Here is a 57,671-nt window from a genome sequence, read left to right on the forward strand (position 1 = left end):
GCACCATCGCATGCACCACCCAAGAAGACGGCTCTCTGGTCCCTACCGTAAGCGGCCAACAACTCGCGGATTCCCTTGACGCCGACATCGAGGTCATCGAGTTCCGCCAGCTCGACTCCAGTTCCATCACGTTGGAGGACCTCGATGAGCTGCTTGCCACGGTCCACGAGTTGCTCCACCGTGCCGAGGTCGAGGGAATCCTCATCACCCATGGCACCGACTCCATGGAAGAGACAGCCATGGCGCTGTCTATCTTCGATCCCGGCACGAAGCCGGTGGTGTTGACCGGCGCGCAGCGCTCATTCGATCACCCAAACGGCGATGGCCCGCGCAATCTCCAGGACGCTGTCGCGCTCATCAAACAGGCCCAGCCCGGCGTCTTCATCCAGTTCGGCGGCATGACCATCCCGGCGCGCGGTGCCCGCAAGAACCACACCTTCCATCTCAACGGTTTCGAGTCGATGCCTGTGGGCGAAGGCAGCATCTTCCCCCTCCCCCTGGCTGCGCTGGCGCAGCACCCAGTAGCCATCCTTGCCGCGTATCCGGGCGCTGAAGCCGTGCTTGTCGACGCCGCCTCCTCCCACTTTGCCGGCCTCGTCATCGAAGGCTTGGGTTCAGGCAACATGGGTGCAGGGATGGGCGAAGGCGTGGCCCGCGCGCTCGATGCGGGCATCTCGGTCGTCGTCAGCACGCGTGTGCCTTATGGCAAGACCTCGCTGGCCTATGGCGGGGCCGGCGGCGGCGCCACCTTGGCGGACAAAGGCGCGGTCAATGCTGGCGAGTTTCGCCCAGGACAGGCACGCATCCTGTTGGCCGCAGCCTTGGCCACGGGCACGCCCGTGGTGAAGGTTTTTGAGACCGCCGTCGCACCTAAGCAGTACGCGCGCTAGTCCTCTAACTCCGCAAACAACTCCGGCCAGGCCAGCGACTCTAGGGGGTCGGCCGGCACCAGATCGGGATCATCGGCCGCGAAGGACTTGGTGCGACCTGGCCCTGTGGCGCGCGTTTCGAATCGCACGCTCACCACACCGTGGCCTGCACCTTGAATCCAGCCGTGGCCATAGTCTGGGTGATAGACGTCCTGGGTAGCCCGCCAAGACGTATCGGGCTCGTCCTCGATACTGATTTCCACACGGGAGGTATCCAGCGAGTTGTCGGACACGCCAGCCTCGTAATCGTCATCGGCTTTGCTCGGCGGGCGCACCACCACTCGGTCCAGCTCGGGAAACAGTACGTCCTGGCGGGCAGTCTCCAGCCCCGAGTAGCTTACTCCGACCAAGCGGATGGGCCCGAGTTCGTCGGGATACCGAGCCAGCTTAAAAGCCGTGGCCTTGAGGGTTTCCAGATCATCGGTGGCATAAGGCAAGGTCGCCGAACGCGATTCGATGTGAAAGTCCGCCATGCGCAACTTGACCGAGACGGTGCGGGCACCACGGCCGTCGCGAAGCAGGCGTCGATGTGCGCCTTCGGCAGCCCTGGTGATGGCCGCATCCACCGCACCCACCGTGAGCAGATCCTTGGAATAAGTGTGCTCCGTGGAGATCTGCTTGGCCACCGCACGCGGGGCCACGACCCTGTCATCAATGCCTTGCGCCAGTTTCCACAAGCCCATGCCAACCGTGGCGCCGAGGGAAATCTCCACTTCCTTCTGCGACATCGCCGCCAACTGCCCGATGGTCTCCACCCCAATTGCCGAAAGCTTTGTCCGCGTCACCGGCCCTACTCCCCACAGCTTGCCCACGGGAAGTGGATGGAGGATCTCCAATTGCTTCTCCACCGGGATAACAAAGGTGCCGTCAGGCTTCGCCTCGCCAGAGCCAATTTTGGCAAACTGCTTGCCCGCGCCCGCCCCGATGGAGCTAGGCAGGCCGGTCTCCTCACGAATCAACTCGCGCAGATTATCCGCCCACTCCTTGACCTCTTCGGCCGTGGCACCAACGAGTGCCTCGGGCTCCAAGAAAGCCTCGTCGATGGAGAGCTGCTCGATGAGACCCACGTGCTCGGCGAGAATCTTGAATACTTTTTTCGACGCCGCTGAATACACCACGTGCCGCGGCTGCACCACCACGCCGCGCAGGCCAACCAACTGCTGCGCGCGGAATGTCGGCATGGCCGAGTGCGCCCCGAAAGCGCGGGCCTCATAGGACGCGCCGGCGACGACGCCGCGTCCGCCAACGCCGGCCACGAGGACGGGGCGCCCACGCAGGGTCGGCCGGGTCAGCTGTTCGACGGATGCGAAAAAGGCATCCATGTCGATGTGTAAGACCCAGCGTTGCATGCACACCAGTTTAGAACATGCGTCCTAATCTTAGGGCCTTCGCAATGCCACGACACCACCAGGAGCGAGGAGGCGTTCTTTCGCAAGCGGTCATTCTATACCGGGAGTCGCGTGGGTCTCACTTGAGGTTTTGGCGATCGATATCTCACGAATTTAGCTATTTTCTAGACAGCAAGGCGCTCTTGTATGCAAGATGAATGCATGCAGAATGTAAGCACGCCAGCCGCGGAGCGCGCCTATGAATACGTCAAGCGCGCCATCATTGACGGCGACATTGATGATTCAGAAATGCTCTCCGAGGCAGCCATCGCCGCCGAACTGGGCATGAGCCGTACCCCCATGCGTGAGGCATTTCTTCGCCTCGAGGTAGAAGGATTCCTCAAGCTCTACCCCAAGCGCGGCGCCCTGGTGGTGCCGATTAGCCCACGCGAGATTCGCGAGGTCTACGAGGCACGCATGCTTGTCGACGAGCACTCTGCCCGCCACATCTGCGGCCTCGACGACACCGAGCGAACTGTGATTGCGGACTGCTTGGACGCCACCATCGAGGAACAGTCCGCGGCTCTCGACGCCGAGGACCTGCGCACCTACACCCGCCTCGACGCACGTTTCCACCAAACCATCATGGACAACGGTGGAAATAGCCTGCTGGCTAGCCTTGGCCACTCCCTGCGCGAGCGTCAACAGCGTTTCACTGCGACCGCCATCGGGCGCAATGTGGAGCGTGCCCGCGCGTTCGTCGCGCAGCATCGCCTGCTTGCCGACGCCCTCCGTGCCGGCGACATCGACACGTATCTCACCGAACTCGACGACCATCTGACAACTTCAAGGAAACAACTGTGACAGTTTTTGCACACTCCACCCCGCAAGTCGAGGCGCCCGCTCATAAGGAAATATCTCAGCCCCTTGTGAACAAGCATTCCTGGTTTCCCGTGGCCGGGACGATGGTGGCTGTGGCCTGGGGCGGCAACGAGTTCACGCCGCTGCTGGTGATGTACCGCGAGACGTCGAACTTCTCGCAGGTCACCGTCAACGGTCTACTTGCCGCATACGTGCTGGGAATCATCCCAGCGCTGCTCGTGGGCGGCCCGCTGTCTGACCTCATCGGACGCAAACCCACCCTTTTGCCGGCCGCTCCCCTGTCTTTGATGGGGTCTTTCTTGCTTTCCATCGCGCCGCATGAGCCGCTCATCATCGCTTTGGGTCGCGTGCTCTGCGGCATGGCGCTGGGCTTGGTCATGGCGGTAGGTTCCACTTGGGTGACAGAGCTGGTATCCCGCGCGGGTGGCGATCCTGCTGCCGGTGCGCGCAAGGCGTCGCTGTGCTTGACTGCTGGCTTCCTGGTGGGTGCGGGCATAGCCTCGGTACTGGCGCAGTGGGGCCCGTGGCCGACGCACCTGGCCTACGTCCTGCATATCCTGATTACTCTCGTGACCGCGGTTTGGCTCAGCCATACGCCGGAGACCCGCCAGCCGCACCACGGGACCGTCAAGACCACCATCCTTGACCTCACCGTCCGCGAGATGCTGGAGATGCTCCACATCCCGACGGCCGCGCACAAGCGCTTCCTGCGCGTCGTGGTCCCGGTGGCACCGTGGGTCTTTGGCTGCGCGGGTGCTGCTTATGCGTTGCTTCCGCAGCTGCTTGCAAAGTCCGCGGGCCAGACTCCCATTGCTTTCTCAGGTCTCATGACGGTTATCACCCTGGGCTGCGGCGTGGGCGTGCAGATGCTCGGCCGCCTTATCGACACGCACAAGTCGGCGCGCGCTTCTGCAATTGCGATGGCTGTTATTACGGTCGGCGCTTTCCTCGCGGCGATTGCGGCGCACACGCTCTCGCTTCCGCTAGGCATTGCCGCTGCGGCAACGATGGGCGCGGGCTACGGCCTGGCTTTGGTGGCTGGCCTTTCGGAGGTCCAGCGCATCGCCGGCGAGCGCGAGCTTGCGGGCCTGACTGCGGTGTACTACTCGATTTCCTATACCGGCTTCTTTATCCCCATGGCGTTTAGCGCGCTTGCACCTTACGTGGCCTTTAGCAATTTGTTCATCATCGGCAGCTGCCTTGCGCTCGTCTGCCTCGTAAACGTCATCTTTGCCTGGCGCTCGCACCTGCCAGGCACTAGACGATAGCTGCATTTGCCCTCGGCAAGCAGAAAAATGCCCGGAAGGAAGTCTTCCTTTCCGGGCACTTTCTAAACGTTAACGTTTCTAAGCATTAACGCGTTTTACGGTTGCGGTAGCGCCCTTGACCACCTGGTGGCCCTCGAGAGGCTCGGTGACCACGGTGAATTCGGTTGCCAGGACCTCAGCCGCGATGTGGTCTGCGTGGCGGTTAGCCCACTCTTCCTTGTCAGCTGGAACTGACAAGACCACCGAAATGCGGTCATAGACCTCGAAGTCCTCGGCCTTACGGGCATCCTGGAGACCGCGGATGACGTCGGCGGCCCAGCCTTCTGCCTCGAGCTCCTCGGTGACCTCGGTGTCCAAGACAACCAGGCCGTCGACGCCGTCGATACGCGCCGTCGATGCCGGGTTCGCCGCCTGCAGACGCTCGGTGTACTCATCAGCGCCCAGAACGATATCGCCGTCAACAACAACCTCGTCGCCGCGGCGCTCGTAGTTGCCCGCCTTCAGGTTCTTGATGGCGCGCTGGACGTCCTTGCCCAAGCGCGGGCCAGCGACCTTAGCGTTGCAGACAACCTCGAAGGTGCCCACGGAATCGACATCATCAGTGAGAACAACATCCTTCACATTGACCTCATCGCGGATGATGTCCGCAAAGTCAGCGAGCTGCGCGGAATCAGCCATGGCCACGGTCAGCTTCGGCAGCGGGAGGCGGTTGCGCAGCTTGTTGGACTTGCGCACAGACGACGCCGCCGAAGCCACAGCGCGCGTGGCATCCATCGATGCCACGAGGCTCGGTTCTGCCGGGTAGTCCTCTGCCTTCGGGTAGGAAGCCAGGTGCACAGAGCGCTCCCCGGTCAGGCCGCGGTAGATGACCTCAGCCACGTGCGGCAGCAGCGGAGCCACCACGCGGGTGACGGTCTCCAGCACGGTGTACAGCGTGTTGAAGGCCTCCTCGTGCTGCTCCTCGCCCGCCCAAAAACGGTCGCGGGAACGGCGCACGTACCAGTTGGTGAGCACGTCCGCGAAGTGACGTACCTCCTCGGTGGCCGCAGCGATGTCGGTGTTCGCGAGGGCGTCGTTCGTGCGCTCCACGAGGTCGTGAGTCTTGGCCAAGATGTAACGGTCAAGCACGTTCTTCGAGGAGACGTCGAAGCGGGCCTCGCGGCTCGCGTAGAGCTGCAGGAAGGTGTACGCGTTCCAGATGGGCAGGATAGCCTGGCGCACGCCCTCGCGGATACCCTGCTCGGTGACGATGAGGTTGCCACCACGCAGGATCGGGCTGGACATCAGGAACCAACGCATAGCGTCAGAACCATCGCGGTCGAAGACCTCGTTGACGTTCGGGTAGTTGCCCTTGGACTTCGACATCTTCAGGCCATCGTTGCCCAGCACGATGCCGTGCGCCACGACCTTCTTGTAGGCCGGACGGTCAAACAGCGCGGTAGACAGAACGTGCATGACGTAGAACCAACCGCGAGTCTGGCCGGAGTACTCCACGATGAAGTCGGACGGCGAGTGAGTCTCGAACCATTCCTTGTTCTCAAACGGGTAGTGCTTCTGTGCAAACGGCATGGAACCGGACTCGAACCAGCAGTCCAGAACGTCAGGAACGCGAACCATCATCGACTTGCCAGTTGGATCGTCCGGGTTCGGGCGAGTCAGCTCATCGATGTACGGACGGTGCAGCGACGTCGGGCGCACGCCGAAGTCAGCCTCGAGCTCGTCGAGCGAGCCGTAGACGTCCACGCGCGGGTACTCCGGGTTATCCGAAACCCACGCCGGGATCGGCGCGCCCCAGTAACGGGTGCGGGAGATGTTCCAGTCGCGCGCGCCCTCGAGCCACTTCCCGAACTGGCCGTCGCGGATGTGCTCTGGCAGCCACTCGATCTCGTTGTGGTTGAGCTCGACCATGCGGTCGCGGAACTCGGTGACCTTCACAAACCATGCCGGCAGTGCCTTGTAGATAAGCGGCTCACCAGAGCGCCAGGAGTGCGGGTAGGAGTGCTCGATGGTCACGTGGCGTACCACGCGGCCCGCAGCCTTCAGGTCCTTGATGATGTCCTTGTTCGCATCAAAGACAAGCTGGCCCTCATAAGGCGGGACCTGAGAGGTGAACTCGCCGTCCTCATCAACCGGGATGACCAGCTCAATGCCGTACTTCTGGCAGGTGTTCATATCGTCTTCACCAAACGCCGGAGCCTGGTGGACAACACCAGTACCGTCTTCCGTTGTAACGTAATCCGCCAGGATTACCTGGAAAGCACTCTCCAGGTCTGGGAAGAAGTCAAAAACTGGCTGGTAGGTAAAGCCCTCCAGGTCCTTACCAAGGAAGCTCTTCAGGACTTCCACCTCGCCGAGTTCCTTAGCCAATGTGCCGGTCAGCGCCTCAGCCATGACGAAGGTCTTGCCCTCAAAATCGCCGTCGGTGGCCTTGAACAGCACGTAGTTGACCTCTGGGTGGACGGCCAGCGCCGAGTTGGATGGCAGGGTCCAAGGAGTCGTGGTCCAAGCGAGGAAGGCGGCATCGCCAAGCTCAGCGTTTTCGGACAAGGTCTTTTCGGCCGCGGAGCCAGGCTTCGCGCCGGTGACCGGGAAGGTAACGGTCAGGGTCGGGTCCTGCCGCATCTTGTAGGAGTCATCCAGGCGCGTCTCCTGGTTGGACAGCGAGGTGTGCTCGGCCCAGGAGTAAGGCAGGACGCGGAAGCCCTGGTAGATAAGCCCCTTGTCATAGAGCTCCTTGAATGCCCACATGACCGATTCCATGTAGCCGATGTCCAAGGTCTTGTAGCCGTTTTCAAAGTCCACCCAGCGCGCTTGGCGGTTGACGTAGTCTTCCCACTCGCCGGCGTACTGCATGACGGATTTCTCGCAGTATTCGTTGAACTTCTCGAGGCCCATCTCCTCGATCTGGCCCTTGTCTGTGATGCCGAGCTGCTTTTCAGCCTCCAGCTCTGCAGGTAGGCCGTGCGTGTCCCAGCCGAAGACGCGCGGGACGTAATTGCCAGCCATGGTGCGGTAACGCGGAACGATGTCCTTGACGTAGCCCGTCAACAGGTGGCCGTAGTGCGGCAAACCATTAGCAAAGGGAGGACCGTCGTAGAAGATGTACTCAGGGCAATCCTTGGTCTGGTCCAAGCTGGCCTGGAAAGTTCCGTCTTCCTTCCAGAATTTCTGGACGACTTCTTCCATGTCTGGGAAACGGCTCGAGCCGCCGGTCATATCAACCTTGGGGTAAACGCCGCCAACGTTTTCGCTCATTAATCTTCCTTCACTCGTGGGCTGGTGCAGGGACGCGCCTTGCGGCTCGCGGTACCACCCTGCTTGGCGCCTGACGACGCCCACTTCGTTTCAGTGAAGGAGATTTCGGTCCCACCCGCTCGGTTCTACTGGCACTTTGTGCGTTCTTGGCACTTTGTGCGTTCTTCCGAGATGCTCCCCGGTGATTGCCGGCTCAGTGCATACGTCTTCGAAGTATACCCATGCCGTCAAATTTTCACAGGCTGCGGCTCCCCCATAGGGGCAAACGGCAAGATTCGCTGGCAGGCCAGTTAGGCAGGGTACTCCCCTGCCGCCTCGTCCTGCGCAAGATCCGGTTTGCGCTTCCGGAAGCCGTCGATGATGAAGAGCACCATCCCAAGCCCCGCGGCAACGAAGAGCAGATACAAAGACCAATCGGCAGAAGTTAGTACGAAGTTCACCAGCGCCAAGAACGCTACGAATGCCAAAACGAGTGCTGCAACAAGCATGTTTTACCTCCAAAAAAGGCGCCCTCCCAATGCCATGGAAGGACGCCTTAAAGCCTAAGCCGTTAAAAGCTTACTTGCCAGCTTCACCGTTCGGTGCAGCGGTGCCGCGGGTCTCAAGCTCCTCCAGCTGGGACTCCAGCAGGGTCTTGAGGCGGGTGCGGTACTCGCGCTCGAAGGTACGCAGCTCGGCGATACGAGCCTCGAGGGCCGTCTGCTGCTGCTTGACGGTGTTCATAACCTCGGTGTGCTTCTTCTCAGCGTCAGCCTGCAGGGCTGCAGCCTTCTCCTCAGCCTGGCGGATCTGAGCCTCAGCGCGGGAGTTAGCCTCGGACTCAGTCTGCTTTGCCTTAGCCTCAGCGTCAGAAACCAGCTTCTTGGAGCGGGTGTCTGCGTCGAGCAGCTGAGCGTCAAACTTCTTCTGGGCGTCGGCCAGCTGTGCCCTGGAGCGGGAGTCGGCGTCGTTAAGCTGCTTCTCGGCCGCGGTGCGCGCCTCGGACAGCATGGACTCGGACTCTGCCTTTGCCTCGGAGGTGAGGCGGTCTGCCATCTCCTGAGCCAGACCCAAGACGCGAGCAGCCTGCATGTGGGTATCCGGGGTAGCCAGACCATCCGCAGCCGTGGTGGCGGCAGCGCCCGCACCAGCACCCGCAATGCCGGAAACGGCAGCGGTCTTGGCGGATCCAGCGTTCTTCCGGAGGTCCTCGTTCTCCTTCTTGGAAGCCTCGAGATCCTTCTTAGCCTGGGTTGCTTCTGCACGAGCTGCCTCGAGTTCACGCTGAGCCTTCGCAGCATCCTCACGAGCAGCCTTGAGTTCTGCATCGTTGTTAGAACCAGTTGGCGCCTTGGACGCCTCAGCCTGAGCGGCCTTTGCCTGCTCCTGAGCGCGCTTAGCCTCTTCCTTGGCCTTTGCGACCTCATTCTTGGAGTCCACAAGCTTGGTCTCGTACTCTGCGCGGAGCTTGGACTCAATCTCCTTGCGGAGGGTGGCCTCGTCGGCACCCTTGTTAGCGGAAGCTGCGGCTACGCCTGTAGTAGCGCCGCCCTTGGTTTGCAGCTCTTCAACCTGAGCCTGCAGGTCATCGTTTTCATCCTGCAGCTGGGCAAGGGTGTCTTCTACGAGGTCGAGGAACTGGTCGACTTCATCCTCGTTGTAGCCACGCTTGCCAATTGGCGGCTTGCTGAAAGCGACGTTGTGTACATCAGCTGGTGACAGTGGCATTGACTTCTCTTCCCCTTCAAGTCGGTGCAACCCCGGAGCCTCCGAGGTCTTGGGAGATGCAAACACATCTAAAGGCTAACCAAAAGTTGCGCCACTAGATACGTCTACAAAGAACATGTGCGTTTAATAATACGGAATATCAGTATTGATTGTATCCAAACGCTCACATTAGCTAACGAATCGCCGAGTCTCAACGTTAACAGGAGGTTTCAATACACCCGCCTTATAGGAAAATGCTCGAGACCACCATCATCAAGACGGACAAAAGCAAGAACAAAACGATGATTGAAACATCGAGCGCAACCCCACCCATTCGCAACGGTGGGATAAGACGGCGAAGCGCCCTAACTGGTGGGTCGGTGACCATAAACAGCGGCTCAGCTAGCACCATAAACCAGCGAGGCGGGTTAAATTGGCGCGAGAAGGACTGGATCATCTCAATGATGATTCGGGCAATCAGAATCCACGAATAGATTCGCAGGATGAGGATCAGGATTATTCCAATAGTGCTCACTCGGACGAGCCTATCTGAACTACCCCCACTGATGCGGCATCCACACAATTAATTTCGCTAAAGGCGAACGCCGCCCCGCTCCCCACCAACACTTGGGGAACCGGGACGGCGCTTCGCATCTTTGACGCTGAAACTTAGCGCAGGTGTGCAGCACGCTCCAGCTCGAGAGTGGAGATGTCTGCACCCTTAGGAACAATGGCAAACACACGACGGTCGGTGTCCATACCCTTGGTCAGGTTGAGCATGCGACCTTCAAGGCCGAAGCACAGGCCAGCAGCGAAGTCGATGAAACGCTTCGCGGAAGCCTTGTCAGCATCAGTCAGTTCGAAGACAACCGCATCGCCATCACGGAACGGCGCGCCAACCTTGGCTGCATCGTCGAAGGAAACGAGGGAAAGCGCCACGATGGTCGGGACAAATTCCTCTTCCAGAGCCGGCTCAAAGGAGCGCGGTGCATAAGCGGCGGAGCCGTTGGACTCGTAGCTGCGCTCGTCGGCGTAGTAAGCGTCGTCGGCTTCGATGTCCATCGGGCCCAACCCGAAGAACTCTTTCGTCCTATCAATCAAAGACATATCTAGTCTCCCTCTGACCTAATCTGTTTTGCCCTTAACTTGGTACGAATGTTGCTAATGTGAAAGCAGTGAATTGTACCTGTGAAATGCGCGTTTGCGTTGCCACCTAACCTACTGGCCGGGGTCCCATGATGCCGGTTCCGACACGCACGATATCTGTTCCCGCAGCGATCGCCTCACCCAAATCCGCGCTCATTCCTGCCGACATTTTCAGCGGGCGCCCGAGGAGCCGGGCGACGTCGTCAGTCAACGTCCGCACGCGCCCGAAGACCTCAGCAGCATCGGAGTCCAGCGGCGGAACCACCATAAAGCCCTGCAGTTCAAGGTTTACCAATTCCTCCACGAGCTCGACGAGACTCGGAACATCCGGCAGAGCCACTCCCCCGCGGGCGGTATCGCCATCGGCGGAAACCTGAATAAAAACCGGCAGCGCGTCGTCACGATCTCCGGATTCTTGTGCATTGGCAACGCCGCGATCGAGCGCCGTCGCGAGCTTCGCAGAGTCCAAAGAATGCACGCTGTGCGCCCAACGCGCCACGTGATTAGCCTTCTTGGTCTGAATCTGCCCAATCATGTGAAAGCGCACCGCCGGCAACTCCGCGGCTTTAGCGCGCGCTTCCTGCTCGCGGTTTTCCGCCACGTCGGTGACCCCAAGCTCGGCGAGAAGCGCGACGTCGCCCGCCGGGTGGAACTTGGTCACCGGCAACAGCTGCGGCACCTCTCGCCCGGCCGCGCGAGCGAAGTCCTCAATCTGGGCGCGAGTGCGCTCGAGCCCTGCTTGCAGTTCTTCCTTGCGGTTCATTTATACCTCCAACCAGATAACGCCTGCTTGGCGCCCAGTGGTGCCTTCGCGGCGGTAGGAAAAGAAATCAGTGTCTTCGATGGTGCAGCGCGGATCCGACTCGATGTTGATAATCCCCATCCCCATCAGCTGCCGGATGAGCCCTTTACGTACGTCCACACCCCAGGTACCCGTTTTTGTGCGGGTTTTGGCCCCGGGCAGATGCTTTTCGACGTCGTCCGCCATCGCCTCCGGTACCTCATAGTTCAGGCCCGAGGCGGCCGGCCCCATCAGGACCTGGATAGTCGAAGGAGTGGCGCCAAGTTCCAGCATGGCTTCGACCGTGTTGCGGATGATTCCGTTACGAGCCCCGAGGCGACCTGCATGGGCGGCGGCGACGACGCCGGCGGAGACGTCGGAAAGCAGCACCGGCGTGCAGTCCGCGACGAGCACACCGAGCCCGAGGCGTTTTTCCGTGGTGATGATGGCGTCGGTGGCCTCGACCGGCGTGCCGGCGTTGCCACGGTCCACGCGCGTGACGGTGTTGGTGTGGAGCTGTTCCATCCACACAATGTCGTCGAGCCCCAGCACGCGCTGCAGGCGGGCTCGGTTACTGACGACGTCCGCCGGGTCATCGCCGACGTGATCGCCCAGGTTAAATGACTCGTATGGGGACGACGAAACCCCGCCCGCACGGCTTGTAAAAACCATGCGCACGGGGCGTTGTGGTGCTTCCTCGTTTACTGGCATGCACTCCAGATTAGCGCAGTACCTTCAGCGTTTAGCGCATGAAGGACGGCACGTCGAGATCGTCGTCACCGTCATCCTGGCGACGGTCGTCGCGGCGCTCAGCCGGACGCGACAGGCGGTAGTCGTCGCGGCGCTCCTCGCGAGAAAAACGCTCAGAGGTGGTAAACAAACCACCGTTGGAGGAATGACGCGGCCGGTAGGTCTCTGCCGGTTGTTCCTCGAAACGAGGACGCTCTTCTTGACGCGGCTCTTCGTAGCGCGGCTCTTCGTAGCGCTGTTCCTCGTAGCGCTGCTGCGGTGCAGGCTGCTGGACTGGGGCAGCCTCTTCGCGGTTGTCGAAGAGGGAGCCCGGACGCTGTTGTTGTTGCTGCTGCTGAGGCGCAACGTTAGTTGTCATGTTTGCCTGCGCATCGAAGCCAGTGGCGATGATGGTGACGCGGACTTCGTCGCCCAGGTTGTCGTCGATGATGGTACCGAAGATGATGTTGGCATCCTCGTCAGCGCGCTCCTCCACCATGGAAGCAGCGGCGTTGACCTCGTGCAGGCCAAGGTCGGAGCCACCAGCGATGGAGAGCAGGACACCCTTGGCGCCTTCCATCGTGGACTCGAGCAGCGGCGAGTTGATGGCCTGTTCAGCAGCGTTGAGCGCGCGGTTATCGCCCCGTGCGGAGCCGATGCCCATGAGTGCGGAGCCGGCATCAGCCATGACGGAGCGGACGTCAGCAAAGTCGACGTTGATCATGCCCGGGATGGTGATGAGGTTGGTAATACCCTGCACACCGTTGTGGAGGACTTCATCGGCAGCACGGAATGCCTCGACGATGGAGAGCTCTTCGCCACCGAGCTGCATGAGGCGATCATTCGGAATGACGATGAGAGTGTCGCAGACCTCGCGCAGCTCCTCGATACCGGACATAGCCTGACGAGTACGGCGAGCGCCCTCGAACTTGAATGGACGGGTCACAACGCCGACGGTCAGCGCGCCCATCTTCTTGGCGATGGAAGCAACGACCGGGGCGGCGCCGGTACCGGTGCCGCCGCCCTCGCCTGCGGTCACGAAGACCATGTCGGAGCCTTCCAGGGCATCCTCAATCTCGGTCTTATGGTCTTCTGCAGAGGTCTTGCCGACCTCTGGGTTAGCACCCGCGCCCAAACCGCGAGTGGCCTCGCGTCCGATGTCGAGCTTGGTGTCGGCATCAGAGAAGATCAGTGCCTGCGAGTCCGTGTTGATTGCGACGAACTGAACGCCCTTCAGCCCTTCTTCAATCATGCGGTTAACGGCGTTGACACCGCCGCCGCCGACACCGACGACCTTGATGTCCGCGAGGTTATTGCTAGTAGAGATCATGTGAGGGGCTCTCACCTTTCACTGTTGGTGCGTAAACGAGGATTTGTGCGCCCAGCATTTGTTGCGAGCGGTTAGTTCCATCTTTAACGACGCGCTTGTAATTTTCGCGTTCATTTTGCCGCGTGTCGGTACCCTCAAGTAGTGGTTTAGGGTTGCTGACATGCAGGTTTTCAGATCACAAAAGCCCCACGCACCCCACCCGTTGACACTATTTGGGGCTGCGCAGGGCTTAAGTTTTGAACGCTAATTTTATTTACTTGTGACCAATTCCGGGTTAGAAATATTCCAGTTTTGGCCTTCCATCTTTAGAACGGTTTCAAACGCCAAGGCTTTGTTCGCATTATCCTCCGAGGCGCCCCAGAAAACGGTCCGCTCATCCTGGAGGTGGAAAGTCATCGAGTACGCGTTCTTCACCTCCAGCGACTTGACCTGCGCACGCAGGTTCTGTGGCAGCGCAGCAAGCACATCAACGGCATCGCGCAAATCCTGCGAACCCGGCTCCGCGCTGCCGGTAATTTCCACTGCGCCCTCCGGCGGGGTGTCCGTGGTGAACTCCTTACCCTCGGCGTCGATAAGCAAATTGCCCTCGCGGAAAGCCACCGCCTCATGTTCGATGACCTCGATATCGAGGGTCGATGGGAAGGCACGCGATACCGTCGCAGACTTTACCCACGGCAGGTGTGCCACTCCCGACGCCGCCGCACGAGCATCAACGCGAACCAGATTCTCCCCCACCGCTACCCCGCTGGACTCTTCCACCTGTGCAGCATCCACGTGGGAATTGCCTTGGATCTCAAAGGAGGAAACCTTAAACACTGGAAAAAGCCACACGGCAGCAGCCGCCAAGACCAGCACGGCAAGAATTCCGGCGACTATTGCGGTAATTGATTTCTTAGACATTCAGCGCCTTTAGCTCGTCCAAGATTTCTGCGGCAAGCATCGTCACTGAACCGGCGCCGATGGTGAGCACGACGTCGCCAGGCTGCACCAGCGAGACAACGTCCTGCGCCGCCTCAGAGAAGTTCGGTTCGAAGATCACCTTCATGTCTTCCGGCATCTTGTCAGTGATGATGCGAGAGGTAATCCCCTCCACCGGCTGCTCGCGGGCGCCGTAGATGTCGAGGACCACGGCGGCGTCGGCAAGCGCCAGCGCCTGCGCGAACTCCTTATCGAACTCCATCGTGCGCGAGTACAGGTGCGGCTGGAAGCAAGCGATAACGCGGGCCCCCTTGCCCTCAGCCTCGACCTTCTGACGCGCTGCCGTGAGCACAGCAGTGACCTCGGTGGGATGATGCGCATAATCGTCGAAGACGCGCACTTGAGACTCGGTGCCTCGGAACTCAAAACGGCGGCGCACGCCGGTAAAGTCCGTCAGGCCCTCAGCCAGCTCGGAGAGCTCGCCGCCCGCAAGCCCGCCGGAGACAAGCGCGGCCAGGGAATTGAGTACCATGTGATGGCCCGGAATCTGCAGCTCGTAGGACAGCTCTTGGGACTGTGCACCCGGCAGTGCCACGCGCACGCGGACCTGCATTCCGATGACGGAAACCTTCTCCTCCAGAACCTCAGCCGCCAGCGGGATGGACGGGTACTTCTCCCCCGCTTCCGCGCTGCCATAACCTAGGACCTGAATGCCGCGCTCGAGCGCGCGCAGGCCAGTCTGGGCAGCGTGATCATCTTCCAGGCACACAACGAGGTACCCGCTTTCTTCGATGCGATCAGCAAAATCATCGAAGACCTTGTAATAAGCCTCGGCGTTGTGGAAGAAATCTAGGTGGTCAGGCTCGACGTTGGTGATTACTGCGACGGTTGGGCTGTAACGCAGCAAGGAGGCATCGGACTCATCGGCTTCGGCCACGAATGCCGCGCCGGTTCCCGCATGGGCGTTGGTGCCTGCACGGTTGAGCTGGCCGCCGATAGCGAAGGAAGGATCCAATCCGGCCTGCTGCATCGCGGTCACGGTCATGGACGTGGTGGAGGTTTTTCCGTGGGTGCCCGCCAACAGAATCTGCTGGTGCCCCTCCATGAGCTCCGCCAGAAGGTCAGAGCGGCGGATGACCGGGATACCGGCCGCGCGAGCACCTGCAAGTTCTGGATTGTCCTGTGGAATAGCGGCGAAGGAAGTCACCACAACAGTAGGCTTGTCACCTGCCAACTCAAGGTTTTCAGCTGCGTGGCCGATAGCGATCTTCACGCCCATCGTGCGCAGTACTTCCACTGGAGTGGAGGCCTTCACATCAGAGCCAGTCACGACGCCCCCGCGGTTAGCCAAGATGCGGGCCAAACCGGACATGCCGGAGCCACCAATACCCACCATGTGGACGCGGGAAAGATCGTAGGAGTTTGTCATTTACTTTTCCTTCACATTCGCTAATAAGGCCGACTTTTAGTCGGTGTGCGCTGCGCGCGAGGCTTCGTCGATCATATCCCTGATGTGATCGGCAATCGTATTGGCAACGTCGCCCGCAGAGTTAGTGGCAGCCGCCTTACGCATAGCCGCATACCGCTGCTCATCCCCAAGGGTTGCCTGCACTTCATCCACCAGGCGCTGCGGGGTTAGCTCCGCATCAAGAATCTGCACTGCAGCACCAGCCGCAACCAATTCGCGAGAGTTCAGCGCCTGCTCACCGTTTCCGATAGGCAGCGGAATGTAAATTGCAGGCACGCCGGCCGCAGTAACCTCGGCAACCGTCATGGCACCGGAACGGCACACCATAAGATCTGCCACGGCTAGCGCACCGGCCATGTCATCGATATAAGGCAGCGCAGTGTAGTGCTCAGCTTCCGCTGGGGCCACATTCTTCTTGCCATAGGCGTGAAGAACCTGGTACTTCTCCGTCAACTGCGACAGCGCGCCCGCAACCGCGGTGTTGATGCTGACAGCGCCCTGCGAGCCGCCGGTAACCACGATGGTTGGACGTTCTGGGTCCAAATTCCAGCGTTCGCGTGCTGCGGCTGCGGCGCTGCCGTCGGGGTCCTCGCCCAGCCCAGGACGTACCGGAATGCCCACGACCTCGCCGGGCATGCCGGAGTTACGGTGTGCATTAAGTCCAATTCCGCCAATACGCACGCCGAGCTTATTGGCGATGCCGGAAAGCGCGTTCGTCTCCAACACGTAGAACGGCATACCCATGGACTTGGCAGCTAGATATGCCGGCGCTGCCACATAACCACCGGTTCCAAACACCACGTCCGCTTCGACCTCTTTAAGCACCTTGCGCGTCTGCAGCACGGACTTAATCAGATTGAAGGGAAGCTTGAACAGCTCAGCGTTAACCTTGCGCGGCACGGGCACTGGCGTAATGAGGCGCAGATCGACCCCACGCCCCGGAACGATGTCGCGTTCCAACCCTTTCTGGGTACCGAGCGCCGTTAATCGGGCGCCGTGGCGCTGTCTGAGCGCTTCACCCACTGCGAGTGCTGGTTCAATATGGCCTGCGGTGCCGCCACCTGCAATGACGACGGAAATGGGGGTGGAATTCATGCCCTACACGCTACCAGTGCGCCTGCTGCTTAACGGCGCTCGCCGCGCCCGTCTCGCCGATCGGCGCCACGCTGGCGGTACTCACCCCGCGGCGCCGTAGAACCGGTGTTATTCTCCCCAGCCCGCGGCTGTCGGCTCGTCACTGGGCGGCCAAAGCGTTCTTCTCGTTCTGCGTTGCGACGAGCCAATTGTCCGACTACGCCGGATTGCCCTTTCCCGCGTTTTGCTGGAGTTCGTGAAGCGTGTCGTCCCGTCTTACGCTTTGGCGCGTCACCAGCAAGCTGGGGCTCGGGGATGAAGAATAGGCGGTCGAATAGCGGGCGCCCAAAGTTCTGCATCGCCGAAATCTGTAATGGCTCGTGCCGCGCCACATTGCACAACACTCCCATCGAGCCAATAGTGATAAGTGCAGCGGTACCACCTGCAGAAATCATCGGCAGCTGAATACCCGTCACAGGTAACAAACCAATGACGTAGCCGATGTTGATGAACGCCTGGATAACCACGCCCACCGTCAAAGTGGCAGCCAACAAGGATTGGAACTGGTCCTGCGCGTTTTTCGCAGTGCGCAGTCCGATGTATCCCAATGCCGCAAACAGAAAAATAACGAGGACGCCGCCCCACAGGCCGAGTTCCTCCCCGATGATAGCGAAGACAAAGTCATTCTTAGCTTCGGGTAGGTAGAACCACTTGGCGCGCGACTGCCCGAGACCTACGCCCCAAAAGCCTCCGTCGGCAAGTGATAGAAAGCCCTGGTATGCCTGGAAACCTGTGCCCTGCGTATCCTCAATGTTTCCGCGAATTGCATCAAAGTAGGTATGGAATCGGTGCGAACGGAAGCCACCCGATAGGAACACAGCGAGCAAGCCCAACGTACCGAGGACCAAGACCACCGCGGGGACCCGCCAGTCAACGCCAGCGAAAATCAAAGTAAAGACCACGACCATGGCGAAAGATACCGCCATGCCAAGGTCACTCTGGGCCACGATGAGGAAGAACATCAGCCCCGAGATGATGGAATACATCATGAAGGGATCGGTCGGATGTAGCGAGCGGTGGGACTTACCGGCCAACGCAGTTGCGCCGTACATAGCCACCGTCACTCGGGCAAACTCCGAAGGCTGGAAGCCAACACTACCGATGGAAATCCACGACTGGGAACCCACGGTGTCGCGTCCGGTACCGATTCCCGGAATAAGCACCGCAATGAGCAGGAGTATTGACAGCAGCAGCAGCCACGGGACTAGTTTACGCAGCGTATAAGGCGAGATACGCAACGCCAGCCAGAACAACACCAAACCACCGAAGACAAGCAGGCACTGGCGGATGGCCTCTGCCCAAACATTGGAAGTCTCCGTGAAGGATGTCGCCATGGATGCAGAAAAAGCCATCAGCACGCCGATGCCGATCAACGAGAAGATGATGATGCGCAGCAGCTGATAGTCCAAGCCCGGCTGAGCACGGTAGTGCTGGCGGATTTCTTGCACGCGCTGGCCGAGCGTCTTCGACGCCGGTGTTTGCGGCCGGGTGGCAGTCATGGGTTCTCCTGGGGTGCGTGCGTGATTAACGTGCGATGCGTCGGGCAGCCGCGGCAAAGTAGTCACCGCGTTGGCTCATTCCCGTGTACATATCCAACGATGCCCCAGCAGGTGCCAAAAGCACAGTATCGCCGCTCTCGGCGTGTTGCACTGCCGCAGCCACAGCTTCATCCATGGCGGCAACGGGGTCGGTGGATTCGATAAGGATGGTAAGCACGCCTGGGGCATGCGCGACGATGGCGTCGGCGAGCAGCTGCTTGTCGACGCCCATTATCACCGCCACCTTGATATGCGTGGCGTGTGTTTCGAGCAGCTCTGAGGTGTCAGCACCTTTGAGCTGACCGCCAGCGATCCACACCACGGAATCAAGCCCACGCATCGCGGCCTCGGCAGCGTGCGGATTGGTGGCCTTGGAATTATCGATATAGTCGACGCCTGCGTGAGAGTGCACGACCTCGCCTCGGTGGCCGGCCACGGTGTAGCTGACGAGCCCCTCGGTAATCGAGCGGGGTACTGCGCCTGCCAGTGCGGCGGCAGCTGCGGCGGCACCGGCGTCCAGTACTCCAGCCATTCCGGCAGGCTCAATGGTGGTGACGTCCTCGATGAGGGTTACCGAGTGGCCGGCAACGTTGTTAAGAACGAGTTTTCCTTCGACAACGCCCGCTTCCCCATCGGCAGGTTCGGTGTGGGTGAAGGCGTGCACATCAGCGGAAATCATTCCGGCATTGCGCGCCTTGTCCGCGTATTCGCGCACGTGCGCGTCGTCGCGGCCGATGACCGCGTGCGCGCCCTTGAGGACCTTGGCCTTCGCCTCGGCATAGGCGGCGAAGGAGCCGTGCCAGTCGAGGTGATCATCTGCCAGGTTGAGCAGTACGCCGACCTCTGGGGTCAGCTGGGAGGACCAGTGCAGTTGGAAGGAAGAAAGTTCGGCGACCAGTACGTCAACGCGTGGGCTTGCCGCCAGCGCATCGAAGGGCGAGGTGCCGATATTGCCCACGGCCTGGGAGCGCTTGCCAGAGCGCTTTTCATCGGCCGCCATGATGGCAGCCAGCATGCCCGTGGTAGTGGTCTTGCCGTTGGTGCCGGTCACAGCAAGCCAGGTGCGCGTGGGGCCAAAGAGCTCTGCCTTATCCAAGCGATAAGCCAGCTCGACATCGCCGATCACCTCAACGCCCGCCGCAGCGGCGGCCACCAACAGTGGTGAGCTCGGCGCCCAGCCTGGTGAGGTAACCACGAGGGAGAACTCCGCGGGATCAACAGCGGCGGTATCAACGGTCGCGACGCATAGGTCGGCAGCGAGTGCGGCACGTGAGTCGGCGTTGCCATCGGCCACAACCAAGTCTGCTCCCAGCCCCAGCAAGACAGTGGCGCAGCCGCGGCCGGACACTCCGGCGCCAGCCACCAAGATACGGCCTCGCAAGGACTCGGGAAGTCCTCCAGCTAGGTTCTCTGGCACTTTAGTCATGACTAGCCCACCAGCCCGATGCCGGAATCAGCGAGCCACTCGCCGTAGAAGATTGCCACACCAGTCATGGCGGCCATCGCCGCAATGAGCCAGAAGCGAATGACAACCGCGGTCTCGGCCCAGCCGCCGTTTTCGAAGTGGTGGTGGATTGGAGCCATGCGGAAGAAACGCTTGCCGGTGGAACGGAAGACCACGATCTGGATGACCACAGAAACGGTCTCGATGACGAAGAGCGCGCCAATGATGATCATGAGCAGCTCGGTGCGGCTGGTCACGGAGATGCCCGCAACCAGGCCACCCAGGGCCAGGGAACCAGTATCGCCCATGAAGATCTTGGCCGGTGCAGCGTTCCACCAGAGGAAGCCCAGGCAACCACCCAGGCCGGCGGCAGTCAGAACCGCCAGGTCCAGCGGATCACGGACCTGGTAGCAGCCAGCGGTGAAGTCAGCCGCGCAAGAGTTGCGGAACTGCCAGAAGGTCATGATGGTGTACGCACCCATCACGATTGCGGTGGTACCCGCCGCCAAACCATCCAGGCCGTCGGTCAGGTTGACCGCGTTAGACCATGCCGCGATGAGGATGTACATGAAGATAAGGAACACGATGGTTCCGACAATGGTCGGGCCAACGGCAATGTCGAAGGTCTCGATGTCACGAATGAAGGAAAGCTTCGTGGAGCCAGGCGTCAGGCCCTTCTCATCGGGGTTCTGTAGAACCAGCAGGCCGAAGGCCAGAGCGAGCGCCAGCTGGCCCACCAGCTTGGCCGTCTTGTTCAGGCCCAGGTTGCGCTCTTTGAAGAGCTTGATGAAGTCATCAGCAAAACCCAAGCCACCAAGCCCCAGAGTCAAGCCGAGGACCAGGATGCCCGAGTAGGTGAAGCCACCATGGCCGGTGATTTGCCCGTAGATGCCGACCGTCAGGTAAGCCACGGTGATACCGGCGAGGATCGCAAGACCGCCCATGGTTGGCGTGCCGCGCTTACGAAGGTGCGACTTGGGGCCGTCCTCGCGGATTTCTTGGCCCTTTCCTGTGTCCGAGAAATACCGGATCAGGAGTGGGGTGATAAAAATCGCTACGAGGAAGCTGACCACACCAGCGATGATGATCTGAGTCACGTGCTTGGGTTCCTTCTATTTCCGTGAACTAGCTCTGGTTGAGCTTTTCTGCGACGAGCCACAGGCGTTGGGCATTCGAAGCTTTGACAAGGACGACATCTTTAACGTCCCTTTGCGGCCAATCGTCCACGCCCACAGGCGGGGTACGGAGGAGACTATCAACAATCTTTGCGGCCTCATCAACATCGACACTGACACTAGTATTTATACCCTTTGCCTGTGCAGCTTCAGCCATCGCCCGCGTATTGGGGCTGCTGCCTACAGCAACCAGATGGTTTACGTGGTACTTCGCGAGCTCTGCGCCCAGCTGACGGTGTGCGTCGAGAGCGTCGTCGCCCAGCTCACCCATCTCGCCGAGCACGGCAATAGAACGTGCGTCGGGACGCGCAGTGGCCGTGTATGCCAGCGCTGCGATGGCCGCACGCATCGAATCCGGGTTTGCGTTATAGGAATCATCAATCAGGGTGACTCCGTCGCGGCGGTTGCGCACGTCCATGCGGTGCTCCGACGCAATGCGGTGTCCAGACAACGCGTTTGCCACGAGTTCAGCGCTCAGCCCCAACTCGATGGCGGCGGCTGCTGCGGCCAGCGCATTCGACACCTGATGCGCACCGAAGACCTGAAGTTTCACCGGAAGTGGCGCATGACCTGGAGTATGCATGAGGAAGGAAGCACGGGCGACGTCGTCAAGCTGCACGTCCGTGGCATAGTACTGCGCTGGCGGAGTGGAGCCTTGCTTGGCGACGGCCGAGTAATAGACCACCTTTGCATTCGTGCGGGGCGCCATGCCAGCGACGAAAGAATCGTTTGCATTGAGCACGGCGACGCCGCCCTCAGCTGCAGATGGGAGCGCCTCGACGAGCTCGCCTTTCGCGAGCGCGATATTCTCCCGCGAACCGAACTCGCCTAGGTGTGCGGTACCAACGTTGAGGACTACGCCTACCTTGGGTGCGGTGATGCCGGTCAAATGCCGGATGTGGCCGATGCCACGAGCAGACATCTCGGCCACGAGGTACTCGGTGTGTTCGTCACAGCGCAGTGCGGTATAAGGCAGACCGACCTCATTGTTGAAGGAGCCTGGTGGTGCTACCGTCTCCCCAGCGGCGCGGAAGATCGTGGCGATGAGGTCCTTGGTGGAGGTCTTACCAGCGGAACCGGTCACGCCCACGATGTTGAGGCCGTCTTCAGCGGCTAGGCGCTGGGTGACGGCGCGGGCCAGTGCGGACAGCGCCTGGATGACTGCGGCGGCGGAGCCATCCTCGTCATTGGCATAGATGTCGGCGTTTGCGCCGTCGCCTTCCACCTTGCCGGTGGGTTCAACAACGATGGCCGGAACGCCCACTGGGCGCGCGGCGAGAACGGCCACCGCACCGGATTCAACGGCCTTCTCGGCAAAGTCGTGGCCGTCGACGCGGGCGCCTGGCAGCGCGAGGAAGAGGCCACCTGGGGTGACCTTGCGGGAGTCAAACTCTACGAATCCAGTAACTGCAGCTGCAGGATCTGGGACGCAATCTAGGCGGCCGCCGGTAATGTCGGCGATTTCTTGGAGGGTCAATGCAATCATGCTTGTTCCTTACTCACAGTGTCACCGTACTCCGCATGCCTAACCGGCGCGCCACCGCCGAGTTTGGTGTCAAGAGCGCGGGCAACTTCTTCCCTGTCATCAAAGTGCAGGGTTTCATCACCCACGATTTGCCCGACCTCATGGCCCTTGCCAACGACGACGATAGCGTCGCCGGGCTGTGCCCACTCCACTACTGCGTCGATGGCCGCGGCACGGGAGCCGATCTCGCGAATGTCTGCGGTCTGGGAAGCCTTCTGCGCGCCCGCCATGACAGCGGCACGGATGGCTGCAGGGTCCTCGCTACGCGGATTGTCGTCCGTAACCACGACGAGGTCTGCGCGTTCTGCTGCAGCTGCGCCCATGAGCGGACGCTTTGAAGAGTCGCGGTCGCCGCCGGCGCCGACGACGACGCCGAGGCGTCCGCCGGTCTCAGACAGCTGGCCGCGCAGAGTATCAAGGACCGCTGCAATGGCTGCTGGCTTGTGGGCGTAGTCGACAACTGCCACGAAATCTTGGCCACGGCTGATGCTCTCCATCCGCCCCGGTACGGCCACGCGCTCGACACCGTTTAGGAAGGTTTCGGTGTCCACGCCTACCGCAGCTGCCATGCCTGCTGCCAGCGCAGCGTTGGCGATGTTGAACTTGCCTGGCATCGGCAGCTCAAAGGAATAGGTCTCCCCACTGAAGCTCAATTCAACGTGCTGTGCGCCAGTGGGCTCGGTGCCTAACTGACGGGCGCTAATCACCTGGTTGGTGTTCTCGGCTGTTTCCTCGCCTGTGGTTGAAACGAGCGTCAGTGGCTTGCCGGCGACTTGCTGCGCCATGCGCTTGCCCCAGTCATCATCAACACAGATTACGGCAGCGGACGCTGCTTGCGCGCCGTCGAAAAGCGCTGCCTTGGCTGCGAAGTAATCCTCCATCGTTGGGTGGAAGTCGAGGTGGTCCTGGCTCAAGTTGGTGAAACCACCAACATCGAACTGGGTACCTCGCACGCGCCCAAGCTCAAGTGCGTGGGAGGAGACCTCCATGACCACGTGCGTGACTCCTTCGTGACGCATGCGCGCAAAGAGCTCCTGCAGGGTCGGAGCCTCGGGAGTGGTGAGCTTAGTCGGCACGGGTTCACGGTTGATGCGGGTTCCGGTTGTGCCGATAAGACCCACCTTGTGACCTGCGTGGAGAAGACCCGCCTCGAGGAGGTAGCTCGTGGTGGTCTTGCCAGATGTTCCTGTCACGCCCAGTACGGTCAAGTGCTCAGTGGGGTGCTCGTAAATTTCAGCGGCGATGAGACCCAACACTGCACGAATGTCTTCCACGACAATGATGGGGCGACGCTCACCAGCTTCTTGCAGGTGTTGTAGGCCCGCCTCATCGGTGAGGATGGCCGCTGCCTCAGTGTCACCGGCAAATTGGGCACCGTGTACTCGCGTACCTGGAAGGGCCGCGAAGAGCCCGCGGGCGGCAATCGCCTTCGAGTCGAGACTGCACGTCGAAACAGTGACGGATTCATCGCCGATGACGCGGCCGCCGCCAATGGTGGCGAGGGTCTGGAGGTCTACGCTCATTGCATTTCTCCCTAAAGCTTTCTAGTGAACTTTTCTTGAGGTTTTAATAGTTGAGGGGCTTACTGAGCTCGCAAGGTTAATTCTGGGCCAGGCGGGGAGGTAGGGATGTTATCGCGATTGAGCAGCCAGCTTGCGATGTCTGTGAAGACAGGCGCCGCGGACTGACCACCGGAACCATTGTCGTTAACTCCGGACTGCGGCTCGTCGAGCATGATTGCCACAACAAAGCGTGGGTCGTCGGCAGGCGCGATACCCGCGAAGGTGATCCAGTAGGCGGAGTTCGAGTAGGCTCCCGTCTTCTCGTCAACCTTCTGTGCGGTACCGGTCTTGCCGGAAAGTTGGTATCCCTCGATCTTGTTGCCGCCGGCGGTGCCGTTCTGGACGCCATTCGGGTCGGATTGGAATACAGCGCGGAACATATCCACAGTGGTCTTCGCGGTTTCCTTGCTTACTACCTGCGTCTTCTTGGGAGCGTCGAGCTCCTCCTTCTCGCCGTTGGAATTGGTGATGGAGGAAATGATGCGTGGCTCGATGCGCTCACCACCGTTCGCCAAAGCCTGGTAGACGCTGGCCATCTGCAGCGTGGTCCACGACTGGCCCTGGCCGATCGGCAGGTTGGCGAAGGTACCGCCGGACCACTGCTCTACGTCGGGGACCAAACCTGCAGACTCGTTTGGCAGCTCAATACCAGTGGTCTGACCAAGGCCGAAGGCCTTGAGATACTTGGCGTAGCGCTCCTGCCCCAACTGCTGGGCGATCATCAGAGTGCCCACGTTTGAGGACTTACCGAAGATACCAGTGGTGGTGTAAGGCTCGACGCCGTGATCCCAGGCATCATTAACAGTTACGCCAGCCATATCGATGGATCCTGGAACCTGGTGAACCTGGTCTGGGGTGGTAACGCCCTCCTGCAGCGCTGCGGCCGCGGTGATGATTTTGGCCACTGAGCCAGGCTCATACGGGTGCGAAACGCTGCGGTTGTCGAAGGTTTTGTCTTCCTTGAGCTGCTTTTCGATGTCTTTGTTCGGATCGATGGTGCCCGTGTTAGCCATGGCCAAGACTTCGCCCGTAGCAACGTCGAGGACCACCGCTTGTGCATTCTTGGCCTTGGAGTTGGCGCGTGCCTTCTCCAGCTTCTGCTGTACATAGGTCTGCAAATCAAGGTCCAGGGTCAAGGTGACGTTCTTGCCGTCGGTTGCTGAGACCTCATCGCGCAACGTGCCGGGAATTGCCTGCCCATTGGTGGAAACATCCTCGGTGGAGCTGCCATCGATACCAGTCAGAGTGGAGTCACCGGAAGCTTCGAAGCCGAACTGACCTTGTCCGTCCATGGAGACCTTGCCGATGACGTTCTCCGCGATGGAGCCATTCGGGTACTGGCGAATCTGCTGCTCATCAGCTGCGAGTCCGTGGTACTCAGAAGCGATTTTCACTGCTACATCCGGGTCCACGTTACGAACTAGAACCTCGTACTGGGTATCCGCGTGCAGCTTATCCAGAATCTGTTTCTCGTCCACGTCGCCGGTGTCCAATCCAGCATCGTTGATTTTGGAAGGGATGCCCTTCGCCATGTCCTTTAGTCGCTCTTCGAGCTTATCGTCGAGAAACTTATTACGCGCGGCGTCGTCAAGCCCGTCAAAGGAAGCTTCTCCGGTAGCTTCCAATTCCTCCTGCTCACGAAGTTCGTCGCGCAGGCGCGTTGGCGAAACGGTGAGTGAACGCGACTTCATTGTGTAGGCAAGTCGCTGCCCATTGCGATCGACAATCTCACCGCGGCGAGCCGAGTCGATATACACGCGGGATCGCTGAGCCACAGCTTTAGCGGCAAAGTCGGGACCCCAGACGATCTGTACCCAAGCCAAGCGCCCGACCAAGGCCACGAACACCACCATAAGGACAGCAACAACGGTTTTGACTCGCTGCCGCAAGATAGCCTTCTGCGGCAAAGCCATGGCAGCCTTGGCACGCGCGGTACGGCCACCGCCCTGGGCCTGCGGATCACGTGTTGCAGGCTTTACTCGCTCACTCGGGCGCGACGCCGAACCTGCACGCGGCATAGCGGATCCAGTGGCGGCCCCCCGATGGCTACGACCACCGGAACGCCCACTTTGGCGGCCATAACGACCGCGGTCGGCAGCATTATCCCTGCCATCGCGCCCATGCTCCCCTCGGGAACCGCGTCGACGGTCACCTGAATTTGGTGGAGTCACAAAGTCACCTTTTCCTTATGCCGCGTCGAATACAAAGCCACTTAAATGCGGTTGCGGGCTCGGCGTGACCGATGGTCTTGAAGCTCGCCCGCAAAGCAGGCAGTCTTGCTTGAAGATTCTGCCTTATAAAAGCCAAGTGCTCGCACAGGCACGCGCGAGCACTTCTGAAGAAGCAGGATTTTTAGCTAGTTAGCGTATGGCGCTTGGGCTGGGATGTTCGGCAGATCCTGCGGTGCTGCCGGAGCAGATTCCTGCCCGGCCGGAGCCTGGCCATTGTTATTGCGCGCCTCACGTTGACGACCCTGCGGCACCTCGTTGAGACTATCTGAGATGTCCTTCGTTGCGTTCGGATCACTCGATGCCTGGCCCGGACGGACTGGCTCGCCGTTGACGTCAACAATGGACTCAGTGTTCAACTCAGCCGGACGCTTCTCGTTGACAGCCCCGTCTGGGCCGACCTCTACGATTCCTGGCTGGGTAGGTACGCCCATCTTGGCATCATTGGCACGCCGCGCAACGTCAGAAGCCGAGCGCACATTTTCGAGGTCACGATTCAGCGTCTCGAGCTGGTTATTCAGCTCAGACTCGCGAACTGTCAAGTCCTTGACCACAAAGGTCTGGGCAGTCGAGATACCAGAAAGCCACATCGACACCACGACGCCGAAAATCAGCAATCCGATGGCCATGAAGGACATACGAGTAAAAAGCGAGCTCTTTTTATTTAGCGACTGCTGTGGAAGACGGCGGCCACGGAAAGAAACAACCTGCTTCGAACCCAAGCGGTTTCCGCGGCGCGCCGGCACCTGGGTACGGTGCGGCGTTCGACGCGGAGTGCGCTGGGGAACGGCGCGGCGACCTGGCTCTAGAAGAGTCGTGGCAGCTCCGGTATCGGTACCGGTTGTAAAGTCGCGGCTCGCCCCCATGGTGCGGGTCCTCTCTTGTGTGGTGTTGCGGGAAGTGTGTGGTGCGGTAGTGCGTTCGTAGAGGCTCATGCACTACCTCCCGGTGGGTGCAGGTGAGGCTCGCCCTCGAGTCTCTCTATGGCCCGCACCCTCACGGATGCGGCGCGGGAGTTTTCTTCAATTTCCTCGGCGCTCGCCTTTTCAGCGCCACGGGTGACCGTTTTAAACTTTGGAGCCGTGCCTGGAAGATCCATCGGAAGCCCGGCTGGCGTCTTAGACGCAGCCAGCTCGGCGAAAGCCTGCTTAACGATGCGGTCCTCGAGAGACTGGTAGCTCATGAACACCGCGCGTCCGCCGACGTGTAGTGCATCTGTAATAACGGGGATCACCCGCTCGATTGCCTCAAGCTCGCGGTTAACCTCGACGCGCAATGCCTGGAAGGTGCGCTTTGCCGGATGCCCACCGGTGCGGCGAGTTGCCGCGGGGATGGTGGCGTAGAGCAGTTCGACAAGACGTTCGGAGTTGCTGAACGGCTCTTTCTCACGCTCCTTGAGCACCGCCGAGGCAATTTTGCCTGCGAAACGCTCATCCCCGTAGGTCTTGAGAATTCGTGCAAGGTCGCCATGGCTGTACGTGTTCAACACGTCTGCAGCGGTAATGCCATGCGAGGGGTCCATGCGCATGTCCAACGGTGCATCCGTCTTATACGCAAAGCCGCGCTCAACTTGGTCGAGCTGCATGGAAGAAACACCCAAGTCGAACAGGGCGCCAGCAATGCCGTGCTCGCAAGCAATGTCAAAGATTGCACCCTCTCCCCTGGCAATTTCGCCGCCGACCTCGTCGAAGCGTGCGTTGACGCCCACAAAGCGATCCTCGAATGGCTCCAAGCGCTCGGTGGCTGCGGCCAGCGATGCGCCATCACGGTCAACGCCTACCACGTGCAGGTTAGGGAAAGTCCGCAGGAAAAACTCGGTGTGGCCGCCGGCGCCTAAAGTGCCGTCAACGACAACCGCGTTGCTCCCGGCCGCCTCAATTGCGGGCGCGAGCAGTTGAGCCATACGCTCGCGCATGACTGGAACATGGCCGTGGTTTTCGGCTATGTCGTAGTTAATGTTGTTGGCTACGTTGTCAGTGTTCTTGTCTTGAGCCGTCATTACTGCTCGTCACCCCCTTTCCTCAATCGGTCCCACAGAGCAAAAAAGTGCGTATAGGGCCCTGTCCGAGGCAGGTTTCTGATATCGGGGAAGTACACCAGAGCATCCACCTCGGGCAGAGTCCGTACACGCACTCATCGCTGCCCTTTGCTCTTTAGAGCAAACCAGCGAGTACGTCATCGGCGTCTGCTGCCGAATAAGCATCTTCAGTTTGCGCCTGGTACTCAGCCCACGCGGCTGCGTCCCAGATTTCGAGGAAGTCCACTGAACCGACCACCACGCATTCCTTTGAGAGGTTTGCGTATTCGCGGTGTGCGGCTGAAAGAGTGATTCGCCCGTGTCCATCCGGCCTTTGCTCATCCGCACTTGCTGCCAAGTTACGAATAAACGCACGCGCGTCTGGGTTGGTGCGAGACACTGCTGCCGCTTTCCGTGCACGCGCCGCGAATTCCTCACGCGGATAAACCGCTAGAGAGTGATCCTGACCTTTGGTGACCATAAGGCCACCAGCCAAATCTTCGCGGAACTTAGCGGGAAGCGTAAGCCGCCCTTTGTCATCGAGTTTGGGAGTGTAGGTACCCAGAAACATCCCGGGCCCACCTTCCTGTCACTCGAAACTCCGGATTCCTCTGGCATGAAACCTTGCGCCAAACCCTCGGGAGTTACTCGAAATTCTGACGCTCACTTTCACACTGCGCCCCACTCTACCCCACTTTCCCCCACTTCTGTCACCCCAAGCCGCGTGTTCAAAGAATTCCAACTCGATCGATCGAGGTAGACGACCGTTTTAACGGTGGGAAGAAATCCCCGCTACCCCCTTGACACCACCCCACAACCACCCCTTTGGCCCCACATGTAACACCTACATATTGCGCACCATAGGCCGCAATAGCCCCTTATATTGTGAATTCTCCACCCGCACACCGCGCACCATCCGACGCCATTTACCCATTTCCCAAAACAGCAGACCCGGAAAACCAGACGTCAAGGTCAGTTTTGCTCACACTCCATACTCCGACAACAGCGACCACAAGGTCTGGGATTCCAGGGTTGCACTTCTAGAAAGCGCCGCCACAACTTCAACCCAAACGTCCCCCCGGTGGGGCAAAGTGGGGAATGTGGGAGAAAGTGGGGAATATGGGGCAAAGTGGGGATTAGAAAGTGGGAACCTTGAAGTGGGAATCTCACAAAGGGCTGAACGCAAAAAGCCCGCATCCCCTCTTCCGCTTGGGAAGTTAGGAATGCGGGCTCAACCCACAAATTCGGCTTGTTTCAGCGCTGGCGCTTATCGCTCCTCGAAACGACGGCGGAAGTTCTCCTCCAGACGGCCGCCTACTCCGCCCTGACCACCAGCCGACTTCTGCTTAGCGCGAGCATCCGAGTAAGACGGCACCTTCTCCTTGCGCCCACGCAGCATCCACACGCCAGAGGCAAACATAACAAGGAATCCGACGATAGAAATGCTGACAAACCAGAGGTTCTGCTGCGCGAGGGCTACGCCGCCCACCAAGAGCAAGAGACCCACGACGATGAGCGCAATACCTCGAAGGGTAATCGCACCACCGTTGCCACCGAAGCCGGAATCCTCAGCAACAGAGGAACCAAACTTAGGATCATCCTGCAATAAGGACCGTTCAATTTCACGGAGAGCTTGCTGCTCGTGCTCGGAAAGCGACACTGTTCCTCCAACTGATTTCAATGGGTCTAGGGCTAAGTTCCACAACGCAGTGCACAAATGCTGGCCGCACACGCTTTGGGATACACCATATTTTGTGAACTACTAATTATCTAACGCCCAGAGTAATCAGTAAGTTCCCGCAAATACAGTCTACCCCCACATAACTGGGGCACAACACGCCGAACATATCCCAGTTTCCCGCTTTACGCAGCAAGGGAGCCGAAGCCCATTTCCTCTTCCACATAGGAAAGGAATTCCGCCGCCAAGGCCATCACTTCAAGGACAACCTCGTCCGAAGGAGCGTCCTCCAAGCCAGAGGCCACCCGGGAGCGAAGACGAGAGTAAGCACCAAAGCGCTCAGCCCATTCCTTTTCCTCTCCCCCAACGAGTGCGAGCTGCGCCCAAGCACTCGACGGAAGGCGACGCCGCTTTGCCACCGCAGAGTCCGCAATACGAGCACCGGCCGTACGGAGGCCCGCCTGATAAGCAAACTCCAGCGCCTGATCCCAACGGCCCGCAGCAGCCATGGCACGAGCTTGCGCTAGCAAGTCGCTTGCTTGCTCCATAAAACGGTCACGCTTGAATGCGCCTACTGCCGCGCGCGACCCCCTGAACTGGGCCGTAGCTGAAATTACCTGTGCCATGATGCTCCTCCTTCGCTGGTATTGACTAACAATCTAAAGAGCCTTCCGGACATCTACCTTCATTTTAGATCACTTGTTCGAATAGTGCAATAGTTTTTCCATTTCAGAGCGTTTTTAACTTTCGAAAATCTACACCCGATGTTCATTTTTAAAAACAGAAAAGCTGCGCAATTACGTTGTCGAACAACCCCTAAGTCTGCTGTTATTAGAAGTGTGAGTTTTCAAATTCGGCGCCTGAGCCCCCAAGAATTCGCCATGCTGGCCCCACAGTTGGTGGACATCTACATCGAAGCCATGGGTTATAACCCCACCATTCGGGCTAACCGGATTAACGCGTGGAAGGCTGATGTCATGCGTCCCGGATTCACTGCGGTTATCGCCGAAAATGAATTCGGCATCGCGGGCTTGGCCTACGGTTTTGTCGGTACGCCGGACACCTGGTGGGACCGCCAGCTGCGCCGCGGTTTCACCGAGGCCGGCGGCCCCACGCCCGGGCAACTGGACATCTTGCACAACTATTTCGAGCTCGCCGAGATTCATGTCACCCCTAACTTGCAGGGCCATGGCTTAGGCCGCTGCCTCATCGAGGAACTCGCGTGGAACGCGCCAGCCTCCTATCTCTTGTTATCCACGCCCGAGGTCCCCAACGAGGCAAACGCCGCTTTTGGCCTTTACCGCAAAGTGGGATTCTTCGATGTCCTACGCAACCTCGAATACCCCGCAGACGAACGCGCCTTTGCGATTCTCGCGGCACGGTTGCCCCTGTCTGCCACCTAATTAGAAACGTCTGCCCTAACAGGTAACGTGTGAGGGGTGAAAGACAACAGCATTCCCACCATCGAGCAGTTCCCCGACCTCGCCCGCGAAAAGCTCAGCGAGTTCCTCGCACAGCGTCGCCCCGAGGTTGCAGAAATTGGTGAACCCGTTGTCAACGCAACGAACTTCCTAGAGTCCTTCGTTCTCGATGGCGGCAAGCGCATTCGCCCCACCTACGCGTGGGCTGGCTTCCTCGGCGCGCACGGCCTAGAGAGCGGCGAGGATGCCCAGGCTATGGCCACCGCCGCCTCATCGCTGGAGTTCATCCAGGCGTGCGCGCTTATCCACGATGACATCATCGATTCCTCTGATACCCGGCGCGGAAATCCCACTGTGCATCGCGCCGTCGCAGCACAACACAGGGCCAAGGGCTACCACGGCGATGCCGACTTCTTCGGTCAATCAGTAGCCATCCTGGTTGGCGATCTTGCACTCGCATGGGCCGAAGACATGCTGCAGGGCTCCGGCCTCAGCGGCGCCGCGCTGCATCGCGCTCGCGGCCCATGGTCAGGTATGCGCACCGAGGTCATCGGCGGCCAGATTCTAGACATTTCGCTGGAGGCCGCGGGTTCCGAGGACCTAGCGCTAGCCAACTCGGTCAACCGTTACAAGACGGCCGCGTACACCATCGAGCGACCGCTTCACCTTGGTGCCGCAGTCGCAGGCGCCGAGCCTGCGCTTATCGACGCTTTCCGTGGCTACGGCCGCGACATCGGAATCGCCTTCCAGCTGCGCGATGACCAGCTCGGCGTCTTCGGCGACCCCGCGATCACTGGAAAGCCTGCTGGCGACGATCTGCGCGAAGGCAAGCGCACCGTCCTCCTTTCCTTGGCGCTCCAGCACGCCGATGCGAAGGACCCAGCCGCTGCCAAGACGCTGCGTAGTCTCATCGGCAACACCGAGGATCCCGCTGACATTGCCCGTATGGCGCAAATCATCGAGGACTCCGGCGCCCCAGCGCTGCTTGAAGAGCAAATCACCGCTCTCACCGAGTCAGGGCTGCGCCACCTCCGCGAGGCGCAGGTTGATGCCGACGTCACTCAGACCCTCGAGGCACTGGCCATCAAGGCCACGGCTCGTCGAATGTAGGCAGCATGTCAGTTACATCTCCTGCCTCCCCTGCTCCTCAGACCGCAGGCCCAAAGCACAAGGTGTATAGCCTGCAGCTGCCCAATGCACTACCGGTGGGCATCGTTGCCTCCATCATCTTGATGATTGTCTCCTTCTCCGGCGGCGCTACGCGCAACCGAGGCGGTTTTCTGGAGGCCCTCAACATCGGGTTCTTGGCCTACGGGCACGGCCGCAACGTGGGCATGGTTCTCTACTGGTTCGGCCTCTTTGGCCTCGTCGCTGCATGGATCCTGGCCGGCCGCCAGGTGGTCGCGCCGCAGCTGAAGAATCCTACTCCTGACGGAGGCCTGCGCGAGATCCGTCGCATGCTCGCCGCATGGATCGCTCCACTGCTCTTTGCTGCACCTCTTGCCTCCCGCGACGTCTACTCCTATCTCATGCAAGGCGCCATGGTGCGCGATGGTTTCGATCCCTATACCGAGGGCGCAGCCGTCAACCCGGGACCATTTCTGCTTGAGGTTTCCCATGACTGGCGCAACACCACCACCCCTTATGGCCCGTTGCACTTGTGGACCGCCGAAGGCGTCACGCGCCTAGTGGGCGATAACGTCGCCGCAGGAATCATCGTCTACAAGGCAATCTCCGTCCTCGGCTTTGCCGTCATCGTCTTCGCAATTACCCGCCTGGCCCGCGCCTTAGGCGGCGACCCCGCTTTGGCACTGTGGTTGGGTGTGGCCAATCCGGTAGTTGTCCTTCACCTCATCGGTGGCATGCACAACGAGTCCGTCATGGTGGCCCTCGTGTCCCTGGGCCTGCTTGCCGCGGTACACAAGCGCTTCCACATCGGCCTCATCCTCATCGGCGTGGCCGTGGCGCTCAAGGCAACGGCCATCTTTGCAGCACCCTTCGTAGTGTGGATGATGGTGCTTCACCACGCACCGCGGGAACGCGGCGTCGCCAAACAGGTGCTCGCATTCGTCATCTCTGGAATCGTGGCGTTGGTTGAGGTAGCTCTATCCGTCGCCGTCATTACATGGGTCTCGGGCAGTTCCTGGGGATGGCTCTCCCAAATCAGCGGCAACTCCAAGGTGGTCAATCCCCTCGCCGGCCCTACCTTCGCAGCCGACGTCCTCATCCCGCTTATCCAGGTCTTTAGCCCAGAGACCACATACAACGGTGTACTGGGTATGCTGCGCAGCATCTCGATGGTCTTCATGCTCATCGGTTTGGTCTTAATGTGGTGGCTGGGCCGCGGTTCCATCAACCGCGCCATCGCAGGTACCGCTGGCGCCTACCAGGTCGCGTTCGTGTTCAACTCTGTAACTCTGCCGTGGTACTACGCCTCGGTGTTGACCCTCATGGGCACATTCCGCCCGCCGCTGCTGCTCATCAAGATCACCACGGGCGTCTCGCTATTTATCGGCGTAGCTTTCTCCGGCGACGGAAACCACCAGCTCTACAACTGGTGGTGGGACATCGGCATGGTCGTGGCCGCATGGGCGCTTACGCAGTGGATCTTTGCTGGGCTGCCGGAAAACCTCGGCAGCGGTTTACGGGAGCGGGATCGCGCCGCCAAGCCACGCTCTGTGCTTGACGACGCCCCCGCATCTTCCCCCGAAGCTTCCTAAAAGGCCGAAGCCTGCGCGCGGCGGATGACCTCGCGCGCAAGGTGACCGTGCAGTGCGTCGATGGGTCGGCCCGGAAGGGAATCGTCCTCGGTGAACAGGTGCACGAAGATTTCGTCGTCGTTGAAGCCGCCGTCGGTCAAGACCGTGATGACGCCAGAAACGTACTTGGAAATAACGCCCTTCTCGTTGAAGAAGGAAGCAGGAACGTAGCGGGTGCCTTCGCCGTCGCGCCACGCGATGAACTTGCGTGCGTTGAGCAGGTCGAAGACGCGGGTGATCTGAAGATCAAGCTTGTCCGCCACTTCCTGCAATGTCAGCAACTTCTCATCAGCCAGCAGGGCTGCGATTTGTTGCGTCTTGTCAGCAGGAGAATTGTTCTGCGCGTTGTTTGTCTCTACGTTGTTTGTCCGTGCACTGTTTGTATCTGCATTACTCACAGACACAACCTTAGCTGGATACCACATCTGCGTCCCTATCAGCCATACTGGAATGCATGACAAGGCTGGAAATAGGCGACGTACTCGAAGACCGCTATCGAGTTGATCGGCCAATCGCGCAAGGTGGTATGTCCACCGTGTATCGCTGCGTTGACTTGCGCTTAGGCAGAGCTGTGGCCGCCAAGGTCATGGACGAGCGCTACCAGGACGACCCTGCCTTTGTGAAGCGCTTCGAGCGGGAGGCCCGCGCCATGGCGCAGCTACAGCACCCCAATCTCGTTGCCGTGCATGACTTCTCTTCCGAAGGCGTGCCCATCTACCTCATCATGGAACTCATCACGGGCGGCACGTTGCGCGAGCTGCTCGCCGAGCGCGGACCCATGCCTGCGCATGCGGCTGCCGCCGTGATGCACCCGATGCTCATGGGCCTGGACGAGGTGCACCGCACTGGCCTGGTACACCGCGACATTAAACCGGACAACGTGCTCATTACCTCGCATAACCGGGTGAAGCTCGGTGACTTTGGTCTGGTGCGCTCCGCGGCGGCCGAGCAGGCGTCGAACCAGATCGTCGGTACGGTGTCCTACCTCTCCCCTGAGCAAGTCACGGGCGAGCCGATCACGCCTGAATCCGACGTCTATTCTGCGGGCGTGGTTCTCTTCGAGCTGCTCACCGGCACCGTGCCATTTAGTGGCGCGACCCCGATGGAACACGCGACAGCGCGCCTGCACGCCGATGTTCCGGCGCCGTCGTCACGCATTGCCGGGGTGCCGAAGCTTTTCGACGCTCTCGTGGCCACCGCAACCGCTCGCCAAGCCAGCGAGCGCTTCGCCGACGCCGGGGAGTTCCTCGACGCTCTTGACGACGTCACACAGGACCTAGATCTGCCGGAGTTCACCGTTCCAGTTCCGCGCAACGCAGCGGCCGCCCGCACAGCTGAACAGCCCACCGACTTCTCGGGAACCGGCGCCACGCACGTCTTTGACGCGACCACCGCTATCGATACTCCCTCTGCAACCCCCGCAGAGCAGCATACAGCCCCTGCCCCAGAGGCAGCGACCGAATACATTCCGCAGACCCCTCCTGCGGATATCCCCCACCGCGCACCGCTGAGTTTTGAAACTCGCGCGGATTTGCCGGCTCCGCCCTTCGTCGCGCCACCAGTTCCACCTGTGGTCCCACGCGGCGCGGAGTATCCAGCACCTAACTATCACGCACAGGCGCCGCTGGAGCCCCAGCCTCAGGGCGCGCTGTCGCACATCGCTGAAGACGAGCCAGCCGAGCGCCCATTAAGCAACCGCAACGTGTTCACACTGCTGCTGTTCTTGGCGTTCGTTGGGCTAGCAACCGTTGCCGTCGCCTTGGGCGGGTGGTGGTTTGGCTCCGGCCAATACGGTTCTATGCCGACGTTCTTCGCCTAGTTACGCAGCATCTCTGCGATGAGGAAGGACAGCTCCAGCGACTGCTGGGTATTCAAGCGCGGGTCCACTGCGGACTCGTAGCGGCCCGGCAGGTCCACGTCAGTGATGTCCTCTGCGCCGCCCAGGCACTCGGTGACGTCCTCACCCGTGAATTCGAGGTGCACGCCACCTGGGTGGGTGCCCAGCTCGCGGTGTACCTCGAAGAAGCCCTGCACCTCGTCCACGATCTTGTCGAAGTGGCGGGTCTTGTAGCCATTCGATGCGGTGAAGGTATTGCCGTGCATTGGGTCGCACTGCCAAACAACCTTGTGGCCGGAGTCCTCCACTGCCTTGACTACTGCCGGAAGCACGGTGCGCACCTTGTCGTGGCCCATGCGGGTGATCATGGTCAAGCGGCCCGGCTCACGGTTCGGGTCGAGCTTCTCTGCGTACTCAACGGCCTGCTCCGGGGTAACGCCCGGGCCGAGCTTGATGCCCACTGGGTTGCCGATGATCGAGGCGAAGTTGACGTGGAAGTCTTCCAAGCCACGGGTGCGCTCACCGATCCACAGCTGGTGTGCGGACAAGTCATAAAGCTTGGTTTCGCCGTTAGAATCGACGCCGAGACGCAGCATGGAACGCTCGTAGTCCTTGAGCAATGCCTCGTGGGAGCAGTAAATCTCCGCCGAGCGCAGCGTCTCATCGGAAACCCCACAAGCATTCATGAAAGCAAGGCCATTCTCGATCTCATTGGCAAGCGCCTGGTAGCGCGCACCCGCCGAGGAGTTGGCCACGAACTCGCGGTTCCACTCGTGGAGGCGGTACAGGTCAGCGGTGCCGGAAGAGGTCAGCGCACGCACGAGGTTCATCGCTGCGGACGCATTCGCGTATGCACGCACCATGCGGGCTGGGTCGTGACGACGAGCTTCCTCGGTGGGTTCCACACCGTTGACGATGTCGCCACGGTAGTTGAGCAGACCGTTGCCATCGACGTCGGAAGAACGCGGCTTAGCGTACTGGCCGGCAATACGGCCGAGCTTGACCACAGGGGTGGAGGCACCGTAGGTGAGCACCACGGCCATCTGCAGGAGGGTCTTCACGTTGCCGCGGATGTGCGGCTCAGTGTTGGACTCGAAGGTCTCAGCGCAGTCGCCGCCCTGCAAGAGGAATGCTTTACCCAGGGCGACGTCAGCAAGCTTGCGCTTGAGTTCTTCAATCTCTGGGGCCACAACGATCGGTGGAACAGATTCCAGGATCTTGCGAACGTTGTCTGCCTGGGACTGATCCCAGCTGGGCTGCTGCTTCGCATCACGCGCGATGACGTCCTGGAATCGCTCCTCGATGCCTGCTGGCAATGGTGGGAGGTCCGGAAGTGCTTCTTTAGGGATATCTACTGTCCAACTCACATGGCTATTTAACCATTATTAACCTGTCGCGCGTTAGTTAGATGCTAGATAGTGACTTGGTTGGCCCTTCCTAGGGGTAGTACATCCATGCAGGCGCGGAATTTTGCGAGATTGTGGCGGGCGTCGACAAGCGCATCGTGATTGCCCTGCGGAACCGGCGGCAGCTTGGGGCAGCCGGCAAATTCCCAGTACTGCTTGAGTTCGCGCGTAAAACGCGGCATCCGCTTAGGAAGACCGGTCATATCACCCCAGAGCTGGGCCAAGACTACGTGATCATAGGCGCCAACCCAGGCCCACAGTTCCACCGGCGTGGCGTGGGCGGCGAAGAACTCGAGCAGCTCCTCGCGGATGCGCTCGCACGACTTCCATACGGGGTTACTCGGGGAAGGCAACTTGTCTAGGACGTTTTCGCGCACCCAAGCGTTGGCATGGGCGGGGTTGAAGTCCGTGGACACCGCATAGTATTCGCTACCATCCTCCCCAACGATGCCGATGGAGACCAGCTCAATGGTCTCTCCATCTTCGATAAATTCGGTGTCATAGAAGTAGCGCACGGGGTCTTATCTTAGTTGCCTTGCCTAGATCTGAATGCGATGGGGTCTCGTGGGCCCTGCGCCCATGCTTAACGACGCCTCATTTTCTGGGTGGTCGCGCCGCGGGGCTGTTTCCACCAGATGCGTAATCGACGGAGGCTTAAGAAGCCATCCAACAATTGGTACTTTGCCCAGCGCCCACAGTGCCAAGGCAGCCAAAACTGCGAAGACAAAGCAGGCGATGAGCCAGAACCGCGTGTTGTCCAGGAGGGTTTGGCCGTCAAGAGAGACAGTGTGCGGGAACCAAGCCATGAAGAAACCGTAGCCGATTGTCAAGCCGATAGGGTGCCCCAGATAGATGGGCAGCGTATGCGAGCCCACGAAGCGCAAGGCGGTAGAGACTTTGGGCAAATGAGAAACCCAAATGGCCATGACAATGCCAAAAGGAACCTCGAGTGTCTGCTCAACAAAGCGGACCATGATGTGGACCTCGTTCGAAGTCAGATATTCCGCACCAGGAAGCGGCCACGGGATAAAGACCTCCTGTGGGTACTCGTCCCAGGCGCGGCGGAACAGGAAACCACCAGCATAAGATGCAATGACTCCCGCGTAGACGAAGAATGTTGTGCGAGTAAAACGGCCTTGGAAAGGGGCCTCTGCCTCTGCTGCGAAACGGGTAATCCAGTCGCGGAAGAAGGCAGCGCCCACGAACACTGGGAGGAACATCATCGCTTTAGCAATGACCGTGTAGTGCGCCTGCCACGCCATAAAGAGCAGGGGTGCAAAACTCAGCAGCAGCGCCAGCCACCCGGGCAGCTTGCGCACGCACCACAAGAAAATATTGAAGAATATCAACGCGTGGATAAACCACGCCATGGTGTGGCCCACCACCATGTTGAAGAGCATCTCGTTGCGGTCAAACAACGGGCTTTCGAAAACCCAATGCAATTCCACACGCTTTACTTGCAGCTCCACCGCCATCCACACGACGTAGGGCACGAGGAAATACCACAGGCGTCGGGCAAAGAGCTGTGGGAAAGTAAAGCTAAAGACCTTGCTAGAAAAATAGCCGCTGACGAGGAAGAACAACGGCAGGCGTAGGGGATCAAGCCACACATTGAAAGCGGCCAGCCGAGTCTCACTGGATTCGGGAACGGTGAGGGTGACATGCAAAAGGACAACGCCTAGGATTGAAATGCCCTTGGCGATGTCCGGCCACGCTAATCGAGGCTGCGAGGGGCTCAATGGCTAGCGTGCCTCCCCAGTTGGTTCGGCCCCAGCGGGGTATCCGTGGCCTGCCTGCAGCGATGCTTTTACGTCCGATGCATATAGGTCCACGTAGGAGCTCTCAGCCAACTCAGCGAGCTCATGCATCACGAAGTCGGTGAAAGCACGAATGGTCTCGTGCTCTTCTGGGTTAAGGCCGCGTTCGGCCACCCACGCATGCGGATCGATGGGCTTGGCTACTCGCATCCCTACCTTGATGGGTCGCGGGACCCAACTACCAATGGGGTTCGCTTTGCGGGTATCGATCATGGCGATTGGGATGACGGGCTTGCCGGTGGCCATGGCGATTCGGGCCATGCCGGTACGGCCTTTATAGATGCGCTCATCTGGAGAGCGGGTACCTTCTGGATAGATACCAAAGAGGTCTCCCCTGTCGAGGATCTTCTTGGCAGCTTTAAGCATGGCATCGCCTGCAGCGTCACTGTCGCGTTCTACCGGAACTTGTCCAACGGAACTAAAGAACCAAGCCTGTGCACGGCCAACCACGCCTGGTGTGGTGAAGTATTCGCTCTTGGCCAAGAACGTGATTTGGCGCGGGCACATGAGAGGGAAGAAGAAAGAATCCATCACTGCTTGATGGTTCGAAACAAGGATGGCTGGGCCTTCGGCTGGAATATTATCCATTCCTTCGGTCCATGGGCGGTTCCATACTCGCAGAGCAGGGCCGAAAAAAATGTTCTTAAAGGCCCAGTACCACTTGTTTCGCATCGTGAAGTCCCTGTCGTCTAATTAACCTACGGTGAGCCCATGACGGGCAAGGTCAGCAACGCCAATCATACCCGCGGCTGAACCCAATTCCGCAGTGGCCACGCGGGCCAGTGGGCGATGTCCAGCGCCCACGATCTGTCGTGCCATGTTCTCGCGTGCGCGCTCTAGGTAGAGATCCGCGTCATTGGCGACGCCGCCGCCCACAACGATGAGTTCAGGGTCCAAGACATCTGCCACGATGGACAAGCCTTGTCCCAGCCACGTGCCAAAGTTCTCCATAACGGCCAACCCCAGCGGGTCGCCCTCGCGGGCCGCTTGCGTAATCTGCACGCCGGTGGCATTGGCCGGAAGCTTTGTTTCATACTGCGGGCGCAGCTCCTCGCAGGTGTCTGGCAGTGCGGTGCCCGACGCATAACGCTCCAAGCAGCCGCGCTTGCCGCACGAACATTCACGTCCGCCAGGAACCACGGTGAGGTGGCCGAACTCTGGGGCGGTGCCGAAGGCTCCGCGGTAGATCTTGTCCTCTGTCATGAGCGTGGCACCGATTCCGGTGCCGATTGCGAAGAACACCCAGTCCTTTGCGCCGCGGCCCGCGCCAAAGCGCCACTCGCCCCAGGCTGCCGAGTTTGCGTCGTGTTCGAGACGCACCGGCAGGCCAATCCTTTTGCTCAAGATCTCACGAACGGGCGCATCGCGCCATGGCAAGTGCGGGGCAAAACGCACGGTTTCGCACTCTGGGTCAAGGAATCCCGCGAGAGCCAGCCCCACGGCGGAGATCTCGTGGGTTGCACTGAGTTCCTCGACTGCACGGGCAATGTCATCTTCAAGCTGCGTGGCGACTTTGGCCGTCGGCACGCTCACGGAGTCCACGATCTCGCCATCGGCGTCGATAGCCGCCGCACGAAGGTTGGTGCCGCCAATGTCGAAACCGATGGTGAGACCGGAGTCGACGGCAGGATGGGCGTGTTCAAGCATGCACAAAAGGATATACCCCATGTGGGTTAATGTTCACATTCTGCGCGCCAGTGAAGAATCGATCAAGCGAATACCCCGCAGCCGTTGTATCGCTTTTGCTACTCCTCATCGAGAATTCGGCGAAGACGCTCCCCCATGATCTCCCACGTCCATTCCTGTTCGACATGCGTGCGTCCGGCGCGGCCCATGCGATGAGCAAGGGAGGCGTCGCCAAGCAAAGTGCACAATGCCTCGACTAGTTCAGGAACGCTTGAACCATGTACCACGATTCCGCTCTCTGGCGTCACAGTCTCTGGGGCGCCGCCGGAATCACCTGCTACCACCGGGATTCCGGAGGCTTGGGCCTCCAGATAGACAATTCCCAAGCCTTCAACATCAAGTCCTCTGCCGCGGGTGCGTGCAGGCATCGCGAAAACGTCCGCCGCATGTAATGCCTGCTGGAGCTCTTCGGAGTCCTTCGCTTCCCGGATAATTACGTCGGGGGCATAGATGTCAGCCAGTTCGCTGAGGGCAGCGCGGTATCGCCCACGGCCTATGATGAGTAATTGGGCATCGGGGAAACGCTGCCGTACCTGCGGAAGCGCACGCAGCAACTGGTCCTGCCCTTTGCGGGGAACAAGGCGGGAAATGCAGGTAATAACTGGTCCTTCAGAAAGGCCAAAATGAGCTCGCGCAGCTTGTTTTGACGCCGCATCCGCGGGAGAGAAATCCTCGAGGCTCACAGCGGAAGGAAGATGAACCCACCGCGGACCAGGCCCGAAGGGCGCAGTCAAGCGACGTAATGTGTAGTCAGAAATATACGTGATGACATCAGCGTGCCGACCGATTTCGTGCAAGGCTTGGCGCGCGAGAGGCAGCATTGACCACCCCACCTCATGACCGTGCGTCGTCGCGACAACCTTGTGCGCGCCGGCCTCTTTGGCCGCTTTGCCCATCAGCGCCAAGGGGGCTGCTGCGCCAAACCACACATTGACGACGCCGTGCTCCCTGACGAGGCGCTGCATCTCCCGCGCAGTTGCGGGAGTCGGAAGCATGACTTTGTGTGGCCACCGCACCACAGTATAGGGCTGGGCAGAGTCGAAAAGCGCGGCGGCTTCCGCGTCCTGGGTGGAGGCAAACACCACGATTTCGGAAGGATCGATCGTGTCAACGAAGTCCCGTAGATAAGACTGAATCCCGCCGATTGTGGGCGGGAAATCATTAGTAACCAGTAGAGTGCGCGCCATGCGCCCTACTCTAGTAGCGCACTGCGCCTTGAACAGGCATAGAGTCCAACGGAACCACCTGGACTGGAACGCCGTAGGTCGAAGCGTGGACGACCTGGCCATCACCGACGTACATACCGACGTGGGTTACCCCTGGGTAGTAACCGATGATGTCACCTGGTTGGAGCTGATCAAGCGGGACCTTCGTGCCGCCGGCGAGCTGCGCCTGGGAGGTACGCGGAATGGACTTGCCCATCTGCTGATAACTCCACACCATCAATCCAGAACAGTCGAATGTATCCGGACCCGTTGCACCCCAACCATAGGGCGCACCGATACGGGTGAGAGCCGCGGCCACTGCCTCTGAGCCGGAGCCATCTGCTAACGCTGCGAGGTCAATGTTCTGAGCACCGAAGCGTCCAACGAAGGCAGCACGTTGCTCCTCGTTCAGGCTATCGACCTGTGCCTCGATGTCCTTCTTCTGTTTCTCGAGCTCTTGCTGTTCTTTCACTAGGCCGTCACGCTTGACCTTGAGATCGGCAGCTTTATCTTGAGCGGCCTTGACTGCGGCAGCGGCCTCCTCCTGCAGAGCGCGCGCTTCCCGCGCGGCTGCAGACTTTTCCAGAAGATGACGTTGTGCGGTGCGGGAAAGTGCGCCCAAGTATCCCATGCGCTCTACAGCCGAGGCTGTGTCAGCTGCATTGAGCGCTGCGGACACAGCGCTACGGGAATCTCCGCGATAACGAGACTGTGCAATGCCGTTGATGCGGCCCTGCTGAGCCGCAACGGCAACTGAAGCATCTTCCGCTGCAGCCTTGGCTTCATCGGCATGCTGCTGGAGGGCTACGACTTCCTTTTCAGCTTCGCTGAGCTGATCTTCGAGCGTTTTCACCTCTTCGCTTTTTGCGGAAACGCGCTGCGCTACTTCCACAACGCGGTCAATGAGCTGCTGCAACTGTTCTGGTTGAGTGTCCTCCACTTCCTGAGCAAAAGCTACAGGCGCAGTGACAGCGCCACAGGCGGCAGAAAAAGCAAGAGCTGCAGCGCAAGCCGCGGTTGCTGTGCGGCGAGCCCGCAAAGTCGAAGAAAGCACGTCGAAATTCCCAAGGCTTAGAAAATATTAAAAGACTGCTTGATGATAGCGCATGGAGCTGCCGATTTCTATACCGGCACGAGTCTCAATAAAACCATAAAAAGACCCTTCTGTTCCATCGAGAGATGGACGAGAAGAGCCTTTAGACCGAAACAGGCGGACGCTTAGAAGCGAACTGCGGAGTGAATCGGCATGTAGTGCAGGGAACGCTCCTGAACCGGGGTACCGGAGTTCAAAGCGTCGATGATGGTGCCGTTGCCGGTGTAGATACCGACGTGAGAGGCGCCAGAGTAATAGACGATGATATCGCCTGGCTGCAGGGCATCAAGGGAGACCTGCTGGCCGCCAGCTGCCTGAGCCTGGGAGGTGCGAGGAATCTCAACGCCTGCCTGACGGTAAGCCCAAGAGGTCAGACCAGAGCAGTCGAATGCGCTAGGGCCTGCCGCACCGTAAACATATGGGGAGCCCATTGCAGAGCGCGCTGCTGCAAGTGCCTTCTGCCCTACAGACTGAACCGGTGCTGCGGCTGGAGCCGGAACAGGAGCCTGTACGGACGCGGCGTAGTTTACGTTTGCCTGCTGCAGGGAAGGAACATACTGCTGAATGTTCGGCACCTGGTTGATGTTCGGGACGTTTTCCAGTCCTGCAACCTCAAAGCGGAAGTCGGTGTTAGGGATAACAACTTCTGCACCCTGTGCGACTGCCGGGACAGCAACGGCTGCGGATGCTGCTGCAACTGCGGTGGTTGCGATACGGCGGGTGTTGATTGCGCCCTGACGACGATGCTTAGCCACGAAATAAACTCCAAATCTTCCTGCGCGCCTACTTCGATTGCACACGCTCAGTTCAGCAAAGGATGTTTTGCTGGGACTAAAGTGTGCCGCCTCCGAGCGAATCGGATAATCAAAGCTCTGACCCTGGACGGGCCTAGCGTTCGTTGATGTTTCGTTCCTGTAGAAACATCTCCACTCGGCCCCCGGTTCAGGAGGGGCCAGATGCGGCGCTTAAATCTTCAGTTCGTATTGAGTGCCTCGTGTCGGCAACTCAATGTCTCAAGTAGGTTACGAAATCATCACGTCCCGTGTCGAATTTTCCGTCAAAAAAGGACGCTGTTACCGCCCCGTTATCTTCTGTTGACAATTCCGAAATGTTCGCAATAAACGCTCGGGCAACGCTCCCCGTTATCACTTTGAGACAATCTCTCACCTGCGACAATGCCACACTTCGCCACACCCTAAGATTGCGCACATATCATCAAAGATTGAAGCTTCAGATCGTTGAAAAATGTATTTTGTGAGCTTCGACACATGGTCACTAAACGAACTCACACAAGGCGCTAGAACAACAACTTTCACTCTAAACTCGCCCCGAAAACGGCCAAGATCAGCATCCTAAATAGCAGACTTAAATGAGAATCCACGAGCCGTAATCAACGTCAGGTCGGTGCCAGAGAACTCCACACCGCTCGGTTTGACAGTTAGCAACGCCGCTATAGCCGCCTTAGGACGCTGTACCCCGCGCTAACCAAGACACAGTCCCGGAATCACGTGACAAGCCCTTGAAGCCGATTCTAAATGCCATCCCGTGTCATTATCCGCCACAAAGTAAATCTGCGGCGGGCGCACTCCCCTGCTTATTCAGACTCTTCCCTTAACACCTTATATGAGAGCAAACAGCGTAGAGCAGCAAAAGCAAAGCACGCCCACACGGTAGCAGCCTCGTAAGAACTCAAACCCTTCCTATATATAGGACCAAATCTGCACACTGGATTGAGTAGCCGTGCCAGCCATGTACAGAGGCATAACTAGGCAAGAACTGCCGGCGCTTTTCAAAGGCTTCTCTTATTTATCCTCGAAGGGAATTTCCCGACAATTCCTGATTCTCACCACCTGATCGATCCCACAACTTGTCTAGAAGGCTCCTCACTCCAGCAGACAGCGCTTAGGGCGCGCCTAAAGCCATCGTGGCGCCAGAATGCTCCAACGGAGGTAACAGATATTGCACCCCGGTGCCAGCTCCCCTTAACGCCCGCCCCTACACGCCTTGATAGCCGACCAGGGAACCAATCTAGGAAACAACCGCTAGGTCTTCCAGCAGGATCGCGAAACCCCCATCTCTACTTCCTATAAAGGAGGAGACGGGGGTTGTGAGCGAGTTTCGGGCGCTAACCCTTAAAGGAGGGCTTAGATGCGGCCGTTCTCTTCGTCATCGCGGCGGTTAGCCTCGTTGAGACGACGGTACATCTCTGCCTCTTCGGCATGGTTTTCTTCGTGAATCTCGTGGACGCGGTGCATGAGAGCGGCGTCGTCCGGAGCAAAGATGCCCTGGGTCTCGGCGTCAGCGAAGCCAAGTTGGTTGAGCTGCTTCGGGACCTGTGCGCCAGCGTACTCCAGCGGGACCGGGTGGCCGTGCTCGTCGACCGGGCCAAGCGGCTGGTGGACCTCGATGAAGGCACCATTCGGCAGCTGCTTGATAACACCGGTCTCGATGCCGTGCTCCAGGACCTCGCGGTCGGAACGCTGCAGACCAACGCAGATGCGGTACGTCATGAAGTAAGCGATTGGAGGCAAGACGATGAGGCCGATACGACCAACCCAGGTCATTGCGTTCAGCGAGATCTGGAAGAAGTGTGCGACGTGGTCGTTACCACCGGACAGGGTCACCAGCAGGAAGAAGGTGATTGCCATTGCGCCGATAGCGGAGCGAACCGGAACGTCACGAGGACGCTGCAGCAGGTTGTGGTGAGCGTCGTCGCCAGTGAACTTCTTCTCAAGGAATGGGTAAGCGAACAGCAGGACGACCATCGCACCACAAAGCAGTGCAACCCAGAATGCGGAAGGAATGGTGTAGTTGCCGAGGTACAGCTCCCATGCCGGCATGACACGAGCAACACCGTCAGTCCACAGCATGTAGATATCCGGCTGGGAACCAGCGGAGACCTGAGACGGGTTGTACGGGCCAAGCAGCCAGATGGCGTTAATGGTCAGCAGACCAGACATCAGGGCCAGAACGCCAGCCACCATCATGCCCATGCCGATTGCCTTCGTAGCGAAGACCGGCATAATGCGGACACCAACAACGTTGTTCTCAGCGCGACCCGGTCCAGGGAACTGGGTGTGCTTCTGGAACCAAACCATGATGAGGTGAGCGGCAACCAGGCCCAGGATGATGCCCGGGATAACCAGAACGTGCAGGATGTAGAAACGGTCCAGCATGAGGTCGGACGGGAAGTCGCCGCCGAAGATTGCCCAGTGCAGCCAGGTGCCGATGATAGGCAGGCCCAGGATGATAGCGGACATGATTCGCAGACCAACGCCGGAGAGCAGATCGTCCGGGAGAGAGTAGCCGAGGAAGCCCTCGACCATGCCCAAGAGAATCAGTGCACAACCGATGATCCAGTTGGCCTCACGCGGGCGACGGAACGCACCGGTGAAGAAGATGCGGAGCATGTGAGCAACCATGGACATCATGAACATGAGTGCTGCCCAGTGGTGCATCTGGCGGACAAACAGACCACCGCGAACCTCGAAGGAGAGGTCAAGCGCCGTTGCATATGCGCGAGACATCTCGACGCCGTTCAGCGGGGTGTACGCACCGTCGTAGATGACCTTCGTGATGGAAGGGTCGAAGAACAGTGCCAGGTAGATACCGGTCAACAGCAGGATGATGAAGCTGTAAAGAGCCATCTCACCGAGCATGAAAGACCAGTGGGTCGGAAAGACCTTGTTCAGCTGGGTTCGCAGTACTCCGGCAGCGGAGTAGCGCGAATCCATGTTGTTGCCCATCTTGGCAAGTTTGTTACTCATTATGACTTACGCTCCCAGAATGCAGGTCCGACAGGCTCAATGAAGTTGCCCTTGGCAACGAGGTAGCCCTCTTCGTCCACGCCGATCGGCAGCTGTGGCAGTGCACGAGCAGCAGGCCCGAAGACCGGCTTGCCGTAGTGCAAAGCGTCGAACTGCGACTGGTGGCACGGGCAGAGAATGCGATTGGTCTGAGCCTCGTACAGAGAGGTCGGGCAACCAATGTGGGTACAGATCTTGGAGTAGGCGTAGTAATCGCCGTAGTGGAAGTCTTCCTGACCAGCACGCTCAATAGCCTTCTGCGCATCGGAGTGACGCAGGCGGATGAGCATCACGGCGTTACGGTTGCCGTGAATGGAGTGCATGTGGTTCTCGTAGACGTCCTTATCCTCAGACCACAGGTCACCATCGTTGACGTCTTCCGCAGCGAGCGGGAAAACAGTCTCCATGCCGCCGGCAGCGAGGTCCTCAGGACGTACGCGAACGAGGCGAGCAAGGCCACGAGTGGTGTAGTGAGTACCGGACTCGCCCTCGTGCTTTTCAGCAATAGTGGAGGTATCACGTGCCAGGTAGAGCTTGACGCCCTTCTCGTGCATCGTCCAACCGGAGGTCCACAGGGTACCGTCACCTGCGTAGTTCAGGTCGTGGCGCTTCTTCCACGGGTTGTTAACCGCGCCGCCAAGCGGAGCAATAACAGTCAAACCGAACAGAACGCCGGCACCGCCGAGCAGACCCTTGATGGTGCTGCGGCGACCCAGAGTGGAGGTCTTCCACGAGTCGTTGAGCAATGCAGTAAGGGTACGGCGGTCAACTTCCTCGGAAGGACCGTCGTGACGACGCTGCACGGAAATTTCTTCCGGCAGAATCTTCTTGACGTACTGCACGATTGCGAAGCCCAGGGCCATGATGGCCAGGCCAGAGGTAGCACCCAGCAATGGGGTGTACAGGGTGTGGCCCCAGAGGCCGTCTTCACCCAGCATCTTGTACTGCCACGGCCAGAACAGGTATACGCCCAAGAAGGCAAGGCCTGCGATGACCGAAATCAGCAACCAGATGGTTACGTTGGTGGCGGCACGCTTTTCAGCTGGGTCGCCTTCGACCGGGAAGCGCTCCTTACGGAATGCAACGGTTACGTCGTCGAGCTCGGTGCCGAGGGCAGCCAGCTCGTCATTGCTCATCTTGTCGAGCTCAGCGTCGGTGTAGTTCTTCTTTACATTGCTCATGAGCGCGATCCAATCCACATAGCGGCAACGCACAGAGCGCTGATGCCGATGATCCACATTGCAAGACCCTCAGCAACTGGTCCGAGACCACCGAGGTCCCAACCAGCCGGAGACGGGGTTTCCTTTGCAGACTTGAGGTAGGCGATGATGTCCTTCTTCTCGTCTGCGGTCAGCTGGCGGTCGGAGAACTTAGGCATGTTCTGCGGACCGGTCAGCATTGCCTGGTAGATCTCCTGCTCGTTGGCCGGAGCCAGCGGCGGAGCGTACTTACCGGAGGACAGCGCGCCGCCCTGGCCGGTGAAGTTGTGGCAGGATGCACAGTTCATGCGGAACAGCTCGGAGCCCTTAGCTACGTCCTCGGCCTGAATCTGGCCGTTGTAGTTAGCGCCACGGAGAGATTCCTGCGCGACGGTGCCGTCTTCGTTGTAGACGATGTCTGCGCCGCCGCCGTTCGCAGCGACGTATGCAGCCAGTGCCAGAGTCTGCTGCTCGGTATAGCGCGGGGTCTTGCGCTCTGCTTGTGCGTCGTTAGACATCATCGGCATACGACCAGAATGAACCTGGAAGTACACGGATCCGGCGCCGACACCTACGAGGGAAGGACCGCGGCCCTCAATACCCTGAAGGTTTGCACCGTGGCAAGTAATACAAGCGACATCGTAGATGTCCTTACCCTCTTGGATGAGAGCCTGGTCATCTTTTTGAGCCGTGGCGATCTGCGCATCCGGGGTCAAGGCAGAAGCCAGGACACCAGCGCCAGTCAGGCCGATGCTCAGAGCGAAGGCGCCGGCAAGAGTGCGCTTCGCCTTACGGCGACGGCGGGTCTTCTTAGCCGCGGCAGTGGTCTCTTCCACTGCGGCGGTCTGCTGGATGTTATCCATCATTTTCCTTTAGATAACTCGTACACGGAAATGGATGGCTGTAGGCCGAGAGCCTGCTCCCGGGCTCCTACGGCCTACTGGACTAGGTAGATGACTACGAACACGCCGATCCAGACAACGTCGACGAAGTGCCAGTAGTAAGACACTGCCATCGCTGCGGTTGCCTGTGCAGGCGTGAACTTGGACTTAGCGATACGCGCCAAAATGATCGCGAACGAAATAAGACCTGCGGTCACGTGTGCAGCGTGGAAGCCGGTCAGAATGTAGAAGACCGAACCGAAAACGCTGGACTGGATAGTCACACCGTGAATGATCAACTCTGTCCACTCAAATGCCATGATGCCCAAGAAGACAACACCCAAAAGCAAAGTCACTGAGTACCAGAGTCGGAGCTTGTATACGTCACCCCTTTCTGCTGCGAAAACGCCGAACTGAGAGGTCACGGAAGACGTAATCAGCACTGCCGTAATGAGAAAGCCCATCGGCACGTTGATATGAGCGGTATGCTCCGCCCAGTCGCCTTCCTGGCCGTTCGCGCGGGATGTGAACCACATCGCGAACAGTCCGGCAAAGAACATCAATTCCTGAGACAGGAACACGATGGTGCCCACGCTGACCATGTTGGGTCGGTTCAGCGCGGCAACACGTGGTGCTGCCATACCTTGGTTTGAAACTACGCTCGTCACGCTTAACAGTATGGCCGGTCAGAACCCTGAAGTCACTTCTATTCCCCCCGATTTTCTTAACCGCCTCCTACTTCGTTTGCAGCCCACTGCCAGAATGTTCCCAATTTGGAAAAAATACGGTTTAGCGGGAACTTTTGAGCGCGCTTTACGACGCCTCATCCCTGCAGGTAAACAAGCTTTTAAACAGCCCGCACCTAACTAGGCCAAATTTGCGTTTCGAAAGTTGAGACCTTCATCCATCCTTTGCAACCAGTTTGAGGAGGAAGTTCAATGACATAAATCACAAAGGACTTCAGGTTAAAATCGCAGGTTTCCAACTTTCGGTTGACCCCCGTAAAAAGTGGCCCTCACGTGCTATTACTTCCTCAAAAGCGCTACGTATGCTCATTAGTTTCACGGCTCGCTCTCCCCCAATGGCGAGCATCTTCGAAATTTTCTTGGAACCTTCGGGAACTTTTTTGGCGTCTAACCGACGCAAGATCGCCAAAGTCCCCCACCGCTTATGCGATGGGGGACGCGAGAAGTTTCAGGCGGGCGTCGTGAAGCTTGTTCCGACACTCACGAAAAGCCTAGTGCTTTTCCTTCGGCAGACCGTACTGCAGGGACAGGCCAGTAACGGAAGCCACCAGGCAGGCAGCGCCAAGCACAATCAACCAGAAGTACAGGAAGATGATGCCAAGACCCAGCAGGGCGATGGAGCCGGTCATAGCCAGCGGCCAGATGGAACCCGGGGAGAAGAAGCCGAGGATGCCAGCGCCGTCCTCAGTCTCTGCCTCTTCCCAGTCCTCAGGAGCGACGTCGACGCGGGAGTCGGTAAAGCTGAGGTATACGCCAAGCATGACACAGAGTAGGAAGGCAAGAACCAAACCTACGATGCCTGCCCACTCGGGGCCGTAGAGGTAGCCATCATCCTTAACGAAGTTAACGCCCAGGACGTAGATCACGAGGGATACGAATAGGTAGGTCGCAATCGAGTAGAAGACCTTAGATGTTGCACGCATTGTGAATTCAGTCCTTTTCTACTTATGCCTTCGGGGTGCCAACAAAGTTGTCACCGTCGCGGGTATCGCGCTGAGAGTTGAACGGAGAGGTGGTCACTGCATACGGTTCCTGGCCGATGTGCTCAAGAGCCTCAGCGTTGGTTGCCTCCGGGTTCTGCTCACGGAAGGTGAGGTACTTATTGAAGTCTTCGCGGCTAACGACGCGAATCTCGAAGTTCATCATGGCGTGGTAGGTACCGCACATCTCAGCACAACGGCCAACAAATGCGCCTTCCTCGGCGATTTCTTCAATCTGGAAACGACGCTCCTGAGCGTTTGCCTCAGGGTGTGCGTAGGCGTCTCGCTTGAAGAGGAATTCCGGAACCCAGAAGGAGTGGGAGACGTCACCGGAAGCGAGACGGAACTCAATCGGAGTCCCAGAAGGAAGAACCAGAACTGGAACCTCCTCGGTGGTACCGACGGTTTCAATCTTGTTGAAGTTCAGGTAGGAGAGATCACCCATGGACTTGCCGTGAATTGGGTTCGGGTTCTTTACGCCCTCAGGGTCAATAGCAGACTCTTCCGCCAGCTTCTTACGCTCGACGTCTTCGCCGTTGTAGTTCTGGCCATCAACCTTGTTCTCGGCGTAACCGAACTTCCAGTTCCACTGGTAAGCGGTGACATCGACGGTAACCTCTGGGTTCTTATCCAGGGCAGTAACCTTCTGCTGCGCCTGAACAGTGAAGAAGAACAGGCCCATGATGATGAGGATCGGAACGATGGTCAGCACCATCTCCAGCGGCACGTTGTACTGCAGCTGCTTCGGGAACTCACCCTTTCCGTCCTTCTCAGCCTTCTTCGCGTTCCAGTTGAAGATGGCAATGAGGAACAAGCCCCACATGATAAAACCGATAATCCATGCTGCAACCCAGACCCAAATCCAGAAGTTGTACATGGACTCTGCCTCAGGGGTAATACCCTTTGGCCAACCAAAGCCCAAGAGGTTCTCAACGGCGGTTGGAGCTTTCACGTCACAACCGGCCAATGCAAAGCCACCAAGAGCGATTGCGCCAGCTAGGCCCGCCTTGCGAGCAAAGTTGCGCTGCTTACGCTGTCCCACGTGTGTTCTGCCTTTCTGTCCACACAAACTTCTCGAATACTCACAGAGCATTCCTATCCAATCAGGATAGTGGATGGAGCCTGCGTTTCTTACCTTTTCGGAGTCCACAAACTCTTGCTTTTAAGCTCTGCAAGCAAAGAACGCTGTGGATGTTACCGGCCCACCTGCATAAGGGCCCAACCAAGCCCCCTATAGACCCCCTTCATCTATGACTCAATTCACAAAGCGCCGGCGTCTGCATCATCCGAAAGTTCGCACCCTAAAGGGTAAGCTCACGCCACCTCTGCCCTATCAGCTTAATGAAGCCTGAGATGAAGCTGCCAACTCGGCGCGCGTTCCTGCTTTTGCCCCCTTCGCGCCGTAAAGTGGTCGGAAGAAAAATACCCTTCATTAATAAGGAGCAACCACACTATGTGCGGACTTTGCGGACTATTGACCGCTAACCACAATGCGGCCGAGTACGTAGACGCCCTTGAGCAGTCCCTTCAGTGCATGCGCCACCGTGGCCCAGATGCCGCCGGCACCTGGCATGACGAAGATGCGGCCTTCGGTTTCAACCGTCTTTCCATCATCGACCTTGAGCACTCCCACCAGCCACTTCGCTGGGGACCAGAAGATAACCCAGAGCGCTACGCCCTCACCTTTAACGGCGAAATTTACAACTACATCGAGCTGCGTGAAGAACTTAGCGCTGCCGGCCTGAAGTTCAACACCGAGGGCGATGGTGAGCCGATCGTCGTGGGCTACCACCACTGGGGTGAAGACGTGGTCAACCACCTGCGTGGCATGTTCGGCTTCGTCATTTGGGATACCGAAACCAAGACGATGTTCGCAGCCCGCGACCAGTTCGGCATCAAGCCGCTCTATTACGCAACCACGGATGCAGGCACCATCTTCGCTTCCGAAATGAAGTGCATCCTCGAAATGGCGGAGCCGCTCGGTCTAGACCTGAGCCTAGACAAGCGAGCTATCGAGCACTACATCGATCTGCAATACGTGCCGGAGCCAGAGTCCCTACACTCCAACATTCGTCGCGTTGAGTCCGGTTCCACCGTCACGTTAAAGCCGGGCCAGAAGGTGGTCAACGACCGTTACTTCAAGCCACGCTTCCCAGTACAGAAGGTTGCCCAGGGGCAGGAGCAGCAGCTCTTCGACAAGATTGCCAAAGCTCTCGAGGACTCCGTCGAGAAGCACATGCGCGCAGACGTGACCGTAGGCTCCTTCCTTTCTGGCGGCATTGATTCCACTGCCATCGCAACACTGGCCAAGCGCCACAACCCTGACCTGCTCACCTTCACCACCGGATTTGAGCGCGAGGGCTACTCCGAGGTGGACGTTGCCGCCGAGTCCGCTGCGGCAATTGGCGTGGAGCACATTGTCAAGATTGTCTCCCCCGAGGAATACGCCACCGCGATCCCGAAGATCATGTGGTACCTCGACAATCCAGTCGCGGACCCTTCTTTGGTCCCGCTGTACTTCGTGGCGCAGGAAGCCCGCAAGCACGTCAAGGTGGTTCTTTCTGGCGAGGGCGCCGACGAGCTCTTCGGTGGTTACACCATTTATAAGGAGCCGCTTTCCCTGGCACCTTTCGAAAAGATCCCATCCCCACTGCGTCGCGGTCTAGGCCGGCTTTCCAAGGTACTTCCCGAGGGCATGAAGGGGAAGTCGCTGCTCAACCGTGGTTCTATGACCATGGAGGAGCGCTACTACGGCAACGCCCGCTCCTTCAACTTCGAGCAGATGCAGCGCGTCATCCCATGGGCCAAGGAAGAATGGGATCACCGCGAGGTGACCGCACCTATCTACGCGCAGTCCCGTGACTTCGATCCAGTAGCCCGCATGCAGCACCTGGATCTGTTCACGTGGATGCGTGGTGACATTCTGGTCAAGGCAGACAAGATGAACATGGCCAACTCCCTGGAGCTGCGTGTTCCGTTCCTAGACAAGGAAGTCTTCAAGGTCGCAGAAACCATTCCACACGATCTGAAGATCTCCCACGGCACCACCAAGTACGCGCTGCGCAAGGCCATGGAGCAGATCGTTCCACCGCACGTATTGCACCGCAAGAAGCTGGGCTTCCCGGTACCGATGCGCCACTGGCTGGCCGGCGACGAGCTCTACGGGTGGGCACAAGACCAGATCAACGAGTCGCAGACCGAGGACATCTTCAACAAGAAGGAAGTCCTGGAGATGCTCAAGGAGCACCGCGATGGCGTCTCCGATCACTCCCGCCGCCTGTGGACCGTCCTGTCCTTCATGATCTGGCACGGCATTTTCGTCGAAAACCGCATCGATCCACAGATCGAGCAGCGCGACTACCCCGTAAAGCTCTAAGCCAGAGCGTTTCGTCACTTTGACGTTTATTCGAAGGCTCTCCCCTATTACCTCCGGGTAAGGGGGAGAGCCTTTTGCATGGGCAACGTCATCAACCAAGAAGGCGGGAAACCAAGCAGAATAAGAAGTAAGAATAAAACGACAAAGCGGGCTTGGAAGGTACCTTGCCTCCAAGCCCGCTTTCGCTATAAAAGCGCTATTTAGTTGAAAGAGTCACCGCAAGCGCAGGAGCCGCCGGCGTTCGGGTTGTCGATGGTAAAGCCCTGAGACTCGATGGTGTCAGCGAAGTCGATCTTGGCACCGGTGAGGTAAGGGACGGACATCTTGTCCACCACGAGGTTGACGCCACCGACGGTGTCGACCTTATCACCGTCGAGTGTGCGGTCATCGAAGTAAAGCTGGTAGCGAAGGCCAGCGCAACCGCCTGGCTGCACAGCGATACGCAGGGCTAGATCGTCGCGGCCTTCCTGGTCAAGCAGAGCCTTTGCCTTGGCGGCTGCTGCCTCAGTCAGGATGACACCGGTAGCGGAAGCTGGAGCGGTCATGTCTTCTCCTCAAATAAGTACGGGTTTTCTGGCCCCTACCCTACCCCGATCAGCGTGATCGGGAAAAGGTTGACCTCGGTTACATTCCTTGCAACGTCATGGGCGGCGGGCCTATTCCCATTATTGACTACCAACCTTGTAGTCTGATCACCGTGAAACTTCCGTGGCAAAAAGATGAAAACGCGTCCCAGGACGCCGCTGTCCCTGCATCGCAGGCGGATACTTCCGCCGCACAGCACGAGGCCGGCGAAGAGCACTCCGAAACCCACCGCAAGGGCTACACCCCGCCGAAGGGCCGCCCGACGCCAAAGCGTGATCAGCAAGAGATCGCCCGCGGCGTAAAGCGCGATCCAAACGGCATGTCCGATGCGCAGCGTTACCAGCGCCGCAAGGAGCTCAAAGCTTCCATGTCCAAGGAGGAGTGGAAGGCTTATAAGCGCAAGGAGCGCGAGGAGTCCCGTGAGGCGAACCGTGTCGCACAGGAGCGCATGGCAAGTGGCGACGAGCGCTACCTCCTCCCCCGCGATAAGGGTGAAGTGCGCCGCTACGTACGTGACTGGGTTGACTCCCGCAAGTTCATCAACGAGTGGGTAATGCCAGCAGCTATCGTCCTGTTGGTTGTTATGTTGCTGGGCAACTACAACCCGAACTTTGCCAACTGGGTCTCCATCATCTCTATGGTCTTCATCGCAATCTTCGCTATCGAAGGCATTTGGCTGGCACGCAAGTGCAACAACTCGGTGCGTTTGAAGTTCCCTGGCACAACCGAGGCAGGTTTCGGACTGGGCTTCTATGCTTATTCTCGTGCAACCCAGCCGCGTAAGTGGCGCACCCCGAAGCCACGCGTTGAGCGCGGCGCTACGGTCTAACCGTCTTCTTCCCAAGGCTTAGGAGTTGTGATGCCTGAAATCACTCCGGTTCCACGGCCGGATCAGCAGGCGCGTCTCGCAGTAGCAGACGCCTTAAGTACCTCTGTACGCGGCGATTCTTTTGGCACGCTCAATGACGTCGCAAGCTGGCTCGCCGCCTGCCAAGGCGTAGCACCTGCCGCGCCGCTACAGCGCACACGCGTCATCGTGTTTGCCGGCGCGCACGGCATCGCTACCCGCACCTTTGAGGGCGTTGGGCTCTCCGCATTCGCTCCAGAGTCGGACGCCGAACAGCTCACCGAGCTCGCAGAGGGCGCAGGCCCTGCACACACGATGGCACGCCGCACAGGCGCCAGCATCCACGTCGTGGAGTGCGCGCCTTCTGGCTCCATTGATGTGGAGCCCGCAATGAGCACTGAAAAGTTCGACGCCGCTTTCACGCTTGGGCAGACCACGGCCGATGCAGAGATTGATGCCGGCGCCGATCTCCTCATCCCCGCCGAGCTCGGCGTGGGTGGCACCTCCGTGGCGGCCGTTCTCATGGGCAACTTCACTGCCACCGAGCCGGTTGTCATCGTGGGTCCGGGTTCTGGAACCACCGACGCAATGTGGAAGACCAAAGTCACCGTCATCCGCGATGCAATGTTCCGCATCCGCAATCTCGATGGCATCGAAGTCATCAAGGCAGCCTCCTCACCGAGCTTTGCTGCCCTGGTGGGCTTTATGTGCCAGGCGGCAGCGCGCCGAACACCGATGCTTATCGACGGCCCCCTTACCGCCACCGCCGCCGTCTATGCCGAAAAGCTGGCGCCCGGAGTCAAGCACTGGCTTTATGCGGCAAGCGCGACCACGGAGCCTTCCCACATCAAGGCCCTTGAGCTGCTGAAGCTGCAGCCGTTGCTCGAGCTCAGGATGCGCGCCGGCCAAGGCCTTGCAGCGTTAAGTGCAGTGCCGCTTATCGACGCCGCGGTTGAACTGGCAGGCGACGAGCTCGCAGTCCTCGCCGCTGCAGAAAGCAACGAATCACCAGCTCCTGCGACTGAATACGAGGACTAACCCAGAGAAGCGTGTGGGAAAACATGCGGAAGGGAGGGCGTCGCCAAGCGCGGCGCCCTCCCTTATCTCGTTTTGCTACTTAGTCAGCGTGTGCAGCCAGCCGTGAGTATCCTCTACGGAACCACGCTGGATGCCGGTCAGACGCTCGCGCAATGCCAAGGTGGTCTTGCCAGCCTCGTTGTTGTTGACGACGAAGTCCACGTCATCGCCCAAGACGTGGCCCACCGGGGTGATAACTGCGGCGGTACCGCAAGCAAAGGCTTCTGTCATGGCTCCGGAAGCAACGTCATCACGCCACTCCTGCGCGGTGATGCGACGCTCCTCGACCTTCAGCCCCATGTCCTGTGCAACCTCAAGCAGGGACTTGCGGGTAATGCCCGGCAGCAGGGAGCCCGACAGGGCTGGGGTGACCAGAGTCTGGTCACCTTCCTCGCCGTAGATGAAGGCCAGGTTCATGCCGCCCATCTCTTCGATATATTTGCGGTCGATGGCGTCGAGCCAGACAACCTGGTCGCAGCCCTTCTCCGCAGCCTGTGCCTGCGCAAGCAAGGAAGCTGCGTAGTTACCGGCGAACTTCGCCGCGCCGGTACCACCGGGTGCTGCGCGCACGTAGTCAGTGGACAGCCAGACCGAAACCGGCTTGATGCCACCCTCGAAGTAGGCGCCTGCTGGGGAAGCGATAACGATGTAGCGGTAAGAGTTAGCCGGGTGAACGCCCAGGGAGACCTCGGTGGAGATCATGAAAGGACGCAGGTAGAGGGCAGCCTCACCGCCAGCCTCGGGGGTCCAGTCCTTGTCTACCTCGACCAGCTGACGCAGGGACTCGACGAACTCGCTCTCCGGCAGAGCCGGCATAGCCATGCGCTCAGCAGAGTTGTTGAGACGCTGCGCGTTCTCCTCCGGGCGGAAGGTAGCAATAGAGCCATCCGGCTGACGGTAGGCCTTGATGCCCTCGAAGATCGCCTGGC

Annotated in this window: 50 protein-coding genes (2 of these 50 only partly in view); 10 read left to right on the top strand and 40 right to left on the bottom strand. The window is 59.3% G+C overall.

Going from position 1 to position 57,671, the window contains the following annotated elements:
- On the top strand, positions 1-890 hold the 3' portion of the coding sequence (locus tag HMPREF3148_RS08690; RefSeq protein WP_005528740.1) for an asparaginase. It extends 28 nt beyond the left edge of the window; 890 of the gene's 918 nt are visible here — the last part of the coding sequence; its start codon lies off the left edge, out of view; it ends in the stop codon at positions 888-890.
- Here the strand turns inward: HMPREF3148_RS08690 and HMPREF3148_RS08695 are convergent.
- Positions 887-2,278 carry a DNA polymerase IV gene (locus HMPREF3148_RS08695; RefSeq protein ID WP_070509004.1) on the bottom strand — a complete coding sequence of 464 codons (1,392 nt, stop codon included), beginning with the start codon at positions 2,276-2,278 and terminating at the stop codon, positions 887-889. The genes HMPREF3148_RS08690 and HMPREF3148_RS08695 overlap by 4 nt on opposite strands.
- 186 nt (positions 2,279-2,464) lie before the next feature.
- On the opposite strand from HMPREF3148_RS08695, the gene HMPREF3148_RS08700 reads away from it, so the two are divergent.
- The gene (locus HMPREF3148_RS08700) at positions 2,465-3,121 is read left to right on the top strand and encodes a GntR family transcriptional regulator (protein WP_046645229.1); all 657 of its coding nucleotides are present in this window, start codon (positions 2,465-2,467) and stop codon (positions 3,119-3,121) included.
- A gap of 101 nt (positions 3,122-3,222) precedes the next feature.
- Entirely contained in the window at positions 3,223-4,407 is a 1,185-nt protein-coding gene (locus tag HMPREF3148_RS08705) for an MFS transporter (protein WP_049063121.1), read from the top strand.
- 78 nt (positions 4,408-4,485) lie between these two features.
- Here the strand turns inward: HMPREF3148_RS08705 and ileS are convergent, their stop codons facing one another.
- From ileS to HMPREF3148_RS08815, 22 genes are all read right to left on the bottom strand, one after another.
- The gene (gene ileS / locus HMPREF3148_RS08710; protein ID WP_070509006.1) at positions 4,486-7,662 is read right to left on the bottom strand and encodes an isoleucine--tRNA ligase; all 3,177 of its coding nucleotides are present in this window, start codon (positions 7,660-7,662) and stop codon (positions 4,486-4,488) included.
- A 290-nt stretch (positions 7,663-7,952) separates the two neighbouring features.
- Positions 7,953-8,150 carry a zinc-binding dehydrogenase gene (locus HMPREF3148_RS08715; RefSeq protein ID WP_070509008.1) on the bottom strand — a complete coding sequence of 66 codons (198 nt, stop codon included), beginning with the start codon at positions 8,148-8,150 and terminating at the stop codon, positions 7,953-7,955.
- Between the two features lie 70 nt (positions 8,151-8,220).
- Positions 8,221-9,369 carry a DivIVA domain-containing protein gene (locus HMPREF3148_RS08720; protein WP_049145590.1) on the bottom strand — a complete coding sequence of 383 codons (1,149 nt, stop codon included), beginning with the start codon at positions 9,367-9,369 and terminating at the stop codon, positions 8,221-8,223.
- A gap of 223 nt (positions 9,370-9,592) precedes the next feature.
- Positions 9,593-9,883 (bottom strand): YggT family protein, encoded by a 291-nt coding sequence (locus HMPREF3148_RS08725; RefSeq protein ID WP_005528727.1) that lies wholly within the window; start codon positions 9,881-9,883, stop codon positions 9,593-9,595.
- Between the two features lie 134 nt (positions 9,884-10,017).
- Positions 10,018-10,455 (bottom strand): cell division protein SepF, encoded by a 438-nt coding sequence (locus HMPREF3148_RS08730; protein ID WP_070509010.1) that lies wholly within the window; start codon positions 10,453-10,455, stop codon positions 10,018-10,020.
- A 106-nt stretch (positions 10,456-10,561) separates the two neighbouring features.
- Complete coding sequence (locus HMPREF3148_RS08735; RefSeq protein ID WP_005528722.1) at positions 10,562-11,257, bottom strand: YggS family pyridoxal phosphate-dependent enzyme; 696 nt, start codon at positions 11,255-11,257, stop codon at positions 10,562-10,564.
- Entirely contained in the window at positions 11,258-11,986 is a 729-nt protein-coding gene (gene pgeF / locus HMPREF3148_RS08740) for a peptidoglycan editing factor PgeF (protein ID WP_070509012.1), read from the bottom strand. It lies immediately after the preceding gene.
- Between the two features lie 31 nt (positions 11,987-12,017).
- Positions 12,018-13,334, bottom strand: coding sequence for a cell division protein FtsZ (gene ftsZ / locus HMPREF3148_RS08745; RefSeq protein WP_070509014.1), 1,317 nt, complete (start codon positions 13,332-13,334; stop codon positions 12,018-12,020).
- Positions 13,335-13,583: 249 nt separating this feature from the next.
- A complete protein-coding gene (locus tag HMPREF3148_RS08750) occupies positions 13,584-14,234 on the bottom strand; it encodes a cell division protein FtsQ/DivIB (RefSeq protein ID WP_070509016.1) in 651 nt (216 codons plus the stop codon).
- Positions 14,227-15,681, bottom strand: coding sequence for a UDP-N-acetylmuramate--L-alanine ligase (gene murC / locus HMPREF3148_RS08755; RefSeq protein WP_005528714.1), 1,455 nt, complete (start codon positions 15,679-15,681; stop codon positions 14,227-14,229). Before murC ends, HMPREF3148_RS08750 begins: the two co-directional genes overlap by 8 nt.
- Positions 15,682-15,717: 36 nt before the next feature.
- The gene (murG, locus tag HMPREF3148_RS08760) at positions 15,718-16,815 is read right to left on the bottom strand and encodes an undecaprenyldiphospho-muramoylpentapeptide beta-N-acetylglucosaminyltransferase (protein ID WP_049063099.1); all 1,098 of its coding nucleotides are present in this window, start codon (positions 16,813-16,815) and stop codon (positions 15,718-15,720) included.
- Positions 16,816-16,844: 29 nt separating this feature from the next.
- Positions 16,845-18,353 (bottom strand): FtsW/RodA/SpoVE family cell cycle protein, encoded by a 1,509-nt coding sequence (locus tag HMPREF3148_RS08765; RefSeq protein ID WP_049063098.1) that lies wholly within the window; start codon positions 18,351-18,353, stop codon positions 16,845-16,847.
- Positions 18,354-18,378: 25 nt separating this feature from the next.
- Positions 18,379-19,818, bottom strand: coding sequence for a UDP-N-acetylmuramoyl-L-alanine--D-glutamate ligase (gene murD / locus HMPREF3148_RS08770; protein ID WP_049152174.1), 1,440 nt, complete (start codon positions 19,816-19,818; stop codon positions 18,379-18,381).
- Positions 19,819-19,820: 2 nt separating this feature from the next.
- On the bottom strand, positions 19,821-20,933 hold the full coding sequence (gene mraY, locus HMPREF3148_RS08775; RefSeq protein WP_049063096.1) for a phospho-N-acetylmuramoyl-pentapeptide-transferase: 1,113 nt from the start codon (positions 20,931-20,933) through the stop codon (positions 19,821-19,823).
- Positions 20,934-20,961: 28 nt separating this feature from the next.
- On the bottom strand, positions 20,962-22,497 hold the full coding sequence (gene murF, locus HMPREF3148_RS08780; protein ID WP_049063095.1) for a UDP-N-acetylmuramoyl-tripeptide--D-alanyl-D-alanine ligase: 1,536 nt from the start codon (positions 22,495-22,497) through the stop codon (positions 20,962-20,964).
- Positions 22,494-24,059 carry a UDP-N-acetylmuramoyl-L-alanyl-D-glutamate--2,6-diaminopimelate ligase gene (locus tag HMPREF3148_RS08785; protein WP_049063094.1) on the bottom strand — a complete coding sequence of 522 codons (1,566 nt, stop codon included), beginning with the start codon at positions 24,057-24,059 and terminating at the stop codon, positions 22,494-22,496. The genes murF and HMPREF3148_RS08785 overlap by 4 nt, the downstream gene beginning before the upstream one ends.
- A 59-nt stretch (positions 24,060-24,118) precedes the next feature.
- Positions 24,119-26,011 carry a peptidoglycan D,D-transpeptidase FtsI family protein gene (locus HMPREF3148_RS08790; protein ID WP_049152172.1) on the bottom strand — a complete coding sequence of 631 codons (1,893 nt, stop codon included), beginning with the start codon at positions 26,009-26,011 and terminating at the stop codon, positions 24,119-24,121.
- A gap of 443 nt (positions 26,012-26,454) precedes the next feature.
- Positions 26,455-27,261, bottom strand: a complete 807-nt coding sequence (locus tag HMPREF3148_RS08795) for a cell division protein FtsL (protein ID WP_049152171.1) — start codon at positions 27,259-27,261, stop codon at positions 26,455-26,457.
- Entirely contained in the window at positions 27,258-28,325 is a 1,068-nt protein-coding gene (rsmH, locus tag HMPREF3148_RS08800; RefSeq protein ID WP_049152170.1) for a 16S rRNA (cytosine(1402)-N(4))-methyltransferase RsmH, read from the bottom strand. The genes HMPREF3148_RS08795 and rsmH overlap by 4 nt, the downstream gene beginning before the upstream one ends.
- 154 nt (positions 28,326-28,479) lie before the next feature.
- The gene (mraZ, locus tag HMPREF3148_RS08805; protein ID WP_005528693.1) at positions 28,480-28,914 is read right to left on the bottom strand and encodes a division/cell wall cluster transcriptional repressor MraZ; all 435 of its coding nucleotides are present in this window, start codon (positions 28,912-28,914) and stop codon (positions 28,480-28,482) included.
- 696 nt (positions 28,915-29,610) lie between these two features.
- A complete protein-coding gene (locus tag HMPREF3148_RS08810) occupies positions 29,611-30,003 on the bottom strand; it encodes a DUF3040 domain-containing protein (RefSeq protein ID WP_046645215.1) in 393 nt (130 codons plus the stop codon).
- A 203-nt stretch (positions 30,004-30,206) separates the two neighbouring features.
- Entirely contained in the window at positions 30,207-30,647 is a 441-nt protein-coding gene (locus tag HMPREF3148_RS08815; protein ID WP_049063089.1) for an SAV_6107 family HEPN domain-containing protein, read from the bottom strand.
- Positions 30,648-30,860: 213 nt separating this feature from the next.
- Between HMPREF3148_RS08815 and HMPREF3148_RS08820 the strand changes: the two genes are divergently transcribed.
- From HMPREF3148_RS08820 to HMPREF3148_RS08830, 3 genes are read left to right on the top strand one after another with little or no spacing between them, the layout of a single operon-like run.
- Complete coding sequence (locus HMPREF3148_RS08820; protein ID WP_070509018.1) at positions 30,861-31,424, top strand: GNAT family N-acetyltransferase; 564 nt, start codon at positions 30,861-30,863, stop codon at positions 31,422-31,424.
- 36 nt (positions 31,425-31,460) lie between these two features.
- On the top strand, positions 31,461-32,552 hold the full coding sequence (locus HMPREF3148_RS08825; protein WP_049063088.1) for a polyprenyl synthetase family protein: 1,092 nt from the start codon (positions 31,461-31,463) through the stop codon (positions 32,550-32,552).
- A 5-nt stretch (positions 32,553-32,557) separates the two neighbouring features.
- Complete coding sequence (locus HMPREF3148_RS08830; protein ID WP_080969995.1) at positions 32,558-34,162, top strand: alpha-(1->6)-mannopyranosyltransferase A; 1,605 nt, start codon at positions 32,558-32,560, stop codon at positions 34,160-34,162.
- Here the strand turns inward: HMPREF3148_RS08830 and HMPREF3148_RS08835 are convergent.
- A complete protein-coding gene (locus HMPREF3148_RS08835; protein ID WP_306592344.1) occupies positions 34,159-34,626 on the bottom strand; it encodes an Rv2175c family DNA-binding protein in 468 nt (155 codons plus the stop codon). The two genes, HMPREF3148_RS08830 and HMPREF3148_RS08835, sit on opposite strands and share 4 nt — an antisense overlap.
- Before the next feature lie 29 nt (positions 34,627-34,655).
- Between HMPREF3148_RS08835 and HMPREF3148_RS08840 the strand changes: the two genes are divergently transcribed.
- Entirely contained in the window at positions 34,656-36,020 is a 1,365-nt protein-coding gene (locus HMPREF3148_RS08840) for a protein kinase domain-containing protein (RefSeq protein WP_049152167.1), read from the top strand.
- Here HMPREF3148_RS08840 and HMPREF3148_RS08845 read toward each other — a convergent pair.
- The 14 genes from HMPREF3148_RS08845 to HMPREF3148_RS08910 form a co-directional block, all read right to left on the bottom strand.
- Complete coding sequence (locus HMPREF3148_RS08845) at positions 36,017-37,405, bottom strand: class II 3-deoxy-7-phosphoheptulonate synthase (protein ID WP_034656806.1); 1,389 nt, start codon at positions 37,403-37,405, stop codon at positions 36,017-36,019. The two genes, HMPREF3148_RS08840 and HMPREF3148_RS08845, sit on opposite strands and share 4 nt — an antisense overlap.
- Before the next feature lie 44 nt (positions 37,406-37,449).
- The gene (locus tag HMPREF3148_RS08850; protein ID WP_005528677.1) at positions 37,450-37,959 is read right to left on the bottom strand and encodes a polyadenylate-specific 3'-exoribonuclease AS; all 510 of its coding nucleotides are present in this window, start codon (positions 37,957-37,959) and stop codon (positions 37,450-37,452) included.
- 24 nt (positions 37,960-37,983) lie between these two features.
- Positions 37,984-39,183 (bottom strand): acyltransferase family protein, encoded by a 1,200-nt coding sequence (locus HMPREF3148_RS08855; RefSeq protein WP_005528675.1) that lies wholly within the window; start codon positions 39,181-39,183, stop codon positions 37,984-37,986.
- A 3-nt stretch (positions 39,184-39,186) separates the two neighbouring features.
- A complete protein-coding gene (locus HMPREF3148_RS08860; RefSeq protein ID WP_049152165.1) occupies positions 39,187-39,933 on the bottom strand; it encodes a lysophospholipid acyltransferase family protein in 747 nt (248 codons plus the stop codon).
- Between the two features lie 21 nt (positions 39,934-39,954).
- Entirely contained in the window at positions 39,955-40,908 is a 954-nt protein-coding gene (locus tag HMPREF3148_RS08865) for an ROK family protein (protein WP_034656803.1), read from the bottom strand.
- 98 nt (positions 40,909-41,006) lie between these two features.
- On the bottom strand, positions 41,007-42,134 hold the full coding sequence (locus HMPREF3148_RS08870; RefSeq protein ID WP_049152164.1) for a glycosyltransferase family 4 protein: 1,128 nt from the start codon (positions 42,132-42,134) through the stop codon (positions 41,007-41,009).
- 10 nt (positions 42,135-42,144) lie between these two features.
- Positions 42,145-43,206 carry a C40 family peptidase gene (locus HMPREF3148_RS08875; RefSeq protein WP_366556951.1) on the bottom strand — a complete coding sequence of 354 codons (1,062 nt, stop codon included), beginning with the start codon at positions 43,204-43,206 and terminating at the stop codon, positions 42,145-42,147.
- Positions 43,207-43,370: 164 nt separating this feature from the next.
- Complete coding sequence (locus HMPREF3148_RS08880; RefSeq protein ID WP_046645209.1) at positions 43,371-44,000, bottom strand: C40 family peptidase; 630 nt, start codon at positions 43,998-44,000, stop codon at positions 43,371-43,373.
- A gap of 1,389 nt (positions 44,001-45,389) precedes the next feature.
- Positions 45,390-47,012 carry a cytochrome bc1 complex cytochrome b subunit gene (locus HMPREF3148_RS08885; RefSeq protein ID WP_005528662.1) on the bottom strand — a complete coding sequence of 541 codons (1,623 nt, stop codon included), beginning with the start codon at positions 47,010-47,012 and terminating at the stop codon, positions 45,390-45,392.
- A complete protein-coding gene (locus tag HMPREF3148_RS08890; RefSeq protein ID WP_005528659.1) occupies positions 47,012-48,232 on the bottom strand; it encodes a cytochrome bc1 complex Rieske iron-sulfur subunit in 1,221 nt (406 codons plus the stop codon). The genes HMPREF3148_RS08885 and HMPREF3148_RS08890 overlap by 1 nt, the downstream gene beginning before the upstream one ends.
- Positions 48,229-49,116, bottom strand: a complete 888-nt coding sequence (locus HMPREF3148_RS08895; protein WP_005528657.1) for a cytochrome bc1 complex diheme cytochrome c subunit — start codon at positions 49,114-49,116, stop codon at positions 48,229-48,231. The genes HMPREF3148_RS08890 and HMPREF3148_RS08895 overlap by 4 nt, the downstream gene beginning before the upstream one ends.
- Positions 49,117-49,187: 71 nt before the next feature.
- On the bottom strand, positions 49,188-49,772 hold the full coding sequence (locus tag HMPREF3148_RS08900) for an aa3-type cytochrome oxidase subunit III (RefSeq protein WP_180298325.1): 585 nt from the start codon (positions 49,770-49,772) through the stop codon (positions 49,188-49,190).
- Between the two features lie 596 nt (positions 49,773-50,368).
- Entirely contained in the window at positions 50,369-50,800 is a 432-nt protein-coding gene (locus HMPREF3148_RS08905; RefSeq protein ID WP_049063083.1) for an aa3-type cytochrome oxidase subunit IV, read from the bottom strand.
- Between the two features lie 22 nt (positions 50,801-50,822).
- Positions 50,823-51,899, bottom strand: coding sequence for an aa3-type cytochrome oxidase subunit II (locus tag HMPREF3148_RS08910; protein ID WP_005528651.1), 1,077 nt, complete (start codon positions 51,897-51,899; stop codon positions 50,823-50,825).
- A gap of 411 nt (positions 51,900-52,310) precedes the next feature.
- Between HMPREF3148_RS08910 and asnB the strand changes: the two genes are divergently transcribed.
- Positions 52,311-54,233, top strand: a complete 1,923-nt coding sequence (asnB, locus tag HMPREF3148_RS08915) for an asparagine synthase (glutamine-hydrolyzing) (RefSeq protein WP_049063082.1) — start codon at positions 52,311-52,313, stop codon at positions 54,231-54,233.
- Between the two features lie 200 nt (positions 54,234-54,433).
- On the opposite strand, the gene HMPREF3148_RS08920 is transcribed toward asnB, so the two are convergent.
- Positions 54,434-54,778 (bottom strand): HesB/IscA family protein, encoded by a 345-nt coding sequence (locus HMPREF3148_RS08920; protein ID WP_005528647.1) that lies wholly within the window; start codon positions 54,776-54,778, stop codon positions 54,434-54,436.
- Positions 54,779-54,930: 152 nt separating this feature from the next.
- Here HMPREF3148_RS08920 and HMPREF3148_RS08925 point away from each other — a divergent pair, with 152 nt between their 5' ends.
- Together HMPREF3148_RS08925 and HMPREF3148_RS08930 are read left to right on the top strand one after the other, a co-directional pair.
- Positions 54,931-55,647 carry a DUF3043 domain-containing protein gene (locus HMPREF3148_RS08925; RefSeq protein WP_046645391.1) on the top strand — a complete coding sequence of 239 codons (717 nt, stop codon included), beginning with the start codon at positions 54,931-54,933 and terminating at the stop codon, positions 55,645-55,647.
- A gap of 30 nt (positions 55,648-55,677) precedes the next feature.
- Positions 55,678-56,703 (top strand): nicotinate-nucleotide--dimethylbenzimidazole phosphoribosyltransferase, encoded by a 1,026-nt coding sequence (locus HMPREF3148_RS08930; protein WP_049159212.1) that lies wholly within the window; start codon positions 55,678-55,680, stop codon positions 56,701-56,703.
- Between the two features lie 75 nt (positions 56,704-56,778).
- On the opposite strand, the gene HMPREF3148_RS08935 is transcribed toward HMPREF3148_RS08930, so the two are convergent.
- On the bottom strand, positions 56,779-57,671 hold the 3' portion of the coding sequence (locus tag HMPREF3148_RS08935) for a branched-chain amino acid aminotransferase (RefSeq protein WP_049146906.1). Its footprint extends 205 nt past the window's final position; 893 of the gene's 1,098 nt are visible here — the last part of the coding sequence; its start codon lies off the right edge, out of view; it ends in the stop codon at positions 56,779-56,781.

This window comes from Corynebacterium sp. HMSC05D08 (genome assembly GCF_001807215.1).
Classification (GTDB): domain Bacteria; phylum Actinomycetota; class Actinomycetes; order Mycobacteriales; family Mycobacteriaceae; genus Corynebacterium; species Corynebacterium striatum.

What these genes read in the sequence shown, in the direction of transcription:
- HMPREF3148_RS08730 (WP_070509010.1), bottom strand. Translation starts at nt 10,455, where the DNA reads ATGTCTTTGATTGATAGGACGAAAGAGTTCTTCGGGTTGGGCCCGATG.
- rsmH (WP_049152170.1), bottom strand. Translation starts at nt 28,325, where the DNA reads ATGACGGCTCAAGACAAGAACACTGACAACGTAGCCAACAACATTAAC.
- HMPREF3148_RS08905 (WP_049063083.1), bottom strand. Translation starts at nt 50,800, where the DNA reads ATGCGTGCAACATCTAAGGTCTTCTACTCGATTGCGACCTACCTATTC.
- HMPREF3148_RS08830 (WP_080969995.1), top strand. Translation starts at nt 32,558, where the DNA reads ATGTCAGTTACATCTCCTGCCTCCCCTGCTCCTCAGACCGCAGGCCCA.
- murC (WP_005528714.1), bottom strand. Translation starts at nt 15,681, where the DNA reads ATGACAAACTCCTACGATCTTTCCCGCGTCCACATGGTGGGTATTGGT.
- HMPREF3148_RS08715 (WP_070509008.1), bottom strand. Translation starts at nt 8,150, where the DNA reads ATGCTTGTTGCAGCACTCGTTTTGGCATTCGTAGCGTTCTTGGCGCTG.
- ftsZ (WP_070509014.1), bottom strand. Translation starts at nt 13,334, where the DNA reads ATGATCTCTACTAGCAATAACCTCGCGGACATCAAGGTCGTCGGTGTC.
- HMPREF3148_RS08795 (WP_049152171.1), bottom strand. Translation starts at nt 27,261, where the DNA reads ATGAGCCTCTACGAACGCACTACCGCACCACACACTTCCCGCAACACC.
- ileS (WP_070509006.1), bottom strand. Translation starts at nt 7,662, where the DNA reads ATGAGCGAAAACGTTGGCGGCGTTTACCCCAAGGTTGATATGACCGGC.
- HMPREF3148_RS08885 (WP_005528662.1), bottom strand. Translation starts at nt 47,012, where the DNA reads ATGAGTAACAAACTTGCCAAGATGGGCAACAACATGGATTCGCGCTAC.
- murG (WP_049063099.1), bottom strand. Translation starts at nt 16,815, where the DNA reads ATGAATTCCACCCCCATTTCCGTCGTCATTGCAGGTGGCGGCACCGCA.
- HMPREF3148_RS08930 (WP_049159212.1), top strand. Translation starts at nt 55,678, where the DNA reads ATGCCTGAAATCACTCCGGTTCCACGGCCGGATCAGCAGGCGCGTCTC.
- HMPREF3148_RS08890 (WP_005528659.1), bottom strand. Translation starts at nt 48,232, where the DNA reads ATGAGCAATGTAAAGAAGAACTACACCGACGCTGAGCTCGACAAGATG.
- HMPREF3148_RS08860 (WP_049152165.1), bottom strand. Translation starts at nt 39,933, where the DNA reads ATGCGAAACAAGTGGTACTGGGCCTTTAAGAACATTTTTTTCGGCCCT.
- mraZ (WP_005528693.1), bottom strand. Translation starts at nt 28,914, where the DNA reads ATGTTTCTGGGTACCTACACTCCCAAACTCGATGACAAAGGGCGGCTT.
- HMPREF3148_RS08750 (WP_070509016.1), bottom strand. Translation starts at nt 14,234, where the DNA reads ATGTCTAAGAAATCAATTACCGCAATAGTCGCCGGAATTCTTGCCGTG.
- HMPREF3148_RS08840 (WP_049152167.1), top strand. Translation starts at nt 34,656, where the DNA reads ATGACAAGGCTGGAAATAGGCGACGTACTCGAAGACCGCTATCGAGTT.
- HMPREF3148_RS08785 (WP_049063094.1), bottom strand. Translation starts at nt 24,059, where the DNA reads ATGAGCGTAGACCTCCAGACCCTCGCCACCATTGGCGGCGGCCGCGTC.
- HMPREF3148_RS08705 (WP_049063121.1), top strand. Translation starts at nt 3,223, where the DNA reads ATGGTGGCTGTGGCCTGGGGCGGCAACGAGTTCACGCCGCTGCTGGTG.
- HMPREF3148_RS08900 (WP_180298325.1), bottom strand. Translation starts at nt 49,772, where the DNA reads ATGGCAGCACCACGTGTTGCCGCGCTGAACCGACCCAACATGGTCAGC.
- HMPREF3148_RS08835 (WP_306592344.1), bottom strand. Translation starts at nt 34,626, where the DNA reads ATGTGGTATCCAGCTAAGGTTGTGTCTGTGAGTAATGCAGATACAAAC.
- HMPREF3148_RS08765 (WP_049063098.1), bottom strand. Translation starts at nt 18,353, where the DNA reads ATGACTGCCACCCGGCCGCAAACACCGGCGTCGAAGACGCTCGGCCAG.
- murD (WP_049152174.1), bottom strand. Translation starts at nt 19,818, where the DNA reads ATGACTAAAGTGCCAGAGAACCTAGCTGGAGGACTTCCCGAGTCCTTG.
- HMPREF3148_RS08735 (WP_005528722.1), bottom strand. Translation starts at nt 11,257, where the DNA reads ATGAACCGCAAGGAAGAACTGCAAGCAGGGCTCGAGCGCACTCGCGCC.
- asnB (WP_049063082.1), top strand. Translation starts at nt 52,311, where the DNA reads ATGTGCGGACTTTGCGGACTATTGACCGCTAACCACAATGCGGCCGAG.
- pgeF (WP_070509012.1), bottom strand. Translation starts at nt 11,986, where the DNA reads ATGCCAGTAAACGAGGAAGCACCACAACGCCCCGTGCGCATGGTTTTT.
- HMPREF3148_RS08815 (WP_049063089.1), bottom strand. Translation starts at nt 30,647, where the DNA reads ATGGCACAGGTAATTTCAGCTACGGCCCAGTTCAGGGGGTCGCGCGCG.
- HMPREF3148_RS08720 (WP_049145590.1), bottom strand. Translation starts at nt 9,369, where the DNA reads ATGCCACTGTCACCAGCTGATGTACACAACGTCGCTTTCAGCAAGCCG.
- murF (WP_049063095.1), bottom strand. Translation starts at nt 22,497, where the DNA reads ATGATTGCATTGACCCTCCAAGAAATCGCCGACATTACCGGCGGCCGC.
- HMPREF3148_RS08695 (WP_070509004.1), bottom strand. Translation starts at nt 2,278, where the DNA reads ATGCAACGCTGGGTCTTACACATCGACATGGATGCCTTTTTCGCATCC.
- HMPREF3148_RS08865 (WP_034656803.1), bottom strand. Translation starts at nt 40,908, where the DNA reads ATGCTTGAACACGCCCATCCTGCCGTCGACTCCGGTCTCACCATCGGT.
- HMPREF3148_RS08895 (WP_005528657.1), bottom strand. Translation starts at nt 49,116, where the DNA reads ATGATGGATAACATCCAGCAGACCGCCGCAGTGGAAGAGACCACTGCC.
- HMPREF3148_RS08920 (WP_005528647.1), bottom strand. Translation starts at nt 54,778, where the DNA reads ATGACCGCTCCAGCTTCCGCTACCGGTGTCATCCTGACTGAGGCAGCA.
- HMPREF3148_RS08790 (WP_049152172.1), bottom strand. Translation starts at nt 26,011, where the DNA reads ATGGCTTTGCCGCAGAAGGCTATCTTGCGGCAGCGAGTCAAAACCGTT.
- HMPREF3148_RS08870 (WP_049152164.1), bottom strand. Translation starts at nt 42,134, where the DNA reads ATGGCGCGCACTCTACTGGTTACTAATGATTTCCCGCCCACAATCGGC.
- HMPREF3148_RS08700 (WP_046645229.1), top strand. Translation starts at nt 2,465, where the DNA reads ATGCAAGATGAATGCATGCAGAATGTAAGCACGCCAGCCGCGGAGCGC.